This is a genomic window from Streptomyces sp. NPDC107471 (genome assembly GCF_055582845.1).
In genome coordinates this window covers 1-55,482 of the sequence record NZ_JBVJPC010000009.1, presented here as the reverse complement: position 1 = coordinate 55,482, position 55,482 = coordinate 1, and the positions used below count along the sequence as shown (strand labels likewise).

52 protein-coding genes and 1 riboswitch (1 of these 53 only partly in view) are annotated in these 55,482 nt (G+C 71.3%); of the genes, 19 read left to right on the top strand and 33 right to left on the bottom strand.

The features are described 5' to 3' along the window. The 4 genes from ACZ66S_RS28390 to ACZ66S_RS28375 all read right to left on the bottom strand — a co-directional run. Positions 1-108, bottom strand: partial view of a DUF5304 domain-containing protein gene (locus ACZ66S_RS28390; RefSeq protein WP_469904384.1) — the 5' portion only. Its footprint begins 372 nt before the window's first position; only the first 108 of its 480 coding nucleotides appear in the window; the start codon lies at positions 106-108; its stop codon lies off the left edge, out of view. Positions 109-165: 57 nt separating this feature from the next. After that, a complete protein-coding gene (locus ACZ66S_RS28385) occupies positions 166-1,323 on the bottom strand; it encodes an ArsA family ATPase (protein ID WP_469904383.1) in 1,158 nt (385 codons plus the stop codon). 165 nt (positions 1,324-1,488) lie between these two features. Then, positions 1,489-1,929, bottom strand: coding sequence for an SRPBCC family protein (locus ACZ66S_RS28380; protein ID WP_469904382.1), 441 nt, complete (start codon positions 1,927-1,929; stop codon positions 1,489-1,491). Positions 1,930-2,021: 92 nt separating this feature from the next. Continuing rightward, entirely contained in the window at positions 2,022-2,819 is a 798-nt protein-coding gene (locus ACZ66S_RS28375; protein WP_469904381.1) for a metallophosphoesterase family protein, read from the bottom strand. Positions 2,820-3,112: 293 nt separating this feature from the next. On the opposite strand from ACZ66S_RS28375, the gene ACZ66S_RS28370 reads away from it, so the two are divergent. Beyond that, positions 3,113-4,909 carry an AMP-dependent synthetase/ligase gene (locus ACZ66S_RS28370; protein WP_469904380.1) on the top strand — a complete coding sequence of 599 codons (1,797 nt, stop codon included), beginning with the start codon at positions 3,113-3,115 and terminating at the stop codon, positions 4,907-4,909. Between the two features lie 19 nt (positions 4,910-4,928). On the opposite strand, the gene ACZ66S_RS28365 is transcribed toward ACZ66S_RS28370, so the two are convergent. Both ACZ66S_RS28365 and ACZ66S_RS28360 read right to left on the bottom strand, forming a co-directional pair. Further along, positions 4,929-6,545, bottom strand: a complete 1,617-nt coding sequence (locus ACZ66S_RS28365; protein WP_469904726.1) for a GMC oxidoreductase — start codon at positions 6,543-6,545, stop codon at positions 4,929-4,931. A 47-nt stretch (positions 6,546-6,592) separates the two neighbouring features. Continuing rightward, positions 6,593-7,735 (bottom strand): glycosyltransferase family 4 protein, encoded by a 1,143-nt coding sequence (locus ACZ66S_RS28360; protein WP_469904379.1) that lies wholly within the window; start codon positions 7,733-7,735, stop codon positions 6,593-6,595. A gap of 120 nt (positions 7,736-7,855) precedes the next feature. Here ACZ66S_RS28360 and ACZ66S_RS28355 point away from each other — a divergent pair, with 120 nt between their 5' ends. After that, complete coding sequence (locus ACZ66S_RS28355; protein WP_469904378.1) at positions 7,856-9,097, top strand: glycosyltransferase 87 family protein; 1,242 nt, start codon at positions 7,856-7,858, stop codon at positions 9,095-9,097. 104 nt (positions 9,098-9,201) lie between these two features. Here ACZ66S_RS28355 and ACZ66S_RS28350 read toward each other — a convergent pair whose 3' ends face one another. The 5 genes from ACZ66S_RS28350 to ACZ66S_RS28330 form a co-directional block, all read right to left on the bottom strand. Further along, positions 9,202-10,395 carry a hypothetical protein gene (locus ACZ66S_RS28350; protein WP_469904377.1) on the bottom strand — a complete coding sequence of 398 codons (1,194 nt, stop codon included), beginning with the start codon at positions 10,393-10,395 and terminating at the stop codon, positions 9,202-9,204. A 33-nt stretch (positions 10,396-10,428) separates the two neighbouring features. Continuing rightward, the gene (locus tag ACZ66S_RS28345; RefSeq protein WP_469904376.1) at positions 10,429-11,445 is read right to left on the bottom strand and encodes a C40 family peptidase; all 1,017 of its coding nucleotides are present in this window, start codon (positions 11,443-11,445) and stop codon (positions 10,429-10,431) included. 226 nt (positions 11,446-11,671) lie between these two features. After that, the gene (locus tag ACZ66S_RS28340; RefSeq protein WP_469904375.1) at positions 11,672-12,706 is read right to left on the bottom strand and encodes a C40 family peptidase; all 1,035 of its coding nucleotides are present in this window, start codon (positions 12,704-12,706) and stop codon (positions 11,672-11,674) included. A 209-nt stretch (positions 12,707-12,915) separates the two neighbouring features. Continuing rightward, a complete protein-coding gene (locus ACZ66S_RS28335) occupies positions 12,916-14,259 on the bottom strand; it encodes an NYN domain-containing protein (protein WP_469904374.1) in 1,344 nt (447 codons plus the stop codon). 35 nt (positions 14,260-14,294) lie between these two features. Continuing rightward, entirely contained in the window at positions 14,295-14,534 is a 240-nt protein-coding gene (locus ACZ66S_RS28330; protein ID WP_132886322.1) for a hypothetical protein, read from the bottom strand. A gap of 171 nt (positions 14,535-14,705) precedes the next feature. On the opposite strand from ACZ66S_RS28330, the gene ACZ66S_RS28325 reads away from it, so the two are divergent. Beyond that, complete coding sequence (locus tag ACZ66S_RS28325; protein ID WP_469904373.1) at positions 14,706-15,446, top strand: rhomboid family intramembrane serine protease; 741 nt, start codon at positions 14,706-14,708, stop codon at positions 15,444-15,446. Next, positions 15,443-15,724, top strand: coding sequence for an Lrp/AsnC family transcriptional regulator (locus tag ACZ66S_RS28320; protein WP_020137395.1), 282 nt, complete (start codon positions 15,443-15,445; stop codon positions 15,722-15,724). Before ACZ66S_RS28325 ends, ACZ66S_RS28320 begins: the two co-directional genes overlap by 4 nt. A gap of 19 nt (positions 15,725-15,743) precedes the next feature. On the opposite strand, the gene ACZ66S_RS28315 is transcribed toward ACZ66S_RS28320, so the two are convergent. The 6 genes from ACZ66S_RS28315 to ctaE all read right to left on the bottom strand — a co-directional run bounded on the left by ACZ66S_RS28315 (position 15,744) and on the right by ctaE (position 22,861). Continuing rightward, positions 15,744-17,105 (bottom strand): aminotransferase class V-fold PLP-dependent enzyme, encoded by a 1,362-nt coding sequence (locus ACZ66S_RS28315; protein ID WP_469904372.1) that lies wholly within the window; start codon positions 17,103-17,105, stop codon positions 15,744-15,746. A 120-nt stretch (positions 17,106-17,225) separates the two neighbouring features. Beyond that, a riboswitch (SAM riboswitch) is annotated at positions 17,226-17,342 on the bottom strand. Positions 17,343-17,418: 76 nt separating this feature from the next. Continuing rightward, on the bottom strand, positions 17,419-18,483 hold the full coding sequence (trpD, locus tag ACZ66S_RS28310; RefSeq protein ID WP_469904371.1) for an anthranilate phosphoribosyltransferase: 1,065 nt from the start codon (positions 18,481-18,483) through the stop codon (positions 17,419-17,421). A 201-nt stretch (positions 18,484-18,684) separates the two neighbouring features. Continuing rightward, on the bottom strand, positions 18,685-20,322 hold the full coding sequence (qcrB, locus tag ACZ66S_RS28305) for a cytochrome bc1 complex cytochrome b subunit (protein ID WP_469904370.1): 1,638 nt from the start codon (positions 20,320-20,322) through the stop codon (positions 18,685-18,687). Then, positions 20,319-21,374: a cytochrome bc1 complex Rieske iron-sulfur subunit gene (qcrA, locus tag ACZ66S_RS28300; protein ID WP_469904369.1), complete on the bottom strand. Its 1,056-nt coding sequence runs from the start codon at positions 21,372-21,374 to the stop codon at positions 20,319-20,321. Before qcrA ends, qcrB begins: the two co-directional genes overlap by 4 nt. Continuing rightward, positions 21,371-22,180, bottom strand: coding sequence for a cytochrome bc1 complex diheme cytochrome c subunit (gene qcrC / locus ACZ66S_RS28295; RefSeq protein WP_280851961.1), 810 nt, complete (start codon positions 22,178-22,180; stop codon positions 21,371-21,373). Before qcrC ends, qcrA begins: the two co-directional genes overlap by 4 nt. 60 nt (positions 22,181-22,240) lie before the next feature. After that, positions 22,241-22,861 carry an aa3-type cytochrome oxidase subunit III gene (gene ctaE / locus ACZ66S_RS28290; protein WP_020137389.1) on the bottom strand — a complete coding sequence of 207 codons (621 nt, stop codon included), beginning with the start codon at positions 22,859-22,861 and terminating at the stop codon, positions 22,241-22,243. 145 nt (positions 22,862-23,006) lie between these two features. Between ctaE and ACZ66S_RS28285 the strand changes: the two genes are divergently transcribed. Beyond that, entirely contained in the window at positions 23,007-23,408 is a 402-nt protein-coding gene (locus ACZ66S_RS28285) for a response regulator (protein ID WP_469904368.1), read from the top strand. Positions 23,409-23,485: 77 nt separating this feature from the next. On the opposite strand, the gene ACZ66S_RS28280 is transcribed toward ACZ66S_RS28285, so the two are convergent. The 4 genes from ACZ66S_RS28280 to ctaC form a co-directional block, all read right to left on the bottom strand. Beyond that, positions 23,486-24,748, bottom strand: coding sequence for a L,D-transpeptidase (locus tag ACZ66S_RS28280; RefSeq protein WP_469904367.1), 1,263 nt, complete (start codon positions 24,746-24,748; stop codon positions 23,486-23,488). Between the two features lie 131 nt (positions 24,749-24,879). Continuing rightward, a complete protein-coding gene (locus tag ACZ66S_RS28275) occupies positions 24,880-25,278 on the bottom strand; it encodes a cytochrome c oxidase subunit 4 (protein WP_469904366.1) in 399 nt (132 codons plus the stop codon). Then, positions 25,275-27,017: an aa3-type cytochrome oxidase subunit I gene (gene ctaD, locus ACZ66S_RS28270; protein WP_125188267.1), complete on the bottom strand. Its 1,743-nt coding sequence runs from the start codon at positions 27,015-27,017 to the stop codon at positions 25,275-25,277. Before ctaD ends, ACZ66S_RS28275 begins: the two co-directional genes overlap by 4 nt. Then, a complete protein-coding gene (ctaC, locus tag ACZ66S_RS28265; protein ID WP_469904365.1) occupies positions 27,014-27,973 on the bottom strand; it encodes an aa3-type cytochrome oxidase subunit II in 960 nt (319 codons plus the stop codon). The genes ctaD and ctaC overlap by 4 nt, the downstream gene beginning before the upstream one ends. 246 nt (positions 27,974-28,219) lie before the next feature. On the opposite strand from ctaC, the gene ACZ66S_RS28260 reads away from it, so the two are divergent. Next, positions 28,220-29,581 carry an aminotransferase class V-fold PLP-dependent enzyme gene (locus tag ACZ66S_RS28260; protein WP_469904364.1) on the top strand — a complete coding sequence of 454 codons (1,362 nt, stop codon included), beginning with the start codon at positions 28,220-28,222 and terminating at the stop codon, positions 29,579-29,581. 4 nt (positions 29,582-29,585) lie between these two features. Here the strand turns inward: ACZ66S_RS28260 and ACZ66S_RS28255 are convergent, their stop codons facing one another. Continuing rightward, complete coding sequence (locus ACZ66S_RS28255; protein WP_469904363.1) at positions 29,586-30,560, bottom strand: carbohydrate kinase family protein; 975 nt, start codon at positions 30,558-30,560, stop codon at positions 29,586-29,588. Positions 30,561-30,759: 199 nt separating this feature from the next. On the opposite strand from ACZ66S_RS28255, the gene ACZ66S_RS28250 reads away from it, so the two are divergent. Continuing rightward, positions 30,760-30,969: a hypothetical protein gene (locus ACZ66S_RS28250; RefSeq protein ID WP_469904362.1), complete on the top strand. Its 210-nt coding sequence runs from the start codon at positions 30,760-30,762 to the stop codon at positions 30,967-30,969. A gap of 177 nt (positions 30,970-31,146) precedes the next feature. Then, positions 31,147-32,883: a hypothetical protein gene (locus ACZ66S_RS28245; protein WP_469904361.1), complete on the top strand. Its 1,737-nt coding sequence runs from the start codon at positions 31,147-31,149 to the stop codon at positions 32,881-32,883. A gap of 80 nt (positions 32,884-32,963) precedes the next feature. Here the strand turns inward: ACZ66S_RS28245 and ACZ66S_RS28240 are convergent, their stop codons facing one another. Continuing rightward, entirely contained in the window at positions 32,964-33,320 is a 357-nt protein-coding gene (locus ACZ66S_RS28240) for an iron-sulfur cluster assembly accessory protein (RefSeq protein ID WP_356016021.1), read from the bottom strand. A 267-nt stretch (positions 33,321-33,587) separates the two neighbouring features. On the opposite strand from ACZ66S_RS28240, the gene nadA reads away from it, so the two are divergent. Further along, on the top strand, positions 33,588-34,772 hold the full coding sequence (gene nadA / locus ACZ66S_RS28235; protein ID WP_469904360.1) for a quinolinate synthase NadA: 1,185 nt from the start codon (positions 33,588-33,590) through the stop codon (positions 34,770-34,772). An 18-nt stretch (positions 34,773-34,790) separates the two neighbouring features. On the opposite strand, the gene ACZ66S_RS28230 is transcribed toward nadA, so the two are convergent. The 7 genes from ACZ66S_RS28230 to ACZ66S_RS28200 all read right to left on the bottom strand — a co-directional run bounded on the left by ACZ66S_RS28230 (position 34,791) and on the right by ACZ66S_RS28200 (position 42,546). Beyond that, a complete protein-coding gene (locus tag ACZ66S_RS28230) occupies positions 34,791-37,031 on the bottom strand; it encodes a protein kinase domain-containing protein (RefSeq protein ID WP_469904359.1) in 2,241 nt (746 codons plus the stop codon). 95 nt (positions 37,032-37,126) lie between these two features. Continuing rightward, entirely contained in the window at positions 37,127-38,278 is a 1,152-nt protein-coding gene (locus tag ACZ66S_RS28225; RefSeq protein WP_469904358.1) for an RNA polymerase sigma factor, read from the bottom strand. Next, a complete protein-coding gene (locus ACZ66S_RS28220; protein ID WP_469904357.1) occupies positions 38,265-38,690 on the bottom strand; it encodes a YciI family protein in 426 nt (141 codons plus the stop codon). Before ACZ66S_RS28220 ends, ACZ66S_RS28225 begins: the two co-directional genes overlap by 14 nt. 125 nt (positions 38,691-38,815) lie before the next feature. After that, positions 38,816-39,493: a response regulator gene (locus tag ACZ66S_RS28215; protein ID WP_053848324.1), complete on the bottom strand. Its 678-nt coding sequence runs from the start codon at positions 39,491-39,493 to the stop codon at positions 38,816-38,818. Beyond that, positions 39,490-40,722 (bottom strand): histidine kinase, encoded by a 1,233-nt coding sequence (locus ACZ66S_RS28210; RefSeq protein ID WP_469904356.1) that lies wholly within the window; start codon positions 40,720-40,722, stop codon positions 39,490-39,492. Before ACZ66S_RS28210 ends, ACZ66S_RS28215 begins: the two co-directional genes overlap by 4 nt. A gap of 743 nt (positions 40,723-41,465) precedes the next feature. Further along, a complete protein-coding gene (pspAA, locus tag ACZ66S_RS28205; RefSeq protein WP_469904355.1) occupies positions 41,466-41,744 on the bottom strand; it encodes a PspA-associated protein PspAA in 279 nt (92 codons plus the stop codon). Positions 41,745-41,766: 22 nt separating this feature from the next. Continuing rightward, positions 41,767-42,546, bottom strand: a complete 780-nt coding sequence (locus ACZ66S_RS28200; RefSeq protein ID WP_234358555.1) for a PspA/IM30 family protein — start codon at positions 42,544-42,546, stop codon at positions 41,767-41,769. Positions 42,547-42,764: 218 nt separating this feature from the next. Here ACZ66S_RS28200 and ACZ66S_RS28195 point away from each other — a divergent pair, with 218 nt between their 5' ends. The 3 genes from ACZ66S_RS28195 to ACZ66S_RS28185 all read left to right on the top strand — a co-directional run bounded on the left by ACZ66S_RS28195 (position 42,765) and on the right by ACZ66S_RS28185 (position 45,373). Next, positions 42,765-43,442 (top strand): DUF3043 domain-containing protein, encoded by a 678-nt coding sequence (locus tag ACZ66S_RS28195; RefSeq protein ID WP_469904354.1) that lies wholly within the window; start codon positions 42,765-42,767, stop codon positions 43,440-43,442. 83 nt (positions 43,443-43,525) lie between these two features. Next, a complete protein-coding gene (locus tag ACZ66S_RS28190; RefSeq protein WP_469904353.1) occupies positions 43,526-44,227 on the top strand; it encodes a class I SAM-dependent methyltransferase in 702 nt (233 codons plus the stop codon). 57 nt (positions 44,228-44,284) lie between these two features. After that, positions 44,285-45,373, top strand: coding sequence for a S1C family serine protease (locus ACZ66S_RS28185; protein WP_469904352.1), 1,089 nt, complete (start codon positions 44,285-44,287; stop codon positions 45,371-45,373). 43 nt (positions 45,374-45,416) lie between these two features. On the opposite strand, the gene ACZ66S_RS28180 is transcribed toward ACZ66S_RS28185, so the two are convergent. Continuing rightward, positions 45,417-45,632 carry a hypothetical protein gene (locus ACZ66S_RS28180; protein ID WP_123988673.1) on the bottom strand — a complete coding sequence of 72 codons (216 nt, stop codon included), beginning with the start codon at positions 45,630-45,632 and terminating at the stop codon, positions 45,417-45,419. A 176-nt stretch (positions 45,633-45,808) separates the two neighbouring features. Here ACZ66S_RS28180 and ACZ66S_RS28175 point away from each other — a divergent pair, with 176 nt between their 5' ends. Next, complete coding sequence (locus ACZ66S_RS28175) at positions 45,809-47,011, top strand: bifunctional adenosylcobinamide kinase/adenosylcobinamide-phosphate guanylyltransferase (protein WP_469904351.1); 1,203 nt, start codon at positions 45,809-45,811, stop codon at positions 47,009-47,011. Here ACZ66S_RS28175 and ACZ66S_RS28170 read toward each other — a convergent pair. Beyond that, positions 47,000-47,608 (bottom strand): class I SAM-dependent methyltransferase, encoded by a 609-nt coding sequence (locus ACZ66S_RS28170; RefSeq protein ID WP_469904350.1) that lies wholly within the window; start codon positions 47,606-47,608, stop codon positions 47,000-47,002. The genes ACZ66S_RS28175 and ACZ66S_RS28170 overlap by 12 nt on opposite strands. Before the next feature lie 126 nt (positions 47,609-47,734). On the opposite strand from ACZ66S_RS28170, the gene cobT reads away from it, so the two are divergent. The 3 genes from cobT to ACZ66S_RS28155 all read left to right on the top strand — a co-directional run bounded on the left by cobT (position 47,735) and on the right by ACZ66S_RS28155 (position 51,383). Continuing rightward, the gene (gene cobT / locus ACZ66S_RS28165; RefSeq protein ID WP_469904349.1) at positions 47,735-48,835 is read left to right on the top strand and encodes a nicotinate-nucleotide--dimethylbenzimidazole phosphoribosyltransferase; all 1,101 of its coding nucleotides are present in this window, start codon (positions 47,735-47,737) and stop codon (positions 48,833-48,835) included. Positions 48,836-48,896: 61 nt separating this feature from the next. After that, positions 48,897-50,660, top strand: a complete 1,764-nt coding sequence (locus tag ACZ66S_RS28160; protein WP_469904348.1) for a phosphatidylglycerol lysyltransferase domain-containing protein — start codon at positions 48,897-48,899, stop codon at positions 50,658-50,660. A 24-nt stretch (positions 50,661-50,684) separates the two neighbouring features. Then, on the top strand, positions 50,685-51,383 hold the full coding sequence (locus tag ACZ66S_RS28155; RefSeq protein WP_469904347.1) for a hypothetical protein: 699 nt from the start codon (positions 50,685-50,687) through the stop codon (positions 51,381-51,383). A gap of 13 nt (positions 51,384-51,396) precedes the next feature. Here ACZ66S_RS28155 and ACZ66S_RS28150 read toward each other — a convergent pair whose 3' ends face one another. Beyond that, a complete protein-coding gene (locus ACZ66S_RS28150) occupies positions 51,397-52,152 on the bottom strand; it encodes a hypothetical protein (RefSeq protein ID WP_469904346.1) in 756 nt (251 codons plus the stop codon). 73 nt (positions 52,153-52,225) lie between these two features. On the opposite strand from ACZ66S_RS28150, the gene ACZ66S_RS28145 reads away from it, so the two are divergent. The 3 genes from ACZ66S_RS28145 to ACZ66S_RS28135 all read left to right on the top strand — a co-directional run. Next, positions 52,226-53,008 carry an adenosylcobinamide-GDP ribazoletransferase gene (locus ACZ66S_RS28145; protein ID WP_469904725.1) on the top strand — a complete coding sequence of 261 codons (783 nt, stop codon included), beginning with the start codon at positions 52,226-52,228 and terminating at the stop codon, positions 53,006-53,008. 211 nt (positions 53,009-53,219) lie between these two features. Further along, complete coding sequence (locus ACZ66S_RS28140) at positions 53,220-54,758, top strand: leucyl aminopeptidase (protein WP_469904345.1); 1,539 nt, start codon at positions 53,220-53,222, stop codon at positions 54,756-54,758. 289 nt (positions 54,759-55,047) lie between these two features. Continuing rightward, a partial coding sequence (locus ACZ66S_RS28135) for an FAD-dependent oxidoreductase (protein ID WP_469904344.1) occupies positions 55,048-55,482 on the top strand: 435 nt, incomplete at its 3' end.

Genomic DNA, 55,482 nt, shown 5'->3' with positions numbered 1-55,482 from the left:
GTCCTCCGCGACCGCCGTCGCCCACGCGTCGGCGTCGGTCGCCCGTACCTCGTCCACGGCGTCCACGGGCTCGCGGTCACCGTCGGACGGGGGGAGCTCTTCGCTCATGACGGACTCCTGACTACGGTTCGTCCCTCCGACGTTACCCGAACGGGCGTACCCGGTTCACGGGGTGCGGGGCCACAGATCCGGGTCCGGCGCGAACCTGATCCGCAGCTCGCCCTCGCGCAGGGCGGCGCCGGCGACGGTGCAGCGGCGCAGGGCCGAGGGCAGCGGGACGATCCGGCGGAACTGCCCCGCGCTGACGACGAGTTCGTCGCCGCGCCGGACCAGGTCGAGCTCGTCGCGCACGGCGCCGGGCAGCGGGATGTGCCACCCGAGGACGCCGTCCTCGGCGAGGAGATCGACGACGGGCCACTCGACGGTGGAGGTCGTGTCGTTGACCGGGGGGACGCCGAGCGCGTCGAGGTCGTCGCCGCCGCGCGGGTCGTGGCCGAGATGGCGGACGGTCCTGACGTCGTACGCCTCTCCCCACTCCTCCAGCGCCTTGCGCTGCTGGGCGACGAGCCCCGGGGGCCAGTCCTCCGGTACGACGCGGTTGGCGACCAGGGTGTCGGGGCGCAGGCCGCGCAGGGCGAGGGCGAGGCCGGCGGCGCGTACGGCGTCGGAGCCGGCGGGGCCGGGTTCGGCGACCAGTCGTACGACGGCCTGCCGGTCGGCGAGGACGGCCTCGACCGCGCCGAGTTCGGTGTCCCAGCGGGCGGCGGTCTCGTACAGCCACTCCGAGGGCATGGGGACGCCGGCCAGTCGGCCGAGCACGGGACGCAGGCCGGCGGCCGCCTGGCGCTCCGCGGGCAGGAGCCGGCGCAGGTAGCGGCGCAGTTCCTCGGGGAGGGAGAGAAGGGCGAGGGCCTGCGGGACGGGCGGCAGATCGACGACGAGCAGTTCGTGCCGCTCGGACAGGGCCGCGTCGCGCAGGGCGCGCAGCAGGGTGAGCTCCTCGGCGCCGGGGAGGGGGGTGACCTCCTCGGGGTCGAGCCGGGAGGCGCCGAGCAGGTCGAGCACGTTGGAGGCGCGGTCCTGGAACGCGGCCAGGTCGTCCCGGAAACCGGCGGTGGCGTCGGGGCGCCAGGCGGTGAGGTTCTCGGCGACCTCGGCGGGGTTCGCGCCCGTCGGGGTGCCGAGGAGCGCGCCGAGGGTGTCGGTGCGGTCGGCGCTGAGGACGAGGGTGCGGGTGCCCTCGCGGGCGGCGGCGAGCGCGGTGGCGGCGGCGACGGTGGTACGGCCGCTGCCGCCGGGGCCGGTGATCAGGATGGTGCGCATAGGGGTGAACCGTAACGGACGCGGCCGTCATGCGACTGCGGGCCGGTGGGGGCTTGTCGCGCAGTTCCCCGCGCCCCTGAAAGCACGTCGGTGCACTCCCACCTGTTCGGGGGCGCGGGGAACTGCGCGACCGGTCACGACGGACCCGCACCCGACATGCGACCCCTACTGCCGCGACTCCACCCGCTTCTTCAACCCCGCCAGCGCCCGGTCGATGATGACCTTCTCCGCCTTGCGCTTGATCATGCCGAGCATCGGGATCTTGACGTCGACCGTCAGCAGGTACGTGACCTCGGTCGCCCCCGCTCCCGCCGGCTTCAGTACGTACGAGCCGTCGAGCTGGCGCAGCATCTGGGACTTGACGAGCGTCCAGGAGACCTCGTTCTCGCCGGTCCAGGTGTAGCCGAGGACCTGGTCGTCCTTGATGGCGCCCGCGTCCATGACCAGCCGGACCTGCTCGGCGCGGCCGGACGCGTCCGTGGCGAGCACCTCCGCCTGCTTCACCTCACCCGTCCAGTCCGGGTAGCGGGCGAAGTCGGCGATCACGGCCATGACGTCGGCCGGCGCAGCTTCGATCGTGATGCTCGAACTGGTGTGTTCCGCCATCGCCGTGGCTCCTCCAGATACGGTCCGGTGAGGAAGGGGGGACGCACGCGTACGCACGTCTGTGCAGCGTGAAGGCTACCGCGCGGACGGACTCACCATTCCAGCGCCCACGGCTTGCCGCTCCCGGCGAAGTGCCCCACGTTCACGCACTCGGTCGCCCCGATCCGCATCCTGCGCACCAGCGGCTGGTGGACGTGACCGAACAGCGAGTAGCGCGGCCGGGTACGGCGGATCGCGGCCAGCAGCGCGCGGCTGCCCCGCTCGAACCGCCGCGCCACGGTGTCGTAGACCAGCTCCGGCACCTCCGGGGGGATGTGCGTGCACAGCACGTCCACCTCGCCGACGGCCTCGATCTTCGCCGCGTACTCCTCGTCGCTGATCTCGTACGGCGTCCGCATCGGCGTCCGGAGACCGCCGCCGACGAAGCCGAAGGTCCAGCCGCCGATCTCGGCCCGCTGGCCGTCGAGCACGGTCGTGCCGGGTCCGACGTACTCGGGCCACAAGGGCGGCATGTCGACATTGCCGTAGGTCGCGTACGTCGGTGTCGGGAAGGCGGCGAACATCTCGGCGTACTGCTTGCGTACCGCCTTCTCGATCACGGAAGCGCGGTCGGCGCCGACCCCGGCCCACAGCCGCTTCCCGAGCTCCCGCGCCTCCTCGAAGCGGCGGGCGGTGCGCAGTTCCACGATCCGGTCGGCGTTCTCCACCCCGAACAGGTCGGGGAAGATGCCGCGCGAGTGGTCGGCGTAGTCCAGGAACAGCACCAGGTCGCCCAGACAGATCAGGGCGTCGGCGCCCTCGCCGGCTCTGGCCAGGTCACGGGCGTTGCCGTGCACGTCGCTGACCACATGGACGCGTGTCTTCCGGTTTCCGGCCGGTGTGGGTGCCATGACGATCAAGAGTAGGCCCGTGCGGCATACGTGAACAGTGCCGACCGGGCTTGCGGTTACTGGCCAGTCAGTAAACAGGTGGACTACTGTGCGCGAAGAACCCCAATCCGTGTGACGCAGCGAACATCTCGTCGGACCCCCCTGTCGAAGAAGCCATACCGACGGGTAACGTCCGGGCAGTCCAGTCGTGCTCAGCGTTCAACCACCGAATCCCTGAGCACCTGCCCGAGCCTTGGACCGACCGTCGCATCACACAACGTCGTGGCGCCGGCGCCCTATGAGGAGCAGCAGTCTTGCGCGAGTTCAGCCTTCCGGCTTTGTACGAGGTCCCTGCGGACGGCAATCTCACCGACATCGTCCGTAGAAACGCCGCGCAGCATCCCGACGTCGCCGTCATCGCCCGCAAGGCGGGCGGTCAGTGGCAGGACGTGACGGCCACGACTTTCCTGGCGGAGGTGCACGCCGCCGCCAAGGGGCTCATCGCCTCCGGGGTCCAGCCGGGCGACCGGGTCGGTCTGATGTCCCGCACCCGCTACGAGTGGACGCTGCTCGACTTCGCCATCTGGAGCGCGGGCGCCGTCACCGTGCCGGTGTACGAGACCAGCTCGCCGGAGCAGATCCAGTGGATCCTCAGTGACTCGGGTGCGACCGCCTGTGTCGTCGAGCTGGACACGCACGCCGCCGCCGTGGAGTCGGTGCGCGAGCAACTGCCCGCCCTCAAGCACGTCTGGCAGATCGAGGGCGGCGGGATCGAGGAGCTGGGCCGCGCCGGCAAGGACATCAGCGACGCGGCCGTCGAGGAGCGCAGCTCGCTGGCGAAGGCCGACGACCCGGCGACCATCGTCTACACCTCCGGCACCACCGGCCGCCCCAAGGGCTGTGTGCTCACCCACCGCAGCTTCTTCGCGGAGTGCGGCAACATCGTGGAGCGGCTGCGCCCGCTGTTCCGCACCGGCGAGTGCTCGGTCCTGCTCTTCCTGCCGCTCGCGCACGTCTTCGGCCGGCTGGTGCAGATCGCGCCGATGATGGCGCCGATCAAGCTGGGCATGGTCCCGGACATCAAACAGCTCACGGACGAGCTGGCCTCCTTCAGACCGACGCTGATCCTCGGCGTCCCGCGGGTCTTCGAGAAGGTCTACAACTCGGCGCGCGCCAAGGCGCAGGCCGACGGCAAGGGCAAGATCTTCGACAAGGCCGCCGACACGGCGATCGCGTACAGCAAGGCGCTGGACACCCCGTCGGGCCCGTCGCTCGGGCTGAAGATCAAGTACAAGACCTTCGACAAGCTGGTCTACAGCAAGCTGCGCGCGGTCCTCGGCGGCCGGGGCGAGTACGCCATCTCCGGCGGCGCCCCGCTCGGGGAGCGGCTCGGACACTTCTTCCGCGGCATCGGCTTCACGGTCCTGGAGGGCTACGGCCTGACCGAGTCGTGCGCCGCGACCGCCTTCAACCCCTGGGACCGCACGAAGATCGGCACGGTCGGACAGCCGCTGCCGGGCTCGGTGATCCGGATCGCGGACGACGGCGAGGTGCTGCTGCACGGCGAGCACCTGTTCAAGGGCTACTGGAACAACGAGGCCGCGACGGCCGAGGCGCTCACCGACGGCTGGTTCCACACCGGTGACATCGGCACCCTCGACGAGGACGGTTACCTCCGGATCACCGGCCGCAAGAAGGAGATCATCGTCACCGCGGGCGGCAAGAACGTCGCCCCGGCCGTGATCGAGGACCGCATCCGGGCGCACGCGCTGGTCGCGGAGTGCATGGTGGTGGGCGACGGGCGGCCGTTCGTGGGCGCGCTGGTCACCATCGACGAGGAGTTCCTGGGCCGTTGGGCCGAGGAGCACGGCAAGCCGGCGGGTTCCACCGCGGCGTCGCTGGCCGGGGACGCGGACCTGAACGCGGCGATCCAGGCCGCGGTCGACGACGGCAACGCCGCGGTGTCGAAGGCGGAATCGGTGCGGAAGTTCCGCATTCTGTCCTCCCAGTTCACGGAGGAGACGGGCCACCTCACGCCGTCGCTGAAGCTCAAGCGGAACGTGGTGGCGAAGGACTACGCGGCCGAGATCGAGGCCATCTACGCCAAGTAGCGGGCCTCCTGACGGAACGTCATGGCGCGGTGTCCTCCACGAGGACCCGCGCCATCGTCCGTTCGGCGAGCGCGGTGATGGTGACGAACGGGTTCACCCCGATGTTGCCGGGGATCAGCGAGCCGTCGGTGACGTAGAGCTTCGAGTACCCCTTCACCCGGCCGTAGTTGTCGGTGGCCCTCCCCAGCACGCAGCCGCCCAGCGGGTGGTAGGTGAAGTCGTCGGCGAAGATCCTGCTGGGGGAGCCGAAGAGGTCGTACCGGTAGATGGTCGCGTTGGCGGAGTTGATCCGGTCGAAGAGCTTCTTGGCCATGCCGGCGGACACCGAGCTCTGGGCGCTGCTCCAGTCGAGGCCCAACCCCCCGCTGCCGTACGAGAACCGGGCGCGCTGCGGGTTCTTGGTGATCGCCAGGTACAGGCTGACCCAGTGCTCCAGTCCCGTGGGCAGCGGAGCGATCTCGGCGAAGACGGGGTTGTCGGCGTTGGCCCAGTCGTCGATGCCCATGACCGGCATGGTCGACTGGTTGGCGCCGACGGTGTCCCACAGGTGGTTGGCCCGGCCGAGCATCACGTTGCCGTTGGGCCCCCAGCCCGCCCCGACGCTCGCGTCCAGCGCCGGGAGGGTCCCCGACTGCCGTGACCTGAGCAGGAGTTCGCTGGTGCCGAGGCTGCCCGCGCCGAGGAACAGGTAGGTGCAGCCGTACTGCTTGGTCTCGACGACCGCGCCGGTGACGTCGATGCGCTCGGCGCTCAGCACCCAACTGCCGTCGCTCGCCCGGCTGATGCCGGTGACCTTCTCCATGGTGTGGATGGTGACGTTTCCGGTGCCGAGCGCGGACGCCAGATACGTCTTGTCGAGGCTCTTCTTGCCGTGGTTGTTGCCGTAGATGACCTCCTGGCCGAGGGCGGACCTCGTCGCCGTGCCCGCCGCCTCGCGCTGCATGTAGCCGAAGTCGTAGACGCTGGGCACGAACGTGGTCCTCAGCCCTGCGTTGGCGGCGTGCTTGCGGGAGACCCGGCTGAACCTGTACCACTCGGTCGACTCGAACCAGGCCGGGTCGACGGTGTTGACGCCGAGCATGGCGCGGGCCCGCGGGAAGTACGTGCCGTACATCTCCGCGCTGTCCACGGTCGGGAACTGCTCGGCGAAGTACGACTGGAGCGGGGTGACCGCCATCGAGCCGTTGACCAGGGAGCCGCCGCCGACCCCGCGGCCCACGAAGACGGACATGTCGGCGAAGCGGACGCGGTCCAGGACGCCCGGGTAGGGGGTGATGTCCTTGTTGACGACGTCCAGCCACAGGAAGGTGGCGAGCGGCGCCTCGGTGCGGGTGCGGAACCACACGGAACGCCGGTCGGGGTCGGCCGTGTTGCAGAAGACCTTGCCGTCGGCGCCGGCGGTGTTCCACAGCCGTCCCATCTCCAGGACGAGGGTGCGGATGCCTGCCTGCCCGAGACGCAGGGCGGCCACGGAGGCGCCGTAGCCGGAGCCGACGACGATGGCGGGTGCGGACTCGACCGCGGCGGGCTCGTCCGCGCGGGCCGACTGGAGGCCGACGCGGGTGAAGCCGAGAGAGGCCGCCGTCTGGAGGGCGGCCATACCAAGGATCTGACGTCTAGTCACCTGACGCTGCATCAGTTTTGCTGTCATGCGCGCAGCATCGGCGGATTATGCGGCTCCGGCTATAGCAGGGTCTTCAACTTTTCCGCCAACAAATCCCAGCGCCACTTCTCCTCGACCCACTCGCGTCCCCGCTCCCCCATGCGCCTCCGCAGTTCCGCGTCCCCGAGGAGGACGACGATCCGCTCGGCGGCCTCCTCGGCGAAACCGCCCCGCACGACCCACCCGGTCTCACCGTCGAGCACCGCGTCCGGGGCGCCGCCCGAGTCGCCGGCGACGACGGGCAGCCCGGTCGCGGAGGCCTCCAGGTAGACGATCCCGAGCCCCTCGACGTCGAGCCCGCCCCGGCGGGTCCGGCACGGCATCGCGAAGACGTCCCCGGCGCCGTAGTGGGCGGGCAGCTCGGCCCAGGGCACGGCCCCGGTGAAGCGGACCGAGCCGGCCACGCCGGTCTCGTGGGCGAGCCTGCGCAGCTCCTTCTCGTACGGCCCGCCGCCGACGATCAGCAGGACGGCGTCGGGCTCCGCGGCCAGGATCCGCGGCATGGCGAGGATGAGGGTGTCCTGCCCCTTGCGCGGGACCAGCCGCGAGACGCACACGACCACCGGCCGGTCGGTGAGCCCGAGGCGCGCCCGCACGGCGTCGCCGCCCGACCCGGGGTGGAAGGTCTTCTCGTCGACCCCGGGCGGGAGCTGGACCATCCTGGCGGCGGCCCGGGCGGTCAGCGCGGCGGCGATCCGCGACCGCGTGTACTCGCCGAGGTAGGTGATCGTGTCCGTCGACTCCCCGATCCGGCCCAGCAGTTGGCGCGCGGCGGGCAGTTGGGCCCACCCCGCCTCATGACCGTGGGTCGTCGCCACCAGCCGCTTCGCCCCGGCCCTCCTGAGCGCGGGCGCCATCAGCCCGAGCGGTGCGGCCGCCCCGAACCACACCGACGTACAGCCGTGCTCCCGCAGCAGCCCGACGGCCCTCCGGGTCGCCCCGGGCGTCGGCAGCAGCATGGTGGTGGAGTCCCGTACGACGGTGAAGGGCTGCTCGGCGTCGAAGGCCGCGATCGCCTCGGCGCCCTCCCGGCCCCGCTTCCAGGTGGAGGCGTAGACGACCAGGCGCTCGGGGTCGAGGCGCAGTGCCATGTTGTGCAGGAACGCCTGGATGCCGCCGGGGCGGGGCGGGAAGTCGTTCGTCACGATCAGGGTCTTGTGCATCGCGGCCGACACTACCGAACCGGCTGCTCACAGCCGGGCTCGGCCACGTTTATGGCACCCTCACAGGAGAGCGGGACATCATGTTCCCCTCAAGACCGCAAGAGAACGGCAGGGGATCACGTGGACACGAGGGCCGGGCGGCGATCCCTGACCGGACTGCTGCTGACCTGGGGCGTGACCAGGCTGCTGCTCCTGCTCTGGGTCTTCAAGGTGTACGTCTTCCCCGGCCCGGACGTCACCAGCGACGTGTCGGTCATCTACCAGGGCTGGTACGACGTCCTGCGCACCGGAACGTTCCCGCAGGACGACGTGACCTGGCAGTACCCGCCGGCCGCGGCCCTCGCGATCCTCTCCCCCGCGCTGCTGCCCTTCCTGGAGTACACGCAGGCCTTCTTCGTCCTGGCCTTCGTCGCCGACCTGGCCGTCCTCCTCCTGCTGCTGTACGCGGGCCGGCGGGACGGGCGGCGGCTGCGGGGGGCCTGGGTGTGGGTGGCGGGCGTACCGCTGCTCGGCCCGACCGTCTACTCCCGCTACGACGTGATGGTGACCGCGGTGGCGGTCGCGGCGGTGCTCGCGGCCGCCCGGCATCCGAAGGCCGCGGGGGTGCTGGTGGGCTTCGGGGCGCTGCTGAAGGTGTGGCCGGCGCTGATCCTGGTCGGGATCCGCAGGCGCAGCGTGTGGGCCTCGGCGGCGGTGACGGTCGTGGTCGTGGCCGGTGTGTTCTCGGTGTCGATGCCCGGGGCGTTCGCCTTCCTGACCTTCCAGCGGGAGCGGGGCACCGAGGTGGAGTCGCTGGGCTCGCTGGTCTTCCACATCGCCCGCCACCACGGGTGGGACGGCCAGGTGCTGCTGAACTACGGCTCGGTCGAGTTCCTCGGCCCCTGGGTGACCACCGTCAGCACGGCCGCGCTGGCGCTGACCGGCATGGCCTTCGGACTGCTGCTGCTGTGGCGGCTGACGGCCACCCGGTTCGAGACGCACACGGCGGCTGACGCGGCGCTGGTGGCGGTGCTCATGTTCACCACCACCAGCCGGGTCATCAGCCCGCAGTACCTGGTGTGGCTGGTCGGCCTGGCCGCGGCCTGCCTGTGCTTCCGCGCGAGCCGGATGGGCGTGCCGACGGTCCTGGTGCTGCTGGCGTGCTTCGTGACGGTCCTGGAGTTCCCGATCTGGTTCGCGGACGTGGTGAGCAGCAGCCCGCTCGGCATCACCCTCCTGCTCATCCGCAACGCCCTGCTGGTCGTCGCCACGGCCCTCGGAATGCGCGAACTGTGGCGCGCGACGGTCCCGAAGCAGCCCGCACCCCCCACGCTCCCGGAACAGACCCCGGTCCCGCCCCGGCAGACGTCGACGTCGCCCTGACCGCGCGCCGGGCGGCACGGGTACGGCAGGTCTGCCTCAAGTGGGGTACGCGATGAGTGCCCTCCGGGACCGGCACCCCGGACGGAGACCGTGGAGCGGTCGGATCAGCCGAACTGATCCCGCAGGTACTCCCGCCACGCGGCGGTGAACGCCTTCAGGTCGGTGCCGAGCACCTTCGCCAGGGCCTCCTCCACCGCCCCCGGCCGCTCCTTGTGCGTGCCCACGGCCCGGTAGAACGCGCCCAGACTCGCCTCGCCCCACCGGTCCGCGATCATCCGGCAGGCCAGCCAGCCGCCCTCGTAGGACATCGCGAGCCCGGACGCGCTGCCGCTGAAACCGAAGTCCGCGTCGGACGGCAGGGCCGCCGGCACCCGGCCCGCGGACACGGCCTCCCCGAGCTCCGGCGCGGCCTCGGCCGGGGTGCGCCCGGTGTCCCGGTAGCCGACCCAGTCGGCGTACCCCTCCGACAGCCACAGCGGTGTCGCGGCCGTGGTGTCGGCGCGGGTGGCGACATGGGTCGTCTCGTGGGTGAGCACGACCTGCCGGCCCAGGTTGCCGAGCAGGCCGTAGGCGTCCGGGTTGACGATGACCCGGTCCGCGGGCGCGCGTGCCGGGGCGCCGGTCTCGCCGGTGGTGACGGCCGCGATCCCGCGGTACGAGGAGGCCGGCGAGCCCAGCAGCCCCGCCATGCCGTCCAGGGAGTCGGGCACGAGCACGACGACGTGCCGGGACCATCCGGTGCCCCAGGTGTCCGACACGGCGGGCACGGCGTGGTCGGCCAGGTCCGCGAAGGAGTGCAGCCGCTCGCCGGACTGGCCGACGCCGAGGACGATGCTGTGCTGCCCGCGGACGACGGTCACCTCGCCCTGGTCCCACAGTTGCTCCGGGGCCTTCTTCGCCGGCTTCTCGCCCCGCACGTACCAGTGGCCGGCCGCGTCGAGGGAGAGGTCGAGGGTGCGGGCGACGGTGACGGGGGCCCGGTCGTACCCCTGGACCTGGTAGCGGAGTTCGGCGTCGGCGGTGGCCGTGGCCCCGGTCCGGTGGACGCCGGTGACCTTGTAGGACCAGGAGGCGAGCGGCACCGCGCTGACGTCCTCGTACCAGCTCGCGGCGCCCGTCTGCGCGACGGCCGCCTTGTCGCGGTCGAGGACGGCCGCCGCCCGCCGGTCCAGGACGTGCTGTACGTCCGCCTCGGCGAGGTCGGTGGCCGTCGGCCGGCCGCCGCAGCCCACCAGCGCGATGAGCAGCAGGCACAGCACCACCGCACCGTGTCCCGACGCCCGCCTTCGACCTGCCATGTTTCCCGATCGTACGGGTATCGCCGCCGTCGGTCAGGGGCGCGTGACCGTCGCCCCCGGCATCATGCCGACCGGGTCGTAGCGCACCGGGGCGCCGGGGTACGGGGCGTGCACGACCTGGCCGTTGCCGACGTACATGCCGACATGGCTGGCGTCGCCGCGGTAGGTGACCAGATCGCCGGGGCGCGCCTGGGACAGCGGCACCTGGCGGCCGGCGTAGCGCTGCGCCTGCGAGGTGCGCGGGAGGGAGACGCCGGCCTGGGCGTACGACCACTGCATCAGGCCCGAACAGTCGAAGCCGTTGGGCCCGTTGGCGCCCCACACGTACGGCTTGCCGATCGCGGACTGCGCGGCGGCGACGGCGGCGGCCGCCCGGCCCGAGGGCGCCGCGGCTCCCGAGAGGTCCGGCATCGCGGAGCGGCCGGAGCGGGAGGCCCGGTCGTAGGCGGCGCGCTCGTCGGAGGGCAGGGAGTTGAGCAGTTCGCGCGCCCGGGCGAGCTTCTTCTCGACGGTCCGCTTGTGGGCGGCGACGGCCCTGCGGCTCCTGTCCAGTTCGCCGAGCTTCCTGGCCGCCTCGCTGCGCTCCTGGGCGAGTTCGCGCATGGCCTCCTGGAGGTCCTTGAGCTGGCCCGCCTGGTGGGCGTTGATGCGGTCCAGGGCGGCCGCCTTGTCGAGGTACTCGTCCGGGTCGTCGGAGAACAGCAGCGCGAGGCTGGGGTCGAGGCCGCCGGAGCGGTACTGGGCGCCGGCCAGTGAACCGAGCGTCTCCCGCATGGAGTTGATGCGTTCCTGCTGCCGGGCGATCCCGTCCTGGGCGGAGCCGACCTCCTCGCGCAGCGCGTCGGCGCGCTCGTCGGCCTTGTTGAAGGCCTCGGTGGCCTGCTCGGCCTGCTCGTAGAGGCGGTCCACCTCGGCCCGGGTGTCGTCGGAGGGGGCGGCGGCGGCCGGTACGGCACCGAGCGCGGCGGCCGCCGCGGACAGCACACCCAGAGCGGCACCGGCGCCCCGGTTGAACCCGGACGTCTGGACAAGGCGGCGATGGAACCCCACGGGAAGCCGCGCTCCTTCCACTGGCGGACACGGACGCTCCCCGGCGAGGGGGGAAGCGCGGCCGACAGTAGCCCCGCGGCAGGGGCGTATCCAACGACCTCCGCGGGCACACAACGTGACGCCCCGCCTAGGACGCAGGTCATGGGCGGGGCGTGCGGTCAGTTGTGGTTGTCGCGATTCGCCCGAACGGGCGGCGAGTCGTCGCGATCTTGCCCGGCGCGGAGGATCAGATCCGCACGCCGAACTGGAACGGCATGTTGTTGATCGACTCGTAGCGCACGACCGTGCCGGTGCGCGGGGCGTGCAGGACCATGCCGTTGCCCGCGTAGAAGCCGACGTGGTGCTGGTCGCCGTAGAAGATGACCAGGTCGCCGACCTTGAGGGCGCTCTGCGAGTAGATCCGGGTGCCCGCGTTGGCCTGGGCCTGCGAGGTGCGCGGGATGGTGACGCCGGCCTGGGCGAAGGCCCAGGAGGTCAGCCCCGAGCAGTCGAAGGAGGACGGGCCGGTGGCGCCGTAGACGTAGGGCGAGCCGATCTTGCTCTGTGCGGCCTGGAAGGCGGCGAGGGCGCGGCCGGAGGCGGGCGCGGTGTTCCCGAGGTCCACGCGGTCGCTGGCGGAGCGGCTGGCGCGGGCGTCGGCGGCGGCGAGCGCGGCCTTCTCGGCGGCCGTCAGCGTGTTGAGGAGCTTCTGCGCCTCGGCGAGCTTGCCCTGAACGGCCTTCTTCTGCTTGGCCAGTTCGGTGCGGGTGCTGGCGAGGTCCTTGAGCTTCTCGGAGGCCTCGGCCCGGTCCTGGGCCAGCTCGCGCTGCTTCTCCTGGATCTTCTTCAGCGCCTCGACCTGCTGGGAGCTGAGCTGGTCCGCGGTGGACGCCTTGTCCAGGTAGTCGTCCGGGTTCGACGACAGGAAGAGCTGGAGCGAGGAGTCGATGGTGCCGGTGCGGTACTGCGCGGCGGCTGCCATGCCTATGGAGTCCCGCAGTTCGTTCAGGTCGTCCTGGCCGCGGGCCACGTCGTCCTGGATGGTGGAGATCTCCTTCTGGAGCTTCTCCTGCTTCTCCTTGGCGCCGTTGAGCTTCTCGGTGGCCTGCTCGGCCTGCTCGTACAGGGCGTCGACCTTCGCCTTGACCTCGTCCTTGCTCGGCTTCTCGCTCGGCGCGGCGTTGGCGGCATTGGCACTGAGGGCCACGGCGGCAGCGGCTGCGGTCGTGAGCACGGTCACGCGCGTACGACTCGGCTGCTTGGGTCGACGATGGGACGCCACGGAGGTGAACTCCTTCTTTTGAGTGATCACCCGCTCGGAGGTTCGAGCCCAGACCCTAGTGACCCTCCTGTGATCAGTTCAAATCCTCAGGAGCAAAATCTGGTCACGCCCTGCATTCTTTGCACATAACTCACGTGCAGTGATGCGCACTTGACGCTACGTTGCGTGACGATACGGCCAATTGGGACATTAAACCTGGGCTTTGATGTTTAGGACAGCCGCTTCAGAAGTACCGCAGAAGCCACCGGCCGCGCCCCCGCCTTGGCGATGCCGTCGGCGACCTCGCGGTCGGTCGAGGCGACGATCACCGGCCGGCCGGGCGGCTCGGCGCGCACGAGCTGGCGGATCAACTCGTCGGCGGTGACACCCGCCTTGGAGAACAGCACCCGCACCCCGCGCGGCGGCGCCAGCAGCACCGGCGCGGCCAGCTCGGCCCCGTCGAAGACACAGGTCACCTCCGCCCCGGTCTGCGCGGCGAGCTGCGAGAGCTGCCCGAGGAGCCGCAGGCGCTGCTTCTCCAGCGGCATCTGGGGATAGCCGGTCTTGGTGACGTTGTAGCCGTCGACCACCAAGTGCGCCTGGGGCAGGGCCAGTAGCTGGTCCAGGATCGCCGGGTCGTTCTCGGACAGCGCCCGCGCGGCGATGTCCTTCGGGGTCATGCGTCCCGGCTCGACCGCGTCCACGGTCTCGGCCGGCCGCACGGACACCGGCGGCAGGGCCAGCTCCCGGCGCAGCCCCTGGGCCGCGTCCAGAACGGTGTCCAGAAGCAGACGCACGCGCATGTCCTCGACACTGCGCCCCTCCCGTGCCGCTCTGCGCGCGGCCTCCAGCGCGGCCTCCGCCTCCCCGAGGCGTGCCTTCAGGCGCCGGGACTCGCTCTCGGCGGCGGACACCTGGGCCTGCCCCTCGGCGCGCACGGACTCCATCTCGCCCTGCAGCTTGCGCAGGGCCGCCTCACCGCGCTTGACGTCACTGAATGCCGCACGCAGCTTCCGGTGAAGCGATTCGGCTTCCTTCTTGGCCGATTCCAGCTCGGCGCGCAGCCGCTCGGTCTCCGTGCGCGTCTGCTCGCGGGCGGCCGTGAGCTCCACGCGCAGCCGCTCCAGCTCGGCGCGGCTCTCCTCGTCGGCCCGCTCGGCGTCCGCGCGCTGGGCCTCCTCACCGGCCGCGGTGACCAGCTTGACCCAGCCGGTGGGGCGCAGAACATAGGCCGCGGCCGCCACGTCGAGCGGGTCCGCGGCCGGGGGCGGGGCACCGGAGTCGAGAGCGCCGGCCAGCTCCGGCTGGACCTCTCTGAACTTCTCCCCGATGCGCTGGCGGAACAGCGGATCGGTCTCCAGCGCGGCCGCCATCGCGTTGCCCGCGAACTTGGCCCGCCGGTTCGGCGCGAAGCGCGCGTACTGCCTGAGCTGTGCGGGCAGTTCGCCGACGGTCAGCCCGCCGAACCCCTCCGAGACGATGTGCACGACCCTGCGCCGCACCCCGTCGGGCAGCGGACGGTCGAGGACCTCGGCGGCGCCGTCGCCCGGCTCCCCGCCTTGTGTCTCCACCATCCGTCACACCCCATCACTGTGCGGGGCCGGCCCTGTCAGGAGCCGGCGCCCGGCCTGTCCACGAGTTCCACCTGGTCCACGGCGTTGCACCAGCGGCACCGCACCGACTCGATGGTCTCACTGACCACCTCGCGCTCCTCGACGCTCGGCTCTCCCGCCAGGTCGAGGTGGACGTACTCGACGACCTTCGACGAGCGGGTCACGTCGAAGCGCGTGAGGTTGCCGCAGAGGGTGCAGCGCCACCGCGTCGAGGCGGTCGGGAGGGGAACCGTCATCGTGACTGTGCTCTTTCCTACTAGCCATTGTCAGTGATGCACCGGCGTCCCGGTGCATGTGGCTCGTAACCCTACGGCCTGGCGGGTACTCGCCGCTCGGGCGTCCACAGGACCCACCCGGCGGCGAGGCACTCTGTTCCGTTGCGTCCCGTTACGTCATGCTCTGTGTTCATGATCCGCAACTGGAGGGTGACACTCGGTGGAACAGACAGGGCGCTGTGGGGGCCGGCTCCGGTCACCCACGGCCTGATCGCCCTGTGCTGTCTGGTCTTCGTGATCGGCCCCGCCTCCGGCCTCGACCCGGCCTACGGCTCCGGGGACGCGGCCCTGGCCGCGCAGCGGGCCTACTTCCACCGCTGGGGGGTGATCCCCGCCGAGCTCTTCGAGGACTCGCCCGGTGCCGCCCTCACCCCGGCCACCGCGCTGTTCGTGCACGGGAGCTGGGTGCACCTGCTGGGCAACATGCTCTTCCTCTACGTCTTCGGGGCGATGACGGAGGAACGGATGGGCCGGGTGCAGTTCCTCCTCTTCTACATCGGCTGCGGCTACCTCGCCCTGCTGGGCTACGCGGCCGCCAACGCCGACTCCGAGCAGTCCCTGGTCGGTGCCTCCGGGGCGATCTCGGCGGTCCTCGGCGCGTTTCTCTTCCTGTTCCCCGGGGCCCGGGTGACCAGTCTCCTGCCGTTCCTGTTCTTCCTGCCGCTGCGCTTCCCCGCCTGGGTCGTCCTGCCCTTCTGGGCGGCGCTGCAATGGCTGGCGGCGGGCCGGGCCTCCGACGGCCCCGGGGTGGCCTATCTGGCCCACCTGGTGGGCTTCGGCCTGGGCCTGGTCTTCGCCTGGGTGCGTTTCGGCCGTACGACTAGAGTGAGGGCCGCCCCAGCTCCGGCCCCCGAGGGAGAGAACCAGCCGTGATCACCGCGATCGTCCTCATCAAGACCAGCGTGGACCGGATCCCCGAGATCGCGGAGCGGATCGCCGCACTGGAGTCCGTGAGCGAGGTCTTCTCCGTCACGGGCACCTACGACCTGATCGCCATGGTCCGGGTCAAGCAGCACGAGGACCTCGCCGAGGTCATCCCCGGCAGCATCAGCAAGATCCCGGGCGTCGAGGCGACGGACACCCACGTGGCCTTCCGCACCTACTCGCAGCACGACCTGGAGGCCGCGTTCGCGATCGGCCTCGACAGCTAGGAGCCGAGCGCAGGCGCGCTCAGACGGCCGGGACGCAGCGGCCGTCCTCGGTGCGGTACGTCCACTTCGCGCCGTCCGCGACGAGCTCCTTGACCGCCTTCACGAACCGCTCCACGTGCTCGTCGGGCGTGCCCGCGCCGAAGCTGACCCGGATCGCGTTGAGGGACCTCTCGCCGGGAGCGGCCTCGGGGGCACCGCACTCGCCCTGGGACTGCGGGTCGCTGCCGAGGAGGGTGCGGACGAGGGGGTGGGCGCAGAAGAGGCCGTCGCGGACGCCGATGCCGTACTCGGCGGACAGGGCGGCGGCGAAGTGGGAGCTGTTCCAGCCCTCGACGACGAAGGAGATCACGCCGACCCGGGGGGCGTCGTCGCCGAAGAGGGACAGGACGCGGACCTCGGGGACGTCGGCGAGGCCGGCCTTCACCTTCTCGATCAGGTGCTGCTCACGGGCCACCAGGCTGTCGAAACCGGTCTCCGTCAGCGCCTTGCAGGCCGACGCGATGGAGTAGGCGCCGATGACGTTCGGGGAACCGGCCTCGTGGCGGGCGGCGCTGTCGTGCCACTCCACGTCCACTCCCCCGTCCTCGCGCCGGGTGACCTTGCGGCTGGCGCCGCCGCCCGCGAGGTAGGGGTCGGCCGCGCGCAGCCAGTCGGCACGGCCGGCCAGGACACCGGAGCCGAAGGGGGCGTACAGCTTGTGGCCGGAGAAGGCGACCCAGTCGACGTCCAGGTCACGCACGCTCACCGGATGGTGCGGGGCGAGCTGGGCCGCGTCCAGGACGATCCGGGCGCCGTGCGCGTGGGCGGCGGCGGCCAGCTCGCGCACCGGCCACAGCTCGCCGGTGACGTTGGAGGCGCCGGTGACGCAGACCAGGGCCGGGCCGTGGGGGTCCCGGTCGGCGAGGGCCTTCTCCAGGGTCTCGACGGCCTGGCGCGGGGTGCGCGGGGCGTCGAGGTAGGTGACCCGGGCGTCCTTCCAGGGCAGCAGGCTCGCGTGGTGCTCGGTCTCGAAGACGAAGACCCGGCAGTCGGCGGGGAGGGCGGCGGCGAGGAGGTTGAGCGAGTCGGTGGTCGACCGGGTGAAGATCAGCTCGTCGCCCTCACGGCAGTCGAGGAACCCGGCGACGGTCCTGCGGGCGTTCTCGAACAGGTCGGTCGAGAGCTGGGAGAGGTAGCCGGCCCCGCGGTGCACGCTGCCGTAGTAGGGCGCGTACGCCGCCACGTCGTCCCACACCCGCTGGAGGGCCGGGGCGCTGGCCGCGTAGTCGAGCGCCGCGTAGGTGACCTCGCCGCCGGTGACGAGCGGGACGGTGACATCCCGGCCCAGAACGGGCAGCGGGGAGCAAATGGTACGGGCGGAGACAGCGGTGGAGACGGACATGGGGAACTCCCGTGACGGTGAAGGTGAGATGGGTGCGCGGAGGCGGGGCTCGGCGGCCCTATCGCATTCGCTTGCTCACGGAAGACTCCCTCGACGACCAGGACCCCTGGTTTCGAGAGGGGCCCGCGCTTGCCGTAGACCTCACTGCCTACGGCCTGGTCTTCACCCGGGGCACCCCGCCACGGACGGAGGGTTGCCGGACAGTCGGCCGGGGCCTCATGACTGTCACTCATGACCTGGTACAGGAACGTACGTGAAGTGATCGTCGTCCCGCAACCCGTGTCCGGATCGCGGGACGACATCCCTGTCGTTGTTACGCGTTGCTCGCGGCCACCCAGCGCTCCAGCGTCCGCTTCGCCGCGCCCGAGTCGATCGCCTCCGCGGCCTTGTCCATCCCGGCCCTGAGCTGCTCGGCCAGTGGCCCCGTCCCCGGGTCCAGGGCCACCAGCGCGGCGGCCGAGTTCAGGAGCACGGCGTCGCGGACCGGTCCCTTCTCGCCGTCCAGCAGGTGGCGGGCGACCTCCGCGTTGTACGCCGGGTCACCGCCCCGCAGGGCCTCCACCGGCACCAGGTCGATGCCGACGTCCCGGGGGTCGAAGCTCTCCTCGGTGACCTTGCCGTCGCGGACGACCCAGACCCGGGACGTCGACGTGGTGGTCAGCTCGTCGAGGCCGTCGTCGCCGCGGAAGACGAGGGCGGAGTTGCCGCGCTCGGCGAAGACGCCCGCGACGACCGGCGCCATGCGGGGGTCCGCGACCCCGACCGCCTGGGACCGCACCCGGGCGGGGTTGGTCAGCGGACCGAGGATGTTGAACACCGTGCGGATGCCCAACTGACCGCGGGCGGCGCCCGCGTGGCGCAGTGCCGGATGGAACTTGATCGCGAAGCAGAAGGTGATCCCGGCCTCCTCGGCCACCTCTGCCACCCGCCGCGGGGTCAGCTCCAGGTTGACGCCGAGCTTCTCCAGGACGTCGGAGGCGCCGGACGCCGAGGAGGCGGCCCGGTTGCCGTGCTTGACGACCGTGGCGCCGGTGCCGGCCACGACGATCGCCGACATGGTGGAGATGTTGACGGTCTTGGCGCCGTCACCGCCGGTGCCGACGATGTCCACGGTCCGCCCGGGGACCTCGATCACGTTGGCGTGCGCGTACATCGCCCGCACCAGCCCGTTGATCTCCTCGACCGTCTCGCCCTTGGCCCGCAGGGCGACCACGAAGCCGGCGATCTGCGCGTCGGTGGCCTCGCCCTGCATGATCCGGTCCATCGCCCACGCCGTCGCGTCGGCGCTCTGGTCCCGGCCGTACAGCAGGGCGTTCAATACCTCGGGCCAGGAACGGCCCGCCGCGGTGTCGCCTCCAGCGGGGGTCACAGCGCTCATGGGGCCGCTCCAGATGTCGTAGAAAACCGTGCCCACACCCTATCCAGCCCACGACGCAGGCATCTCAGTGGCGCGGGGAACTGCGCGGAACGCCCGCCCCCACCGAACCCGCACCGCACCGCACGGCACGGCGAAGGGCCCGTCCTGTGTGTCGGACGGGCCCTTACTACCGCGCGTGGCGAGCGCAGCGACAAGCAGCGATCAGTGGTGGCCGTGGCCGCTCGTGATCTCCTTGTACTCCTCGACGGTCGGCTTGGGGATCTGGGACTCGTCGCCGTAGTACGCCTCGCTCAGCTTGGCGCGCAGCTTCTCGGAGCCCTTGACCTTCCGCTCGACGCCGTTCTCGTCGACCGTGGCGCCGATCGCGGCCGGCTGGTACTGCTCGTGCGCCGTGAGCGTGTGGAGCTGCTCCTGGCTGAGCGGCTCGTGCACCTCGATGAACTCACCGTGCGGCAGGCGCTTGATGATGCCGGACTCGCGGCCGTGCAGCACCTTGTCCTTGTCCCGGCGCTGGAGGCCGAGGCAGATCCGCTTGGTGGCGATGAACGCCAGGACCGGGGCGACGAAGAACGCGACCCGGACGAACCAGGTGATGGCGTTGATCGACAGGTGGAAGTGGGTGGCCCAGAGGTCGTTTCCACCACCGATCAGCAGGACGAAGTACCAGGTGATCCACGCGACACCGAAGGCCGTACGCGTCGGAGCGTTGCGCGGGCGGTCCAGGATGTGGTGCTCGCGCTTGTCGCCGGTGACCCAGGACTCGATGAACGGGTAGACCGCGATCGCGACCAGGACCAGCGGGAAGATGACCAGCGGGATGAACACGCCCAGGACGAGCGTGTGACCCCAGAAGTTGATCTCCCAGCCCGGCATGACACGGATCAGGCCCTCGGAGAAGCCCATGTACCAGTCCGGCTGGGCGCCCGTGGACACCTGGTCGGGTCGGTAGGGGCCCATCGACCAGATCGGGTTGATGGAGGCGATCGCCGCGATGACCGCGATGACACCGAAGACCAGGAAGAAGAAGCCTCCGGCCTTGGCCATGTAGACCGGCAGCAGCGGCATGCCGACGACGTTGTTGTTCGTCTTGCCGGGACCCGCGAACTGCGTGTGCTTGTGGTAGAAGACCAGGATCAGGTGGCCGACGATCAGGCCCAGCATGATGCCCGGCAGCAGCAGGACGTGGATCGAGTAGAACCGGGCCACGAAGTCGCCGCCCGGGAACTCCCCGCCGAACAGGAAGAACGACAGGTACGTGCCCACGATCGGCACGGACAGGACCGCGCCCTCCATGAAGCGGACACCGGTGCCAGAGAGCAGGTCGTCCGGCAGCGAGTAACCGGTGAAGCCGGTGAACATGCCGAGGACGAACAGCAGGAAGCCGAACACCCAGTTGACCTCACGGGGCTTGCGGAACGCACCCGTGAAGAACACCCGCATCATGTGCACGAACATGCCGGCGAGGAAGATCAGCGCCGCCCAGTGGTGGATCTGCCGGATCAGCAGACCACCGCGCACATCGAAGGAGATGTGCATGGTCGAGTTGAACGCCTCGGACATCATCTGTCCCTGCAGCGGGACGTAGCTGCCGTGGTACTCCACCTCGTTCATCGACGGGTGGAAGAACAACGTCAGGTACACACCCGTGAGGATGATGATGATGAAGCTGTAGAGGCAGACCTCACCCAACATGAACGACCAGTGGTCGGGGAAGATCTTGCGCATGTTGGCCTTGGCCAGGGAGTAGATCCCCAGCCGGCCGTCGGCCCAGTCGGCGACGCGCTCGCCGGCCGGTGCCTTCCCGCGAGAGCGGGCCTCGGTGGACTCTGTAGTGCTCATCCGCGCTCCCAGAATGCAGGACCGACGGGCTCCTCGAAGTCGCCGAGCGCTTCGAGGTAACCCTGGTCGTTCACGCCGATGCGCAGTTGCGGCAGGGCGTGACCGGCGGGGCCGAAGATCACCCGGGCACCGTCGGAGAGGTCGAAGGTGGACTGGTGGCAGGGGCAGAGCACGTGGTGCGTCTGCTGCTCGTACAGGGAGATCGGGCAACCGACGTGGGTGCAGATCTTCGAGTACGCGACGATTCCCTCGTACGACCACTCGAGCTCGCGCTTGTCCTTGATGTTGTCCGGCTGGATGCGGACGATCATCAGGGCGGCCTTGGCGATCTCGGTCTGGAACTCCTCGTCGTGCTCCTCCAGGCCCTCGGGCTTGGCGAAGGTCAGCGAGCCGACCTGGACGTCGGAGGGGCGCAGCGGCTCGTTGGTGTTCATGTTGACGAGCTGGAGGCCCTTGCGCCACATGGTGTGGCGGAGCTTGGTGCCGGGCAGCGGACCGAGGTCGCGCAGCAGCATCACGCCGGAGAGCGGGAACAGGGCCAGCGCGCCGAACATCGTGTTGCGGATCAGCTTGCGACGGCCGAGCGCCGACTCCTTGGCGCCCTGCTTGAAGTCCGCGTGGACCTTCGCGCGGACCTCGGGGGACGCCTCGATCGGGTGACGCTCGTCGGCGATCTCCTCGTCGGACATCAGGGTGCGGGCCCAGTGGACCGCGCCCGCGCCGATCGCGAAGAGGGCGAGACCGAGGGTCAGGCCCAGCGCGAAGTTCAGCGCGTTGATGTGCCCGATCGGGAAGACGAAGATCGACTTGTCGTGGGGGATGCCCACGTACGAGGCGATGAACCCGACGGTGGCCAGCATCGACACCGTGAACAGCATGGCCACCGTGCGCTCGGACCGCCGGGCGGCCCGCTCGTCGATGTCCTGCACCCGGTGCTCGTGGGGCGGGAGGCCGGGGTCCGCGAACGGGTTCTTCTCGTCCGCGACGCTTACCGCGCCGTGCGCGTCCTGCTCAGCGGGCAGGTTCTCTTCTGGAATGTCTTGGCTACTCATGACTTCTTGGCCTTTGCGGTCCGAGCGGCGACCCAGACGGCGACCGCGATCAGCGCGCCGAGGCCGAAGATCCAGGCGAACAGGCCTTCGGAGACCGGGCCGAGACCGCCCAGCTCAAGGCCGCCGGGGCTCACGGTGTCGTCGCCGTTGACCGCGTTCAGGTACGCGATGATGTCCTTCTTGTTCTGCTCCGACAGCGTGGTGTCGGGGAACGACGGCATGTTCTGCGGGCCGGTCTGCATGGCCTCGTAGATGTGCTTCGGGTCGACGCCCTCGAGGCTCGGCGCGAACTTGCCGTGCGTCAGCGCGCCACCCTTGCCGGTGAAGTTGTGGCACTGCGTGCAGTTGTCGCGGAACAGCTCGCCGCCCTTGGCGATGTCGGCACCGTCGGGGCCGTACTGCGCCTCGGTCGGGATGTTCGGACCCGCGCCGAGCGAGGAGATGTACGCGGCGAGCTGGTCGATCTCGGCCTGCGTGTAGATGACCTTCTTGCGCGGAACCTGCGCGCCCGGCTGCTGGGCCGGCATACGGCCGGTGCCGACCTGGAAGTCGACGGCCGCGGCACCCACGCCCACGAGGCTCGGACCGTCGGAGGACCCCTGACCGCCGGTGCCGTGGCAGCTAGCGCAGCCTACGGCGAAGAGCTTCTTGCCCTCGTCGATGGCCAGGGACTGGGCGGTTTCGTCTGCCTTCGCCTTGTCCGCGGGTGCGAACACGGCGTACAGCCCCCCGGTGCATGCCAGCGCGAGGAGTAGGACGACGAGCGCCGCCAGCGGGTGGCGTCGTCGTGCGGAGAGCTTTTTCACGGATTACCCCGGTGTCAGGATCTTCTGCGTCGATGCTTGCGATGTCGGGAGCGGGCCCGGCTACTTGATCATGTAGATCGTGGCGAAGAGGCCGATCCAGACGACGTCGACGAAGTGCCAGTAGTAGGACACGACGATCGCGGCGGTCGCCTGCTCGTGGGTGAACCTCTTGGCCGCGTAGGTACGCCCGAGAACGAACAGGAACGCGATCAGGCCGCCCGTCACGTGCATACCGTGGAAGCCGGTGGTCAGGTAGAACACCGAGCCGTACGGGTCGGAGGAGAGCGAGAGCCCGTCCTTCTTCACCAGCTCCGTGTACTCGTAGATCTGACCGCCGATGAAGATCGCGCCCATGATGAACGTGACGATGAACCAGCCCCGGAGCTTCTTCACGTCACCGCGCTCGGCGGCGAAGACGCCGAGCTGGCAGGTGAGCGAGGAGAGCACCAGGATCGTGGTGTTCGTCGCCGAGAACGGGAAGTTCAGGCTGGACGCCATTTCCTTCCAGTGATCGGGTCCCGTCACCGATCGCAGGGTGAAGTACATCGCGAAGAGGGCCGCGAAGAACATCAGCTCGGAACTCAGCCAGATGATGGTTCCGACGCTGGTGAGGTTCGGCCGGTTGACCGACGGGTGCGCGTGCCCGGTTTCTACTGTCGTTGCTGTCGCCACGACCGACATTATGTCGGTCGCTTATCCCGCCCTCACCCCGGGGGGTGCCGTTCGGAGTGTCTCCCTGCTCCATACCGGTGTTGACGTGGTGTTCAAGGGAGTAGCATCCGGCCCAACGGGCCTGTCCTTACGACGCTGACGTCACGGAGGAACAATGCAGCCGACCGCCACGGTGCTGGTCTACAGCGACGATTCCAACACCCGCGAACAGGTGCGGCTCGCCGCCGGACGGCGACCGGCTCCGGACGTCCCGTTGGTCGAGTTCGTGGAGTGCGCCACGCCCGCCGCGGTGCTGAAGGAGCTGGACAAGGGCGGGATCGACGTCTGTGTGCTGGACGGGGAGGCCGTGCCGATGGGCGGCATGGGCCTGTGCCGGCAGATCAAGGACGAGGTGTTCGACTGCCCGCCGGTGCTGCTGCTGATCGGACGGCCGCAGGACGCGTGGCTGGCGACCTGGAGCCGGGCGGAGGGTGCGGTGACGCATCCGGTGGACCCGGTGGAGTTCGCCTCGGCGCTGGCCTCTTTGCTGCGGGACCGGAAGGCCTTGAGCGCCTAGGAGCTCGGGTTCTGCGGTCTGCGGGCGACTGCGGGTCCGCTGTGGCTGGTCGCGCAGTTCCCCGCGCCCCTGGGGAGTCACACTGCCGTCGGCCGTAGCCGTGCCGTCTGCTCGGCGCTCGGGGCGTCCGGGGTGCCCGCTACCAGTGCGCTGCCCTCGCGCCACTTCTTCCAGTCCAGGTTCCAGTCGCCGAAGCCGTTGCCGAACGGCTCCATGGTGTCGCCCTCCGAGTTGACCACCTGGACCACGTCGCCCTCGTGGACGGTCTCGAAGAACCACTCCGCGTTGGCCGTGCTCATGCCCGTGCAGCCGTGGCTGACGTTGGCGTAGCCCTGGGAGCCGACCGACCAGGGGGCGGCGTGGACGTACTCGCCGCTCCAGGTGACGCGGGTGGCGTAGTAGACCGGGAGGTCGTACGACTCCGAGGAGCCCTCGGCGATCCCGATGCTGGTACCGCGCATACGTACGAAGTACTCCTTGCCCAGCACGACCTTGACGCCGTTACGGGTGTCGAAGCCCGGCTTGCCGGTCGTGACCGGGAGCTCCTTGATGACCTCGCCGTTCTTGTAGACCGTCATCGAGTGCGACGAGGCGTCCGTCACGGCGATGATGCGGTCGCCGGTGGTCAGCTTCAGGGCCTTGCCCTTGCCGCCCCAGAGCCGGTCGCCGATCTTGATGCCCTCCAGGTCGCTGCGGACCTGGATCGTGGCGTGGGCGGGCCAGTACTCCTTGGGGCGGTAGTGGAGCTCCTTGTCGCCCACCCAGTGCCAGGCGCCCGGCACGGCGGGCGTGGAGTCCACTCTCAGGGCGCGCTCGACGACGGCCCGCTGGGCCTTGTCCTTGACGGGCCGGTCCAGCTTGGCGGTGACGGGCTGACCGACGCCGTACGTGCCCGCCTTGGGGCCGAACGTGACGTTCAGGCGCTTCTTGCCGAGGGGCTTGCTGGTGTCGACGTCGAGAACCCTGCGGCCCGGGGCGCCGTCCTCGTCCTCGGTGCTCACCCGGAGCGTGTAGTGGGCGTTCGCGGCCAGCGGGGAGGTGCTGCGCCACCGGGTGCCGTCGGCGGAGAGTTCGCCCGCCAGATGGCGGCCCGTGGCGTCCGTGGCCGTGACATCGGTGATGCGGCCGTCGTCGTCATCGGCGGTGACCTCGAGCGGCTTGTCGGGGTCGGCCTTCTTGCCGTCGCCCGTGGGCGCGTTGAAGGCGATCTGGTCCGCGGCGTCGTACGGCGTGGCCGCCAGCGGGTTCCCGTCGGACCCGCAGGCGGCGGCGCTCGCGCCGAGGGCGATCACCAGCAGCGTGCAGCCGACGACGGTGCGGGTACGCGGTGCGTGGTTCATGACTTCACGCTAGGAAGGCACGTCAAGAACGGCACGCCGGGTGACTCGTACGAGGGATACCGATTGCGGCAAACGCAGGAGCCCGGACGCTCCTGACGGAGTGTCCGGGCTCCTGACGAGCTCAGCTCGTGCTACTGGGTGCGGTTCTCACCGCGGTAGTACTCGAAGACCCAGCCGTACAGGCCGACCAGGATCACCGGCACCGAGAAGTACAGCAGCCACCAGCCGATCGCGACCGACAGGAAGGCGAGGGCACCGCCGACGCCCAGGGCGAGCGGCTGCCAACTGTGCGGGCTGAAGAACCCGACCTCGCCGGCGTCGTCCGCGACGTCGGCCTCCTTGTTGTCCTGCGCGCCGGCGTCCACCCGCTTGGCCGTGAAGCCCAGGTAGAAGCCGATCATGATGGACAGACCGAAGGCCAGGAAGAGCGCGGTGGTACCGGCCGGCTCCTTCGACCACACGCCATAGACGACCGCCATGGCGAGGATGAAGATGCTCAGCCAGAAGAACATCCGTCCCTGGATCTTCACTTCCCGGCCTCCTTGCCGCCGTTGCCGGCCAGAGCCTTCTCACCGTGACCGGCGTTCTCGAGCTGGTCGAGAGCGGCGATCTCCGGGTGGTGCAGGTCGAACGCCGGGGATTCGCTGCGGATCCGCGGCAGGGTGAGGAAGTTGTGGCGCGGCGGCGGGCAGGAGGTCGCCCACTCGAGGGAGCGGCCGTAGCCCCACGGGTCGTCGACGCCGACCGGCTTGCCGTACTTGGCCGTCTTCCACACGTTGTAGAGGAACGGCAGGATCGACAGGCCGAGCACGAAGGAGCTGATCGTCGAGATCGTGTTCAGGGCGGTGAAGCCGTCGGCCGCCAGGTAGTCGGCGTACCGGCGCGGCATGCCCTCGGCGCCCAGCCAGTGCTGGACCAGGAAGGTGCCGTGGAAGCCGATGAACAGCGTCCAGAACGTGATCTTGCCGAGGCGCTCGTCGAGCATCTTGCCGGTGAACTTCGGCCACCAGAAGTGGAAGCCGGAGAACATCGCGAAGACGACGGTGCCGAACACCACGTAGTGGAAGTGCGCCACCACGAAGTACGAGTCCGAGACGTGGAAGTCCATCGGGGGCGAGGCCAGGATGACACCGGTCAGACCACCGAAGGTGAAGGTGATCAGGAAGCCGGTGGCCCAGAGCATCGGGGTCTCGAAACTCAGGGACCCCTTCCACATCGTTCCGATCCAGTTGAAGAACTTCACGCCGGTCGGGACGGCGATGAGGAACGTCATGAAGGAGAAGAACGGCAGCAGCACACCGCCGGTGACGTACATGTGGTGGGCCCACACCGTCACGGACAGACCCGCGATCGCGATGGTCGCCGCGATCAGACCCATGTAGCCGAACATCGGCTTGCGGGAGAAGACCGGGATGACCTCGGAGATGATGCCGAAGAACGGCAGGGCGATGATGTACACCTCTGGGTGGCCGAAGAACCAGAAGAGGTGTTGCCAGAGCAACGCTCCGCCGTTCGCCGCGTCGAAGACGTGTGCCCCGAATTTCCGATCCGCCTCCAGCGCGAACAGCGCGGCGGCGAGGACGGGGAAGGCGAGCAGGACCAGCACCGCGGTCAGCAGCACGTTCCACACGAAGATCGGCATGCGGAACATGGTCATGCCCGGCGCGCGCATGCAGATGATCGTGGTGATGAAGTTGACCGCACCGAGGATCGTGCCGAAGCCGGAGAAGGCCAGGCCCATGATCCACAGGTCGGCGCCGACGCCCGGGCTGCGGACCGCGTCCGACAGCGGGGAGTAGGCGAACCAGCCGAAGTCGGCCGCGCCCTGCGGGGTGAGGAAGCCACCGACCGCGATCGTCGAGCCGAACAGGTAGAGCCAGTAGGCGAACATGTTCAGCCGCGGGAACGCCACGTCGGGCGCGCCGATCTGCAGCGGCATGATCCAGTTCGTGAAGCCGGCGAACAGCGGCGTCGCGAACATCAGCAGCATGATCGTGCCGTGCATCGTGAACGCCTGGTTGAACTGCTCGTTCGACATGATCTGCAGGCCCGGACGGGCCAGCTCGGCGCGCATGAAGAGCGCCATCACGCCGCCGATCAGGAAGAACGCGAACGACGTGACCAGGTACAGGGTCCCGATCGTCTTGTGGTCAGTGGTGGTGAGCCACTTGATGACCACGCTGCCGCGGTTCTGGCGCCGGACCGGCAGCTCGTCCGTGTAGTGGGACCCTGCTGCCGCGGCACCCTGGGGTTCGTTGAGGATGCTCACAGGTTCGTCGTCTCCCGGTCCTTCTCATGGGCGGTCTGCTCGATGCCCGCGGGAACGTAACCGGTCTGCCCCTTCTTCGCGAGGTCCTTGAGGTGCTGCTCGTAGCGCTCGGGGGAGACGACCTTCACGTTGAACAGCATCCGGGAGTGGTCGACGCCGCAGAGCTCGGCGCACTTGCCGAGGAAGGTGCCCTCCTTGTTGGGGGTCACCTCGAAGGCGTTGGTGTGGCCCGGGATGACGTCCTGCTTCATCAGGAACGGCACCACCCAGAAGGAGTGGATGACGTCACGCGAGGTGAGGACGAAGCGGACCGTCTTGCCCTTGGGGAGCCAGAGGGTCGGGCCGGGGTTGCCGGTCTGCGGGTTCCGCGTGGCGGGCGTCCCGAAGTCGTAGACACCGCCGGCGTTCGCCGGGAAGGCGTCCTTGAACCGGGTCGGAATCGCGTCCAGGTTCTTGTCCGTCTTCGCGTCACCCGTGGAACCCGCTACGGGCTCGATGTAGTTGAAGGCCCAGCTCCACTGGTAGCCGACGACGTTGATGGTGACGTCGGGCTGCTTCTTGAGGCTGAGCAGCTTCGACTCGTCGCGGGCCGTGAAGTAGAACAGGACCGAGACGATGACGAGCGGAACCACCGTGTACAGCGCCTCGATGGGCATGTTGTACCGGGTCTGCGGAGGTACCTCGACCTTGGTGCGGCTGCGCCGGTGGAAGATGGCGCTCCAGATGATCAGACCCCACACCAGCACGCCGACGGCGAGCGCGGCAGCCCAGGAGCCCTGCCACAGGGAGAGGATCCGCGGAGCCTCTGCCGTGGTCGGGGTGGGCATACCAAGGCGGGGGAAGTCCTTGTATGTGCAACCGGTGGCGGTCGCAAGGACCAGGCCCGCGGTCATTGCCTGGAGCAGCTTCCGCCGCATCGGGCGCCGCGGCGAGCGGTCGGAGCCGTTGGGACTCACGTAGCGCCTTCCCGAGAGTCTCGCCCGCGCGGATCGGCTGCGGCCTGGCCCTACTCGTGGTCGGTCGCCGCCCTGCGTCGGGCAGGGGTTTGGATGTTTATGCGGACCAAACCCTAGCCGACGCCCTCCGGGGGTTCAGCGGGAGGGGGGCCTAGTCACTCCGTGGCTTCGCTTGATTGGCGGCTGCGGGTGGTTTGTGGCTGATCGCGCAGTTCCCCGCGCCCCCAAGGAGGTTAGCGTTGCCGTGTGTCCTACTTCGACGCTGCTTCCGGTGCTCCCCTTCACCCCGTTGCCCGTCAGGCGCTGTTGGCCTCTCTGGATGAAGGGTGGGCCGATCCCTCTCGGTTGTACCGGGAAGGGCGACGGGCTCGGATGCTGCTGGACGCCGCCCGGCAGGCGGCCGCCGAGGCGGTGGGGTGTCGGGCCGACGAACTGACCTTCACCTCTTCCGGGACCCGGGCCGTGCACACCGGGGTCAGCGGGGTACTTGCCGGGCGGCGGCGCATCGGACGTCACCTGATCGTGTCAGCGGTGGAACATTCCTCCGTACTCCATTCGGCGGAGCCGTTCGACGTGACCGAGGTCCCGGTGGGTCGCACGGGGGCCGTCCGCCCGCAGGCGTACGTCGATGCCCTGCGGCCCGACACCGCGTTGGCGTGTCTCCAGTCGGCCAACCATGAGGTGGGGACCGTGCAGCCGGTGGCCGAGGTGGCCTCGGTGTGCCGGGAGGCCGGGGTGCCGTTGCTGGTGGACGCCGCGCAGTCGCTCGGGTGGGGGCCGGTCGAGGGCGAGTGGTCCCTGCTGACCGCCAGCGCGCACAAGTGGGGCGGCCCTTCGGGGGTGGGTCTGCTCGCTGTCCGGAAAGGTGTCCGGTTCTCGCCCCCGGGGCCGTCCGACGAGCGGGAGTCGGGGCGGGCGCCGGGCTTCGAGAACCTGCCGGCGATCGTCGCGGCGGCGGCCTCGCTGCGGGCGGTCCGGGCCGAGGCGGCCCAGGAGGCGGCGCGGCTGCGGGAACTGACGGCGCGGATCCGCGCGCGGGTGCCCCGGCTGGTGCCGGACGTGGACGTGGTCGGCGATCCCGAGCGGCGGCTGCCGGGGATCGTGACCTTCTCCTGTCTCTATGTCGACGGGGAGACTCTGCTGCACGAACTGGACCGGGCGGGTTTCTCCGTCTCGTCCGGGTCGTCCTGCACGAGCAGCACGCTGACGCCGAGCCATGTGCTGAAGGCGATGGGCGTGCTGAGTGAGGGGAATGTGCGGGTGTCGTTGCCGTTCGGAGCGGTCTCCGAGGAGGTCGACCGGTTCCTGGAAGTGCTGCCGGGGGCGGTGGCGGCGGTCCGGGAGAAGCTGGGCGCGCCCGCACCGGCGACCGCGGTCCACGAGGACTCCCTCGTCGTGGACGCGCTGGGCAAGCGGTGCCCGATCCCGGTCATCGAACTGGCGAAGGTGATCGGTGACGTGCCGGTGGGCGGGACCGTCCGGGTCCTCTCGGACGACGAGGCGGCCCGCCTGGACATCCCGGCGTGGTGCGAGATGCGGGAGCAGGAGTACGTGGGAGAGGAGCCGGCGGACCAGGGTTCCGCGTACGTGGTCCGCCGGGTCTCCTAGCGGGTCACTTGAGGTGGGTGCGGACCTCTTCGGCGGCCTCGTCGCCGTACGCCTTGGTGAACCGCTCCATGAAGTTGCCGCGGCGCAGCCGGTACTCCTGCGTCCCCACGGTCTCGATGACGAGCGTGGCGAGCATGCAGCCCACCTGGGCCGCCCGCTCCAGGGAGACGCCCCAGGCGAGCCCGGACAGGAAGCCGGCGCGGAAGGCGTCGCCGACGCCCGTGGGGTCGGCCTTGCGCTCCTCCTCCGCGCAGCCGACGACGATCGGCTCCTCGCCGACGCGGTCGATCCGCACGCCCTGCGCGCCGAGCGTGGTGACCCGGTGGCCCACCTTCGCGAGGATCTCCTCCTCGGACCAGCCCGTCTTGGACTCGATGAGCCCCTTCTCGTACTCGTTGGAGAAGAGGTAGGCGGCGCCGTCCAGGAGGATCCGGATCTCGTCGCCGTTCATCCGGGCGATCTGCTGGGAGAAGTCCGCGGCGAACGGGATGCCGCGGGACCGGCACTCCTCGGTGTGGCGGAGCATCGCCTCGGGGTCGTCGGCGCCGATGAGGACGAGGTCGAGGCCGTCCACGCGGTCGGCGACCGTCTTGAGCTCGATCTGGCGGGCCTCGCTCATCGCGCCCGTGTAGAAGGAGCCGATCTGGTTGTGGTCGGCGTCGGTGGTGCACACGAAGCGGGCGGTGTGCAGGGTCTCGGAGATCCGGACGGACGCGGTGTCGACGCCGTGCCGGTCCAGCCAGGCGCGGTACTCGTCGAAGTCGAAGCCCGCGGCGCCGACGAGCACCGGCTTCGTGCCGAGCTGGCCCATGCCGAAGGCGATGTTCGCGCCGACACCTCCCCTGCGCACGTCGAGGTTGTCGACCAGGAAGGAGAGCGAGACCGTGTGCAGTTGGTCCGCGACGAGCTGGTCGGCGAAGCGGCCGGGGAACGTCATGAGGTGGTCGGTGGCGATGGAGCCGGTGACTGCGATGCGCACGGCGAGGCTCTCCTGAGAAACGAAGGGGGGCGCGATAGCGCTCGTGGGAAGGGTGGTGGGAGACGCGAGGGCGTATTGACGGTTAACGCTATCGGGTCCGTACGGAGTACTGCGAGGCGACCGACGGCACGGTGAAGCAGGTGAAACTACCCGATAGTAGATCTTTCTTCGCGGGCCCCGGCGTGCATACGGTGCCGTCATGACGAACCTTGAGCTGTACGCCTCCGCCCCGGCCGACCTGGACGGGGACCTCGCCTCGCTGCGGGGTGACTGCGCCCGGATGGCTCCGCACTGGACGGTTCCCGACCGGATCGTCGCCGTACCGGTGTCTCCCTCGCTCATCCACGGTGTGACGGTTCCCGAGGGGTCCGCCCGGCTGCTGGAGGCGATGTCGGAGTACGGCGACTGAGTCACGCGGCCGGCCCACGGCGCGTGCGTCGGCGCGTTCGAGGGAACCGCGCGCTCCCCCGCTGCGTCCCATCGCCGTCCCCCGGAAAGGGGATGCGGGATACGACCCGTTCGCCGACCTTTTTGACAGGGTCGGGTCAGGGTCGAGGGACAGTTGCGCGGCAGAAGGAGCGATGCGGTGAACACCGAGCGACCCGACAACGACGACCCCGTCGAGGCCTCCGACGGGGACGGGAGCGCTGCGGAAACGAGCGCTGCGGAAGCGCACGGTGCCGGTGAGGCGAGTGCCGCGGAGGAGCGCGGTGCCGAGGTCTCCGGTACGGAAGGTTCCGGTGCCGAGGAAGGCTCGGGCGGGCACGCCGAGGGAGTCGCCGACGCCGACACGGACGACTCCCCGGGTCCCGCCGACGAAGCTGCCGATGCCGACGGCGGTGCTACGGCCCCGGACTCCGAGATCCCCCGGCACGAGGACGCCGACGCCCCCCGCCCGGCCCGGCACCGCTCCCCCGTCGCCGTCGCCGCCGTCGCCGCCGCCGTGCTGGTCGTCGGCGGCGGTGGGGCGTACCTCGCCACCAGCGCCTTCGGGGGGTCAGGCGACGGTACGACCTCGGGTGCGTCCGGTGACGCCACTCCGCCGCCGCTCGCGCTCGACGGCTACCGCGCGGGCGACGGGACCGGGAACGGGATCGCGCCGGGCGAGCCGAATCCGTACGGCGTGACCTACCGCGTCGACGGCAGCCTGCCGGAGGGGCCCGACTCGGCGCCCGTGTACCGGGCCCAGGGGCAGGTCACCGAGGGGGACGTGGCGCGGCTCGCCGAGGCGCTCGGGGTCGACGGGACGCCGGTGGCGCAGGGGCAGGTCTGGCGGGTCGGGGTCAAGGACGGTTCGGGGCCGACGCTCCAGGTGAACCGGCAGGCGCCGGGTGCGTGGACCTTCCAGCGCTACTCCCCCGTCATCGACGACTGCCGGAGCGCCACCGAGTGCGGGGCCCCCGGCGACGGCCGCCCGGTGAGCGAGGCGGCCGCGGAGAAGGCCGCCGCGCCGGTGCTGAAGGCGGTCGGCCAGGGCACCGCGCGACTCGACGCGAGCCAGGTCATGGGCGCCCTGCGGACCGTGAACGCCGACCCGGTCGTGGGCGGGCTGCCCACGGACGGCTGGGCGACCGGCGTCACCGTGAACGGCCAGGGCGAAGTGGTCGGCGGCACCGGCCAGTTGAAGGCGCCGGCCAAGGGCGACACGTATCCGGTGCTGAGCGCCGAGAAGACCCTGGGGCTGCTGAACAAGGTGCCCGTGGCCGACCACCGCATGGGCATCGGCGGCTGCGCCAGTCCCGTACCGCTGAAGGACCGGCTCGAGGCGCCCTGCGGGCAGTCGACGGCGAGCCCGGCGACGAGCACGCTCACCGTCGAGAAGGCGGAGTTCGGGCTGGCCTCGCACCTCGTGTCCGGGCACCAGGCGCTGGTGCCGTCCTGGCTGTTCGAGGTGCGGGCGACGGGCGCGAAGGACGCGTTCACGGTGACGTACCCGGCGGTCGACCCGCGGTACATCGCCTCGCCGGCGACCGCGACGCCGAGCACGCCCCCGCCCTCCGACCGGCCGACCTCCGCGCCGAAGACACGGGACGTCGAGGTGGACGGCTACACCGCCGAGGGCGACGAGCTGACCGTGAGCTTCACGGGCGGGGTGTGCGGGGACTACACGGCGACGGCGAGCGAGAGCGCGGACCGGGTGAAGGTCGCGGTGACCTACACGCCGTGGCCGGACAAGGTCTGCATCATGATCGCCAAGGAGACGCAGAGGACGGTGCCGCTCGACGCGCCCCTCGGTGCCCGCGAGGTCGTGGGCTCGGACGGCGAGCCGATCCCGCTGACGAAGGCGGGGGCGCGGCTGCCGGAGACCTCCGGGGCCCGGTAGCACCGAGGACGCACGAAGGCGGCGACCCCCTCGGAGGGGGCCGCCGCCTTCGTTCGCGTCGGACCGGTGCGGGCCGCGGGCTAGTTGAAGGAGTCGCCGCAGGCGCAGGAGCCGGTCGCGTTCGGGTTGTCGATCGTGAAACCCTGCTTCTCGATGGTGTCCACGAAGTCGATGGACGCGCCGCCCAGGTACGGGGCGCTCATGCGGTCGGTGACGACCTTGACGCCGCCGAAGTCCTTGACGACGTCGCCGTCGAGCGAGCGCTCGTCGAAGAAGAGCTGGTAACGCAGGCCGGAGCAGCCACCGGGCTGAACGGCGACGCGCAGGGCCAGGTCGTCACGGCCTTCCTGGTCGAGCAGGGCCTTGACCTTCGCCGCGGCGGCGTCGGACAGGATGATGCCGTCGGTGACGGTGCCGGTCTCGTCCGATACGGACATCTACATCTCTCCCGGGTTGTACGGAGACTGCTTGCCGACTGGTGCAACCGGCAAGGCCGCGGATTCATTCCGGGCCGGACGCCGGTTTTTTCCGGCGCCTTCTTCATGCTCGCACATGGGGCCGCGAGCGGAAAACGTCCTGCCGGGGCCCCGTGGGCCCGTTTTCGGGATTCACGTCACATCGACGCAATGACCATCGTCAAAGTGACGTGAACCGGGTTATGATAGATAACGTCAGTTCGACGAAAAGTAGAAAGGGTGCGTGTCGTGACCACCGCCCAGACCACGGAGCTCGACGTACAGCCGACTCCGCTCGCCCTGTTGCTGCTCGGCCGCGAGGCCGACCCGAAGAGCGAGCGGGGCGTCGAGTGTCCCGGCGATCTGCCCTCGCCGTCCGACCCGGACCTGGTCGAGCGCGCCCGCGCGGCCAAGGAGAAGCTCGGCGAGAAGGTGTTCGTCCTCGGCCACCACTACCAGCGTGACGAGGTCATCCAGTTCGCCGACGTCACGGGCGACTCCTTCAAGCTGGCCCGGGACGCGGCCGCGCGACCGGAGGCCGAGTACATCGTGTTCTGCGGTGTGCACTTCATGGCCGAGTCGGCGGACATCCTCACCTCCGACGACCAGAAGGTCGTACTGCCCGACCTCGCCGCCGGCTGCTCCATGGCCGACATGGCGACGGCCGAGCAGGTCGCCGAGTGCTGGGACGTCCTGACCGACGCCGGCATAGCCGAGCAGGTCGTGCCGGTGTCGTACATGAACTCCTCCGCGGACATCAAGGCGTTCACGGGCAGGCACGGCGGCCTGATCTGCACGTCGTCGAATGCGAAACGCGCCCTGGAGTGGGCCTTCGAGCAGGGTGAGAAGGTCCTCTTCCTGCCCGACCAGCACCTCGGCCGCAACACCGCGGTCCGCGACATGGGCATGTCCCTGGAGGACTGTGTCGTCTACAACCCGCACAAGCCGAACGGCGGCCTGACCGCCCAGCAACTGCGGGACGCCAAGATGATCCTGTGGCGCGGGCACTGCTCGGTGCACGGCCGCTTCTCGCTGGAGTCCGTGGAGGACGTCCGCGCCCGCATCCCCGGGGTGAACGTCCTTGTCCACCCCGAGTGCAAGCACGAGGTCGTGGCCGCGGCGGACTACGTCGGCTCGACGGAGTACATCATCAAGGCGCTGGAGGCGGCCCCGGCCGGCTCGAAGTGGGCCATCGGCACGGAGCTCAACCTCGTACGCCGTCTCGCCAACCGTTTCGCCCCCGAGGGCAAGGAGATCGTCTTCCTCGACAAGACGGTCTGCTTCTGCTCGACCATGAACCGCATCGACCTGCCCCACCTGGTCTGGACCCTGGAGTCCCTGGCCGAGGGCAAGCTCGTCAACCGGATCGAGGTCGACAAGGAGACCGAGACGTACGCGAAGCTGGCCCTGGAGCGGATGCTGGCACTGCCGTAGAACCCTGACCGCAAGCGCTCACCCCGACGCGGAGGTCCGCTCGGGGTGGGCGGGGTCGATCGTGAAGACGTCGCCGGCCGGTGTGGTGACGACCAGGGCCCCCTCGTTGAGCAGCACCTCGGACGGCAGATCGTTCTGGGCGTTCAGCCACTTGGCGCGCGGCAGGGTGTCCCACAGCAGCGTGCCCTTCCCGGCGTCCAGGGCCGCGACCCGGCCGCCGGCACTGGCCAGGTAGAGCACGTGGGCGCCCTGGACAGGGGTGACGCGGCCGGGCTGCTCCAGGCTTGTCGGGGTCTGCCAGAGCCGCTTTCCGGTGCGCACCGACACGGCGGTCACCCGGCCGGAGGTACCGGTGAACCACAACGTGCCGTCCGCCGCCGTCACCGTGCCCTCGAACTCCTCCGCCAGCTTCGTCGTCGTGGCGGCACCGGTGTCGGGGTCTACCAGCCGGATCCGGGAGAACGGTCCCTTCTCCTCCAGGCTCGGGTGACCGGCCTCGTCCTCGGCGCCCTCCAGATAGAGGAGGCGGCCGGCGTACGTCCCGACGAGCGTCGAGGACCTGGGCACCTTGAGGCGCCGTACCGAGCCGTCGGAGCGATCGAAGGCCAGGAGCAGGATCTCCTTGGCAGGCGTCATGCCGGGGACGCACTCCAGGTAGAGGCCCACGTTCGTGTACGCGGGGTCGCACTGCAACCCCGAGGGAAGCGGCGCGGTCCAGCGCTCGGCGCCGGTGCGCACCGCACGCGCGGTCAGCACCCCGCGGCCCATGTCAGGGACGAGCACCAGGTCGCCGGAGACATGGACATGGCTCGCCTGCGCGCCCGTCGTGCGGTGCCAGAGCCGTTTCCCCGTGGAGGTGTCGAGGGCGATGACCGAGATCACGAGGTTGCCGCCCTCGGGCTGGTACCGCTGCTCGACCAGCACGACGTCATCACTGACTCCGAGGAGCCGGAAGAAGTACGACCTCTTGATCCGCAGGGACGGCACGCCGTCGGCACGCCAGTCGACCCGCCCGGTGGCGCCGTCGAGGCGTACGGGCAGCACCGCGTCACCCGCGCAGTAGACGGCACCCTCGTACATCTGGCACTCCGGGCCGCTGTCGACCCCGCCCTCCAGCAGGGTGATCCCCTTCTTGAGACCCCGGTCGGCGGTGGCGTACACGGTCGTCTGCCAGGGCTTCCAGCCGCTGGGCAGCTCCGTGCGGCGAGCGGCGGCGCCCTCCGCGCGGACCGTGCCGCCCCCGCCGTCGTTCTCGGTCCGCCCGGGACCGCTCAGCAGGTACGCCGTCAGCCCGAGGGCCAGCGCACCGATCGCTGCGGTCGCCGCCCACAGCGGGCGCGGCCGGCGTCGGCGGCCGGGTGACGTGGCCGACCTCGGGTCGGGCGCCCCGGTGCCTGAGGGGTCCGGCAGGTCCCCGCGCGAGGTGACCGTCGGCGGGCCGTCGGGCTCCTCCTCGGGCAGCACCCGCGCCAACTCCCGGGCCACGTCGTCCAGTCCGGGCCGGTCCGCGGTCTCCTTGGCCAGACAGCTCAGCAGGACCGCCCGCAGCTCCTCCCCCACGCCGTCCAGGACGGGTTCGTCGTGCACCACCTGGTACGCCGTGAGATAGGGGCTGTCCGCGTCGAACGGGCCCCGGCCGGTGAGGGTGTACACCAGCAGCGCACCGAGCGCGAAGACGTCGGAGGCCGGGCCGACCGTGCGGGCGTCGGTGAGCTGCTCCGGGGACATGAAGGGCGGGGTGCCGATCATCTGGCCGGTCTCGGTCAGGGGGTTGTTCTCCGCCGCCCGCGAGATGCCGAAGTCGATGACACGGGGGCCGTCCTCGGCCATCAGGACGTTGGCCGGCTTGAGGTCGCGGTGCACCACCCCGGCCCGGTGGATGTCCCGCAGGGCCTCGACCAACCCCAGGGCCAGGCGCCGCAGTTGGCTCTCCCGCAGCGGGCCGCGCTCGGATATCCGGTCGGCGAGCGAGCGGCCCGGGACGTACTGGGTCGCCATCCACGGCCGGGCCGCCTCCGGGTCGGCGTCCACGACCGGTGCGGTGAAGGCACCACTCACCTTGCGGACAACCTCGATCTCCTGGCGGAAGCGGGTGCGGAAGACGGGATCCTCGGCGTACTGGGCGTGCACGACCTTCACCGCGACCTCGCGCCCGGAGCGGGACCTGCCCCGGTAGACGATGCCCATTCCCCCGGACCCGAGCCGGTCGACCAGTCTGTACCCGCCGACCGATTTCGGGTCGTCCTTGTGCAGCGGCACGTCCGCATCCCCTTCCCCCGTGCGGCAGTCCGAGGGCTCAGCATATGTAACGGGGGTGACCGGCCCGCTTGCCGGGAAGGGCCCGGACCGTCCCGTCAGTGCCGCCCGCCTGCGTTCAGCCGGGCCGCCTGGCGGGTCAGGTAGTCGCGTTCGGGGAGGTTGGGGGCCTTGTGGGCGGCCTCGGCGTACAGGCGGGCCGCGGTCGTCAGGTCGCCGGCGCGTTCGTGGAGATAGGCGGCGGCCGCGGCGTGGCGGGGCAGTGACTCGTCGACCGCGGCCAGCGCGGCCAGGCCCGCGCGGGGGCCGTCGGCCTCGCCCACGGCGACCGCCCGGTTGAGGCGGACGACGGGACTGTCGGTGAGGCGGGCCAGTTCGTCGTACCACTCGACGATCTGCACCCAGTCGGTCTCCTCGGCGGTGGGGGCGTCGGCGTGCAGGGCCGCGACGGCCGCCTGGGCCTGGAACTCGCCCAGCCGGTCGCGGGCGAGGGCGCCCTGGAGGATCCGCACGCCCTCGGCGATCGCCGCGGTGTCCCAGCGGCTCCGGTCCTGTTCGGCGAGCGGCACCAGACTGCCGTCGGGGGCGGTGCGGGAGGCGTGGCGGGCGTGGTGGAGCAGCATCAGGGCGAGCAGCCCGGCGACCTCGGGGTGGTCGATGACGGCGGCGAGCTGCCGGGTGAGCCGGACGGCCTCGGCGGCGAGGTCGACATCGCCGGAGTAGCCCTCGTTGAAGACGAGGTAGAGGACACGCAGCACGGTGGCGACGTCGCCGGGCTGGTCGAAGCGGACGCCGGAGACGGTGCGCTTGGCCCGGCTGATGCGCTGCGCCATGGTCGCCTCGGGCACGAGGTAGGCCCGGGCGATCTGGCGGGTGGTGAGTCCGCCGACCGCGCGCAGGGTGAGGGCGACGGCGGAGGACGGGGTGAGCGAGGGGTGAGCGCACAGGAAGTAGAGCTGGAGCGTGTCGTCCCTGCCGGACGCGGGCCCGGGCACCGGTTCCTCCTCGACGCGCTCCTCGCGCCGGCGGCGGGCGGTGTCCGAGCGGGTCGCGTCGAGGAACTTGCGCCAGGCCACGGTGACCAGCCAGCCCTTCGCGTCCCGCGGCGGGTCGTCCGGCCAGACCCGGACCGCCTCGACCAGCGCGTCCTGGACGGCGTCCTCGGCCGCCGCGAAGTCTGCTCCGCGGCGGACGAGGACGGTCAGCACCCCCGGCGTGAGGCGTCTGAGGAGCGCCTCATCCACCGGCATGGCACTCGTCCGTGGCGGTCGGCGACGCCGCGTAGAACGGGCGCAGCTCCAGCCACTCGTGGATCGGCTTCCCGCCGGCGCCGGGGGCGGCCGACAGTTCCCCGGCCAGTTCGAGGGCGCGCTCGTAGGTGTCGACGTCGATCACCATCCAGCCGGCGATGAGGTCCTTGGTCTCGGCGAACGGCCCGTCGGTGACCGGCGGGCGCCCCTCGCCGTCGTACCGCACCCACGTCCCCTCGGGGGCGAGCGCCTGCCCGTCGACGTACTCCCCGGTCTGCACCAGCCGGTCCGCGAAGTCCCGCATGTACCGCACGTGTGCGGAGATCTCCTCCGGCGTCCACTGCTCCATGGGCACGTCGTTGGCCGGAGCGGGAGCGCCGCGGTAGTGCTTGAGCAGCAGGTACTTGGCCATGATGTCTCCTGGGGTTCCGGTGCGACCCATTCTGGCCGCTCTCACCCCAGGGACGGAGCGGGGCGCGGGTTCTCGACATCGCCCGGAGAATTTTTCTCCACGGCCCTCTCCGCGCCCTTCCGGGCTCACTCCGCCCGCGGACGGACCAGCCCCGACTCGTACGCGATCACCACGAGTTGGGCCCGGTCGCGGGCGCCGAGCTTGGCCATGGCCCGGTTGACGTGGGTCTTGACGGTGAGCGGGCTGACCTCCAGGCGCTCGGCGATCTCGTCGTTGGAGTGGCCGCCGGCGACCTGCACGAGGACCTCGCGCTCGCGGACGGTGAGGGCGGCGAGGCGTTCGGAGCGCACCGGGTCGTTGTCGTCCGCGTCGCCCTGGGCGAGGAAACGGGCGATCAGGCCCTTCGTGGCGGCCGGGGACAGCAGGGCCTCGCCGCCGGCGGCGACCCGGATGGCGCTGAGGAGTTCCTCGGGTTCGCTGCCCTTGCCGAGGAAGCCGGAGGCCCCGGCGCGCAGGGACTGCACGACGTAGTCGTCGACCTCGAAGGTGGTCAGGATGACCACGCGGACATGGGCGAGGGAGGGGTCCTCGCTGATCATGCGGGTGGCCGCGAGTCCGTCCGTGCCGGGCATCCGGATGTCCATGAGGACGACGTCGGCGCGCTCCTGCCTGGTCAGTCGGACGGCCTCGGCGCCGTCGGAGGCCTCCCCGACCACCTCCATGTCCGGCTCCGAGTCGACGAGCACACGGAAGGCGCTGCGCAGCAGTGCCTGGTCGTCGGCGAGCAGGACACGGATCGTCATACGGGCTCCCCCGGTTGGTCCCTCGCTGCGGTGCGGGTCTTGACCGGCAGGATCGCATGGACGCGGAAGCCGCCTCCGTAGCGGGGGCCGGTGGTGAGGGTGCCGCGCACGGCGGTGACGCGCTCGCGCATGCCGAGCAGGCCGTGGCCGCCGCCGTTGTCCGGGTCGTCGTCGCTGCCGGCGCCGTTGTCGAGGACCGTGATCTCCACGTTCGGGCCGACGCGTACGACGCTGACCTCGGCCTTCGCCGCCGTACCGGCGTGCTTCTGGACGTTCGTGAGGGCTTCCTGGATGACCCGGTAGGCGGCCAGGTCCACGGCGGCGGGCAGCGTGGTGCCGTGGTCGGCGCGGGCGACCTCGACGTGGAGGCCCGCGCTGCGGTAGGTGCCGACGAGTTCGTCGAGGCGGGCCAGGCCGGGGGCGGGTTCGGTGGGGGCCTCGGGGTCGCCGGACTGCCGCAGCAGGCCGACGGTGGCCCGGAGTTCGTTGAGGGCGGAGCGGCTGGCCTCGCGGACGTGGGCGAGGGCCTCCTTCGCCTGGTCGGGGCGCTTGTCCATGACGTGCGCGGCGACTCCGGCCTGGACGTTGACCAGGGCGATGTGGTGTGCGACGACGTCGTGCAGGTCGCGGGCGATGCGCAGGCGTTCCTCGGCGACCCGTCGCCGGGCCTCCTCCTCACGGGTCCGTTCGGCCTTCTCGGCGCGCTCCCTTATGGCCTGGACGAAGGCGCGGCGGCTGCGGACGGCGTCGCCGGCGGTGGCGCCGATGCCGGTCCAGGCGAAGATGCCGAGGTTCTCCTGGGCGTACCAGGGCAGGGGGCCTGCGAGCATCGCGGCGCCGGTGAGCACGGTCATGGTGAGCAGGCCGACCCGCCAGGTGGTGGGGCGGTCGGTGGCGGAGGCGACCGTGTAGAGGGCGATCACGGCGGCCATGGCTACGGGGGCGCGGGGGTCACCGGTGACGCACTCGATGATCGCGGCGGCCCCGGTGAGGGCGAGGACGGTGAGCGGGGCGCGGCGGCGGAAGACCAGGGCGAGGGCGGCGAGGCCCATGAGGACCAGGCTGAGCGGCTCAGGGGTGCGGATGCTCCAACTGACGGCGTCCTTGTCATGGGGCTGGACGAAGGAACCGGCCACCATGCAGGCGAGGACGCCCGCCGCGAGGACGGCGTCCAGGGCCAGCGGGTGCGCTTTGAGATGGTGCCGGGCGCGGTCCAGTGGGCGGCTCACGCTTGAACAGTACGGGGGCCCTGCCGGGGACGGAACGGAGGCCACCTGTATGTCTCCGGGCTCGCGTCCCCGGGCCGAGGTGACCGCTCCGGTGCCTGCCGGGTCCTCGGAGGCGGGTCGGGGCGGGGGGACGGGCTGAGGAGTGGTGTCCCCGGGGCACGGAGGGGGGCTCCGCCGAGGCCGGCGAAGCAGAGGGGTGCGGGCCCCGGTCGGCGGGCGAGCCGCCATGGGCCACCGGGCCCGGTGGGACCGTGCTGGAAGGGAGTCCCCGGGGCACGGTGGGGGCTCCGCCGAGGCCGGAAAAGACGAGCGGTACGGGCCCCGCCCGGCGTGGGCACCGCCGACGCCGGTGAAGCCGAGTGGTACGGGCCCCGGCTGGCGGCCGAGCCGCCATGAACGACCGGGCCCAGCGGGACCGCGCTGGAAGCGAAATCCCCGGGGCACGGCGGTGGGCTCCGCCGAGACCGGCAAAGGCGAGCGGTACGGGCCACGCCCGACGCCGGCCGAGGCGAGAGGTGCGAGCCCTGCCCGACGGGCGAGCCGCCTTAACGACCGGGCCCGGCGGAACCGCGCTGGAGCGCAGCCCCCAGGGCACGGCGGTGGGCTCCGCTGACGCCGGTGAAGCCGAGCGGTGCGAACCCCGGTCGGCGGGCGAGCCGCCATGGGCCACCGGGCCCGGTGGGACCGTGCTGGAGGGGAGTCCCCGGGCCCGCTCGGGCGTCCCGTAGCCGGTCGGTGGTGGGTCAGCCCGGGATCAGGCCGTCGTCGCTGAGGAGGTCCCGGACTTCCTCCAGGGTGGCGTCCGGGGAGGGGAGGATCAGTTCCGAGGGTTCCAGGGAGTCGTCGGGGAGCGGGTCGCCCAGCTCCCGGACCCTGGTGAGGAGGGCTTGGAGGGTGCGGCGGAAGCCCGGGCCGTCACCCTTCTCCATCTCGGCCAACAGCTCGTCGTCCAGTCGGTTGAGGTCGGCGAGGTGACCCTCGGCCAGCCTGACCTGCCCCTCCCCCATGATCCGTACGATCATGTCGCCCTCCTCGGCGTGGGACCTACTGCTTGTCGAAGCGTGGAGTGTCCTGCGGCTGCTGGGACTGCGACTGGCCGGTGCCGCCCTCGATGGCCTGCTGCGACGAGGAGCCTCCCGCCAGCTCCGCCTTCATGCGCTGCAGCTCCAGCTCTACATCCGTACCACCGGAGAGCCGGTCCAGCTCGGCCTGGATGTCGTCCTTGTGCATGCCGGACTGGTCGTCGAGGGCACCGGAGGCGAGCAGTTCGTCGATCGCGCCGGCCCGCGCCTGGAGCTGGGCGGTCTTGTCCTCGGCCCGCTGAATCGCCAGGCCCACGTCGCCCATCTCCTCGGAGATGCCGGAGAAGGCCTCGCCGATCCGGGTCTGCGCCTGGGCCGCCGTGTAGGTCGCCTTGATGGTCTCCTTCTTGGTGCGGAAGGCGTCCACCTTGGCCTGGAGGCGCTGGGCCGCCAGGGTGAGCTTCTCCTCCTCGCCCTGGAGCGTGGAGTGCTGGGTCTCCAGGTCGGTCACCTGCTGCTGGAGCGCGGCCCGGCGGGACAGCGCCTCACGGGCGAGGTCCTCACGGCCGAGCGCGAGCGCCTTGCGGCCCTGGTCCTCCAGCTTCGAGGACTGCGACTGCAACTGGTTGAGCTGGAGTTCCAGGCGCTTGCGGGAGGTGGCCACGTCGGCCACGCCCCGGCGCACCTTCTGGAGCAGCTCGAGCTGCTTCTGGTACGAGTAATCGAGGGTTTCGCGCGGGTCCTCGGCCCGGTCAAGGGCCTTGTTCGCCTTCGCGCGGAAGATCATCCCCATACGCTTCATGACACCGCTCATGGGCTTCGCGCGCCCCCTTCTGACGGACTTCCAGCTCCAGCTCTGCGACAGAACCCACAGTACGGGCCCTGCATCCATTGACGCACTGTTCCGGGACTGATGCGCTCATCCCCAAGGACGACTGACCGATCCCCTGCTCCGGCGTAAGGAGTAGGTGACCTTCAGGGTGAGCGACCCGTCACCGGACGTCCCCTCTGTCCCCCTGGATGACGACTGGTGTTGCCGGATCGTTCCCCACCGGGCTGGGGTCCAACCCCGGACACCCCTTACCCTTGGGTTTTGTGTTCCGAAGCCGTGCCACCAAGGAAGAGAAGGCCGCCGTCGCCGACAAGGCGAAGCTGACCGACTCCAAGCAGCCCCGCGACCCGCAGGCCCCCAAGGGCCGGCCCACGCCCAAGCGCAGCGAGGCCCAGTCCCAGCGCCGCAGCGTCGCCAACACGTCGCTCACCCGCAAGGACGCCGCCAAGCGTCAGCGCGAGGAGCGCCGGGCGGCCATGGACCGGCAGCGCCAGGCGCTGGCCGGCGGCGACGAGCGGTACCTGCCCGCGCGGGACAAGGGCCCGGTGCGCAAGTTCGCCCGCGACACCATCGACGCGCGGTTCAACGTGGCGGAGTTCTTCCTGCCGATGGCCGTGGTCATCCTCGTGCTGAGCGTGGTGCAGGTGGGCGCCCTCCAGAGCATCGCGCTGCTGCTGTGGCTCGTCGTGATCGTGCTGATCGTGCTCGACTCGGTCCTCACCGGTTTCCGTCTGCGCAAGCGGCTCGCCGAGCGCTTCCCGGACCAGAACCGCAAGGGCGCGGTCGCCTACGCCCTCATGCGCTCCCTCCAGATGCGTCGCCTCCGGCTGCCCAAGCCGCAGGTCAAGCGCGGAGAGCGGCCCTGAGTACGACGTCTTTCTCCGGGGGCGCGGCCGATGCCTGGCTGGACGGTCTGGGCGGGCTGCGGAATGTCGTACGACAGGAGCTGGTGGCCCGGCAGCTCGACGAGCAGATAGTGGGGCGGTACCCGGTCGGGCAGCGGCTGCGGGTGCTCGACGTCGGCATGGGCCAGGGCACGCAGGCGCTGCGGCTGGCCCGCGCCGGACATCAGGTGACCGGCCTCGAACGGGACGCGACGATGGTCGCGGCGGCCCGGGACGCCCTGTCCGCCGAGCCCGAGGGCATCCGGGAGCGGATGCGGATCATCGAGGGCGACGGCCGGGACACCGGGGTGCACTTCCTGCCGGGCAGCTTCGACGTGGTGCTGTGCCACGGCGTGCTCATGTACGTCGAGGAGCCCGACCCGCTGCTGGCCGGGCTGGCGCGGATGCTGGCCCCGGGCGGGCTGCTGTCGCTGCTCGTGCGCAACGGCGACGCGCTGGCGATGCGGCCGGGTCTGGCCGGGGACTGGGCCGGCGCGCTGGGGGCATTCGACACCACGGCGTACCGCAACCGGCTGGGCCTCGACGTGCGGGCGGACCGGCTGGGCACGCTGACCGCGACGCTCGCCGGGATCGGGGCACCGCTGCAGGCCTGGTACGGCGTGCGGGTGTTCACCGACACGGCGGCGGACGACGCCGCAACGCCGGAGGACGTCGAGGCGCTGCTGGCCTGCGAGGAGCGGGCCGGGCGCACCGATCCGTACCGCGGGGTCGCCGCGCTGCTGCACCTGTGCGGGGTGCGCGGCTGAGCCCGTTCGGGCGAACAGCACAGGCCCGGGCCTTCGCTCCGACATGAGACTCGGGGCATGAATGCTTCGCGTACCCGTGCTCTGCGGCTGCCGTTGGCGGCGCTCGTGTGTTCCGTCGTGCTCCTCTCCGGGTGTTCCGACTCCGGTTCCTCCGACCGGGGTTCCTCCGGTCGCGAGGAGACGCCGACCGCGCAGGCGGCGCAGGCCGTCGCGCCCGCCGCCGACAGCGACCTCCAGAGCAGCTACCAGAAGGTGATCAGGGACGTCCTGCCGTCGGTCGTGCAGATCCAGGCCGAGGGTGATCTGGGGTCCGGGGTGGTCTACGACGACAAGGGGCACATCGTCACCAACGCGCATGTCGTCGGGGACGGGAAGACCTTCAAGGTGACGACCGCGAACAGCGAGACCGAGCTGACCGCGAAGCTCGTGTACTCCTACCCCGAGCAGGATCTCGCCGTCATCAAGCTGGACAAGGTGCCGGAGGGGCTGCGGGCGGCGACCTTCGGGGACTCGGCCAAGGTCCAGGTGGGGCAGATCGTGCTCGCCATGGGGTCGCCGCTCGGGCTGTCGTCCAGCGTGACCCAGGGCATCATCTCGGCGACCGGACGGACCGTCAGCGAGAGCGGCTCCGACGGCGGGACCGGGGCGACCATCGCCAACATGGTGCAGACGTCCGCGGCCATCAACCCCGGCAACAGCGGTGGCGCCCTCGTCAACCTCGACGGCCAGGTCATCGGCATCCCGACGCTCGCCGCCGTCGACCCCACCTTCGGGGACAGCGCGGCGCCCGGGATCGGGTTCGCGATCCCCGCGTCGATGGTGAAGACGGTCGCCGGTCAGATCATCAAGGACGGCAAGGTCACCGATTCGGGGCGGGCGGCGCTCGGCATCACCGGCCGGACGGTCGTCGACGCGAGTTTCCGGGCCGCCGGGGTCGCGGTCGTGGACGTGAAGAACGACGGGGCCGCGGACCGGGCGGGCATCGAGCCCGGGGACGTCATCACGAAGCTGGACGACACCTCGATCACGACCATCACCTCGCTGACCGAGGCGCTGGCGGCGGACCGGCCGGGCCAGAAGGTCTCCGTGACCTTCACCCGGGACGGCAGCGCGAAGACCGTGGACGTCACGCTGGGCGAGCAGTAGCGGTGGTGGGCGAGGGCTGCGCCGTGGCCCTCGCCCGGGCCGGTCAGGCTTCCTCCGCCGCCTTCAGGCTCATCGGACCGTAGATCTCCGTGGCGTCCTCGAACAGCCGCACCTGTTCCGCGCCGCCGGCGAGCAGGGGCTTCCAGTACTCACCGAGCCAGGACTCGGCGTCGCCCTGGGTGGTGAACTCCTCCGGCTCCACGGCGGGCTGGGTCTCCGCGCCGTCGGCCGTCTCGAATCGCCAGGTCCATGTCGCCATGTGAGCCTCCCGTGTTTGATCCGTTACGAAGAGCACCCTAAGCGGTACGTCGACGGCCGCGGGGCGTCGGGGGTTGCTCGCGCGGGCGCCCGCGCCCCCAAAGGCAGCTCCGCCCGCGCCCCCCAAAGGCAGCTCCGCGCGCGCCCGATCAACAGGGACCGGCGAGAATCGGTCGCGTGGAACTGACATTGCTCGGCACCGGCGCCCCCGCCGGTCTCCCCCGGCCCTTCTGCCCCTGTGCCGCCTGCGCCACCGCGCTCGGCGGGAACGCCCGGGCCGCCACCGCCGTGCTCGTCGACGAGACGCTGCTGCTCGATCTGACCCCGGGGGCCTCGTTCGCCGCCGCCCGGGCCGGGCACTCGCTCGCCGGCGTACGGCAGGTGCTGCTGTCGCACCCCCATGACGGGCCCCCCGTCGAGGTGCCCGCCGGGCTCCCGCAGCCGGGCCGGGTGCCGGACGGGCGGGAGTTGGCGCTGTTGACGGGGCACCGGGTGCGGGCCGTGGCGATGGACGCGCCGGGCACCGGGTACGCGGTCACCGGACCGGAGGGGCAGCGGGTGCTGTACCTGCCGCCCGGGGGGGCGCCCGCCGGGTTGGAGCGGGGGGCCGTGGAGTCGTACGACATGGTGCTCGCCGATGTCGTGCGGCGGCCGGACGCGCTGGCCCGGCTGCGGGCCGTGGGGGCCGTGGGGCCGACCACCGACGTCGTCGCCGTCCATGTCGACCACGACGTGCCGCCCGGTGCCGAACTGCTGCGCAGGCTGGCCGCCGCCGGGGCCCGGGCCGTGCCCGACGGGACGACCCTGGTGGTCGGCGCCTACGAGGACGTGCCGGACGTGCCGCGGCGGACGCTGGTGCTGGGCGGGGCCCGGTCCGGGAAGTCGGTGGAGGCCGAGCGGCGGCTGGAGGCCTTCCCCGACGTGCTGTACGTGGCGACCGGCGGGTCGCGGAACGGCGACACCGAGTGGGCCTCCCGGGTCTTCGCGCACCGGGAGCGGCGGCCCGGGTCCTGGCGCACGGTGGAGACCTGCGACCTGGTGCCGCTGCTGAAGGACGACGGGGCGCCGCTGCTGATCGACTGTCTGTCGCTGTGGCTGACGGACGCGATGGACGCCGTGGGGGCCTGGGACGACGCGGAGTGGGCCGGCGGCGGGGAGCGCGAACTGCGGGCGCGGGTGCGGGAGTTGACGGAGGCGGTGCAGGAGACCCGGCGGACCGTGGTGGCCGTGTCGAACGAGGTGGGGTCCGGGATCGTGCCGGCCACCGCGTCGGGCCGCCGGTACCGGGACGAGCTGGGGCGGCTGAACGCGGCCTTCGCGGCCGAGTGCGAGCAGGTGGTGCTGGTGGTGGCGGGGCAGGCGCTGCTCCTACGGGGCTGACGGCCCCTTGCGGGCGATCACCCGGTAGGTCCTCGCGAGGCCGGTGCCGGCGAGGAGCAGGGCCAGGACGTGGTCCAGCGCTCTCGCGCCGGCGGTCAGCGGTCCGGTCGCCGACGGGTGCAGGGTGCCGGGCAGACGGGCCGTCAGGCGGGCCGGTACGTGGGCGGATCTGCGGGCCGTCGCGACGATGGCGCAGCCCCGGGCCCTGAGTTCGGGGCGGGGGTCGTGCGGGGACTCCACGAGGAGGTGGCCGCCGGGGCGCAGGACGGCGAGGGCCGCGGAGAGTTCGCCGGGGTCCGCGTGCGGGTTCAGCAGGCTGACCACGTCGTAGCGGGACCGCAGGTGGGCGATGAGCCGTGGGTCCGTCAGACGGCCCAGGTAGCCCTCCTCCAGGCGCTCGGCCGCCTGGGCGTGCAGGACGCGCGGAGTGGGGTCCAGACCGTCGAAGGCCGTGTAGGGGAAGAACGCTCTCGCCGCCTCCGGGAAGTCCGCGTCCCCCGTGTCCACGTCCAGCCAGCTCTCCGGTTCCGGGAACGGCAGCATCACGCGGGCGGTGGAGCGAAGACGCCGTACGGAAGGGGCGGTTGGTGCGGGCATGGGGCCTCCCGGAGACGCACGTCAATTCGCTACAAAACGGAACGTATGGGATCGCCGTGCCGGGTGCAATGACGTCCTGGCCCCGTGGCGCCCCCGTGTTCGATCAGGGCCGGTACTGTTCGGCGAATGAGCTCGCTTAATCTCGACGACTTCACCGATCTGATCGAGCGCCCCGACGGCGGGGTGCGTCGCGACGCCGAGGCGCGCCGGGAGCGGCAGATCGTGCCGCCCGGGGCGCTGGGCCGCCTCGACGACCTGGGTGAGTGGCTGGCCGCGGCGCAGTCGGCCGTACCGGTGCGGCCGGTCGAACGACCGCGGGTCGTGCTGTTCGCCGGGGACCACGGGATCTCCGAACTGGGCGTCTCGGGGCGGGCCGCGGGCAGCGCCGCGGAGCTGGTGCGGGAGGTCCTGGAGGGCGGCCGTCCGGTGTCGATCCTCGCGCGGCGCCTCGGTGTGCCGGTGCGGGTCGTCGACATGGCGCTGGACTGCGATCCGGCCGAGCTGCCGGAGGACGTCGTACGGCACCGGGTGCGGCGCGGCAGCGGTCGTATCGACGTCGAGGACGCGCTGACCCCGGAGGAGGCGGAGGCCGCCTTCCGGGCCGGGATGGCGGTCGCCGACGAGGAGGCCGACTCCGGTACGGACCTCGTGGTGCTCGGCGACGTGAGCGTGGGCGGGACCACGGCGGCCGGGGTGCTGGTCGCCGCGCTGTGCGGGACCGACGCCTCCGTGGTGACCGGGCGCGGCGGGACGGGCATCGACGACCTGGCGTGGATGCGCAAGTGCGCGGCGATCCGGGACGCGCTGCGGCGGGCGCGGCCGGTGCTCGGGGACCAGTTGCAGTTGCTGGCGGCGGTGGGCGGGGCCGACCTCGCGGCGATCACCGGGTTCCTGCTGCAGAGCGCGGTGCGCAAGCTGCCCGTCGTGCTGGACGGGGTGGTCGTGGCCGCCTGTGCGCTGGTGGGTCAGCGGATCGCGTTCCGGGCGCCGGACTGGTGGCTGGCCGGGCAGAACAGCGGTGAGCCGGGGCAGTCGAAGGCACTGGACCGGATGGCCCTGGAGCCGCTGCTCGACCACGGCATGACGGTCGGGGAGGGCGCGGGCGGGCTCCTCGCGCTGCCGCTGGTGCAGGCCGCGGCGGCGCTGGCCGCCGAACTGCCCGAGCGGCCCGAGGAGCCGGAGAAGGCGACGGAGACGGAACCGGAGAAGGCTCTCGACGAGGAGTAGCCGGGCACGGGTGAGTGCCCTTGCGACGGAATCGCCGGCGCACCGGGCATGATCGCCCTTCATGGGAGATGTCCGAGTTGCACCTGTTCGGGATGTCCGGTCCACCGGTGGCTCGCGGCGGGCCGCCGGTTTCGCCGTCTGGTACCTGCGGGTCGTCGCGTTCGTCAACTTCCTCAGCGCGGTGTGGGTGACGCTGGGGCAGGACGTGCGGCGGCACAACCAGGAGGACTACTTCACGCCCTATCTGCTGACGGCGGGCTTCGCCTCCGGGGTCTTCACGGCCTTCCTCGCCATCACCATGCGGCGGCGCAAGCGGGCGGCGTGGATCCTCAACCTGGTGCTGTCGGGGGCGTTCCTCGCGCTGTTCGTCCTCGCGATGGCGTTCCCGGAGATCCGGCGGTACGCGCAGAACTGGATCTCCCTGTTCCTCACCGCCGCCTTCGTGGTGGCCCTGCTGGTCGGGCGGCGGGAGTTCTACGCCAAGGGCGACCGGTCCAACCCGCGGCTCGCCGCCGCCGTGGCCGTGGGCGGACTGCTGGTGTGCTCCCTGCTGGCCGCGCTGCTGGTGACCGTCACCAACCAGGCGTCGAGGTCGTCGGAGTTCGGCGAGCGGTGGTGGTACGGCACGCTGCGGCTGGTCTCGGTCGCCGCCGACGACTCCCGCTTCGACGGCATCCTGACGCCCAACTGGGTCAACGTCGTCATCAACGTGCTCAGCACGGTCCTCGTCCTGGCCGTCCTCTACGCCGCCTTCCGTTCCCGGCGCGCGGTCGACCCGCTCACCGAGGACGACGAGCGGCGCCTGCGGGAGCTGCTGGACAAGCACGGGGAGCGGGACTCGCTCGGGTACTTCGCGCTGCGCCGGGAGAAGAGCGTGGTCTGGTCGCCGACCGGGAAGGCGGCCGTGACCTACCGGGTCGTCGGCGGGGTGTCGCTGGCCTCCGGCGACCCGATCGGCGACCCGGAGGCCTGGCCGGGGGCGATCGAGCCGTGGCTCGCCGAGGCGCGGGCGCACGGCTGGCTGCCGGCGGTGATGGGCGCGGGCGAGGACGCGGGGACGGTGTACGCGCGGCACGGTCTGGACGCGCTGGAGCTGGGTGACGAGGCGATCGTCGAGATCGCCGAGTTCACCCTGGAGGGCCGTGCGATGCGCACCGTCCGGCAGGCCTACAACCGGGTCGGGCGGGCCGGATACACGGTACGGATCCGGCGCCACGAGGACATCCCGGCCGCGGAGATGGAGGCGCTCGTACGGCGGGCCGACGACTGGCGGGACGGGGCCACCGAGCGCGGGTTCAGCATGGCGCTGGGGCGGCTCGGCGACCCGGCCGACGGCCGGTGCGTGGCCCTGGAGTGCTCCGACGCCGACGGGGAGCTGAAGGCGGTGCTCTCCTTCGTGCCGTGGGGGCCGCACGGCCTCTCCCTCGACCTGATGCGCCGGGACCGCGACGCGGACAACGGCCTCATGGAGTTCATGGTCATCGAGCTGCTGAACCGGGCCCAGGAGATCCACATCACCCAGGTCTCGCTCAACTTCGCGATGTTCCGTTCGGTCTTCGAACGTGGGGCGCGTCTCGGCGCCGGGCCGGTGCTGCGGCTGTGGCGGTCGCTGCTCAGCTTCTTCTCCCGCTGGTGGCAGATCGAGTCCCTGTACCGGGCCAACGCCAAGTACCGGCCCATCTGGGAGCCGCGGTTCCTGCTCTTCGAGAAGAGCGCGGACCTGCCGCGCATCGGCATCGCCTCCGCCCGCGCGGAGGGGTTCCTGGAGGTGCCGGGGCTGCCGGGGTGGCTGCGGCGCCGGGAGCACCTGAGCACACACAGATGAGGACCGCCGGATGAGGACCAGGGGATGAGGACGCTCGGCCGCTGGGCCCGCACGGAGTGGGGCGCGCTGTACGTCGCCCTGCGCGGGCCGCTGCTGCGGCGCCGATGGCGGGCGGTCCCCCTGGCTCTGACGGCCGTGGGTCTGACCGCGGCCCTGCACCTCGTGCACAACCAGTCGTGGGGCTACGGCTTCGTGCAGGACGTGGGTGCCGTGCGCGCCGCGGACCCCCTCTGGCTCGCCCTGCTGCGCACCCCGCTCTCCCTGTTCGTACCGGCCCTCGACCTGCCGGTGTGGGGTGCGCTGGCGCAGATCCTGTGCGTGTTCGGGATCGCCGAGATCTGTCTGGGCCGGTGGCGGACGCTCACGCTGGCGTACGCGGCCACGCTCGCCGGCACGCTGTACGCGCGCGTGGGCATCTGGCTGGGCCCCGACAGCCCGCTCGGCCTGTCCGCCTCGGACGCCCACGTCGTGGACACCGGCCCGTCGGCCGCCGTGGTGGGCCTCGCCGTCTTCCTCGGCCTGCGCTACCGCGCCCGCTTCACCGCGGCCGCCGTGATCGCGGCGATGGTGGCCGAGGTCCTGGTCAAGGAGAACCTGGCCGGCAGGGAACACCTGGCGGCGATCGCGGCGATGCTGCTGCTGTGCGGGATCTCGGCGGTCCGGCACCGCCGGACCCGGGCCCGGGAAGGGGCCGCTGCGGGACACCCGCCCCAGGGGCACTGAACGGCGGAACCCCTCATCCCCCGAGCGCTCGCGGTGGGTCCGGCTTTCCGGCGATCAGGTCCTGGAACCTGCGGCGAGGGCCCGACCAGCGTCTGTCGTGGTGGTAGGTGCGCAGCAGGGCGCGGGCCCGGGCGCGGGGGCGACGGGCGTAGAAGCGGCGGGCCCAGGGGGAGCCGGGGCGGGCCAGGCGGATCAGGCCGATGAGTCCGACCAGCGGGACGATCACGCTGAAGATCGCCATCCGGGTCTTGCCCTTGAGCAGGACGACCATCGCGAAGAGGAAGTTGACGACCACGCTGCTGATCACTCCGCCGCGGTCCTGCGCCTCGTCCTGCGTCACGTCGTCGACGCCGAACGGCGAGAACCCCGCGAGCACCAGGCCGACCAGCGCCACGGTGAGGACGACGACCTCGACGCTCTTGCGGCCCTCCTCGCTCCAGTACACGTCGTCGAGGTGCAGGATCAGCGCGAACTCGTCCAGCACCAGCCCCGCCCCGACGCCGAAGACGACCGCGGCCAGCCCCGCCCCGAACCCGTGCCGTCCGCTCGCGACCGCGCCGAAGCCGCCGACGACGGTGAGGACGACGCCCGGCACCACGTGGTGGATGTGCACGCCCCCGGAACTGACGTTGCCGAAGGGCCCCTTGCCCGCCCGGATGAGCCGGGTGATGACCCGGGTGATCAGGAAGGTGAGCACGAACGCGGCCAGGGCGAGGAGCAGCGGCAGCTTGCCGGGTTCGACGATGTTGCGGTGCAGCCAGTGGCCCATGGACCCAGTGTCCGGTCCCCGGGGGTGGGCCGCCCGGCGGCTACGGCGTCCGGGCTACCCTGCCGACGTGTCCATGACCCCGCCCCCGTTCGACGGCCTCCGCTTCGCCTTCGGCACGCTCAGCGTGCTCCCCGTGAAGGTGACCCGCTGGGACCGGGAGGCGGCCCGCGGCGGCATGCTGTGCGCCCCGCTGGTCGGGCTGGCACTGGGCTGCGCGTCCGCGGCGGCGGGTCTCCTGTTCCTCTCCCTGGGTTCCTCCGCCCTGCTCGCCGCGGTCGCCACGGTGGCCGTACCGGCGGTCCTCACCCGGGGCCTGCACCTAGACGGCCTCGCGGACACCGCCGACGGCCTGGGCAGCGGCAAGCCCGCCGAGGACGCCCTGCGGATCATGAAGCAGTCGGACATCGGCCCGTTCGGGGTCATCACCCTCGTCCTCGTGCTCCTCGCCCAGGTGGCCGCGCTGTCGCAGACGTACGGCGACTCGTGGGCCCGGGGTGCCGCGGCGGCCGTGGTCTCGGCGACGGCCGCGCGCCTGGTCCTGACCCTCGCGGCCCGCGCCGGAGTCCCGCCGGCCCGGCCGGAGGGACTGGGGGCCGCGGTGGCGGGGGTCGTCCCGGTGCGCGGCGCGGTGCTCACGGCGGCCGCCGTGACGCTGGGCGCGGCCGGGACGGGGGCGCTCCTCGGGTCGTACGACGTCGTCCGCGCGGTCCTCGCGGTCGCCGCCGCCGTGGCGGTGGCCGAACTCCTCCTGCGGCACTGCACGCGCCGCTTCGGCGGGGTGACCGGCGACGTGTTCGGAGGGCTCGCGGAGACGGCGGCGACCACCGCGCTGGTGGTCCTGTCGATGAACTTCTGACAGGCCGCGCGCCACACCCCGAACTCGTACCTCTCCGGCCGGAGGTACGCTCGGCCGACCCGAGCGTAGGCTCGTCCCGGGTGGTCGCCGACAGGGGTGAAGGCCCCGATCGGGATCCGGTTTCGGACAAGAACTAGGGTCGGCCGTCGGGCCCGGTCGACCCACCCGCTCGACCCACGCAACTTCACATCGGAAGCGAGAATTCACCACCGTGACTGCTCTCACTCTCAGCACCTCCGCGGCGCCCGGCCTGCGGGCCGACGCGATCGTGATCGGTGTCGCCAAGGCCACCGCGTCCAGGTCCGGGGACCTGGTCGTCGCACCGGGCGCCGAGGCCGTGGACAAGGCATACGACGGCAGGCTCGCCGGTGTCCTGGAGACCCTCGGTGCCTCCGGCGCCGAGGGCGAGGTGACGAAGCTGCCCGCGCCCTCCGGCATCAAGGCCCCCCTCGTGGTGGCGGTCGGCCTGGGCGCCGAGCCCGAGAAGGACTCGGCCTTCGACCCGGAGGCGCTGCGCAAGGCCGCCGGAGTCGCCGCCCGCGCGCTGGCCGGCCTCAAGAAGGCCGCGTTCGTGCTGCCGCTGGGCGACGCCGCCGACCTCGGCGCGGTCGCCGAGGGCCTGCTGCTCGGGGCGTACTCCTTCACGGCCTACAAGGAGAACGGCAAGGACGCCAAGGCCAAGAACGGCAAGGCTCCGCTGGCCGAGGCCGTGCTGCTGGGCGGCAAGCCGCGCGACGCCGCGCACAAGGCCGCGCTCGCCCGGGCCGTCGCGGTCGCCGAGGAGCTCAACCGCGCGCGTGACCTCGTCAACATGCCGCCCAACGACCTGAACCCCGAGGCCTTCGCCGCGATCGTGCAGGCCGCGGGCAAGGAGCACGGCCTCAAGGTGCAGGTGCTCGACGTGAAGGCCCTGGAGAAGGGCGGCTACGGCGGCATCCTCGGCGTCGGCGCGGGATCGGCGTCGGGACCGCGGCTGGTGAAGCTGTCGTACACCTCGTCCAAGGCGAAGAAGCACCTGGCGCTGGTCGGCAAGGGCATCACCTACGACTCGGGCGGCATCTCGCTGAAGCCGGCGGGCCACAACGAGACGATGAAGTGCGACATGAGCGGCGCGGCCGCGGTGTTCGCGGCCGTGGTCTCGGCGGCCCGGCTCGGTCTCGACGTCAACGTGACCGGGTGGCTGGCGCTGGCCGAGAACATGCCGTCCGGGTCCGCCACGCGCCCCGGCGACGTGCTGCGGATGTACAGCGGCAAGACGGTGGAGGTGCTCAACACCGACGCCGAGGGCCGGCTGGTGCTGGCGGACGCCCTGTGGGCGGCGTCGGCGGAGAAGCCGGACGCGATCGTCGACGTGGCGACGCTGACCGGGGCGATGATGCTCGCCCTCGGCAGCCGGACGTTCGGGATCATGGCCAACGACGACGCGTTCCGCACCGCGGTGCACGAGGCCGCCGAGGAGGTCGGGGAGCCGGCGTGGCCCATGCCGCTGCCGGAGCACCTGCGCAAGGGGATGGACTCCCCCACCGCGGACATCGCGAACATGGGTGAGCGGATGGGCGGCGGACTGGTCGCCGGGCTCTTCCTGCGGGAGTTCGTCGGCGAGGGCATCCCGTGGGCGCACCTCGACATCGCGGGGCCGGCGTTCAACGACGGCGGGCCGTTCGGGTACACGCCCAAGGGCGGCACGGGGTCCGCGGTGCGGACGCTGGTGCGGCTGGCCGAGTTGACTGCCGCGGGTGACCTGGGCTGATGCTCGCCCCATAGCTCGGCTCCCGAGGGGCGTGGGCGGCTGCGGGCCCGTAGTGGCTTGTCGCGCAGCTCCCCGCGCCCCTCAGGCGTCTCACCGGAACCCCGCTTCTCATGTGAGCGTGTGGTGTCTCACACCCCGGCCCGGCGTCTCGTTCAGTGCTGACAAGTGCGAAGATGGGGCTCGGCAGGACAGGGCCCCCACCACAGGGCCGAAGAAAGAGCGGCCGGACACCAGCCGCCGCGCGGTCACTGGAGACCGGCGTACGGCGTACATGCATGGAGGACGTGACGTGGCGAACGACGCCAGCACCGTTTTCGACCTAGTGATCCTCGGCGGTGGTAGTGGCGGTTACGCCGCGGCCCTGCGCGGGGCGCAGCTAGGGCTTGACGTCGCCCTGATCGAGAAGGACAAGGTCGGCGGTACCTGCCTGCACCGGGGATGCATCCCCACCAAGGCCCTGCTGCACGCGGGCGAGATCGCCGACCAGGCCCGCGAGAGCGAGCAGTTCGGTGTGAAGACCACCTTCGAGGGCATCGACATCGCCGGGGTGCACAAGTACAAGGACGGCGTGATCGCCGGTCTGTACAAGGGCCTCCAGGGACTCGTCGCCTCCCGGAAGGTGCACTACATCGAGGGTGAGGGCCGGCTGTCGTCGCCGACCTCCGTCGATGTCAACGGCCAGCGCATCCAGGGCCGCCACATCCTGCTCGCGACCGGCTCCGTG

What these genes read in the sequence shown, in the direction of transcription:
- ctaE (WP_020137389.1), bottom strand. Translation starts at nt 22,861, where the DNA reads ATGTCGGTCGTGGCGACAGCAACGACAGTAGAAACCGGGCACGCGCAC.
- ACZ66S_RS28195 (WP_469904354.1), top strand. Translation starts at nt 42,765, where the DNA reads ATGACGACTGGTGTTGCCGGATCGTTCCCCACCGGGCTGGGGTCCAAC.
- ACZ66S_RS28185 (WP_469904352.1), top strand. Translation starts at nt 44,285, where the DNA reads ATGAATGCTTCGCGTACCCGTGCTCTGCGGCTGCCGTTGGCGGCGCTC.
- ACZ66S_RS28315 (WP_469904372.1), bottom strand. Translation starts at nt 17,105, where the DNA reads ATGTCCGTCTCCACCGCTGTCTCCGCCCGTACCATTTGCTCCCCGCTG.
- ACZ66S_RS28240 (WP_356016021.1), bottom strand. Translation starts at nt 33,320, where the DNA reads ATGTCCGTATCGGACGAGACCGGCACCGTCACCGACGGCATCATCCTG.
- ACZ66S_RS28155 (WP_469904347.1), top strand. Translation starts at nt 50,685, where the DNA reads ATGAGGACGCTCGGCCGCTGGGCCCGCACGGAGTGGGGCGCGCTGTAC.
- ACZ66S_RS28280 (WP_469904367.1), bottom strand. Translation starts at nt 24,748, where the DNA reads ATGAACCACGCACCGCGTACCCGCACCGTCGTCGGCTGCACGCTGCTG.
- ACZ66S_RS28360 (WP_469904379.1), bottom strand. Translation starts at nt 7,735, where the DNA reads ATGCACAAGACCCTGATCGTGACGAACGACTTCCCGCCCCGCCCCGGC.
- ACZ66S_RS28150 (WP_469904346.1), bottom strand. Translation starts at nt 52,152, where the DNA reads ATGGGCCACTGGCTGCACCGCAACATCGTCGAACCCGGCAAGCTGCCG.
- ACZ66S_RS28170 (WP_469904350.1), bottom strand. Translation starts at nt 47,608, where the DNA reads ATGCCCGCACCAACCGCCCCTTCCGTACGGCGTCTTCGCTCCACCGCC.
- ACZ66S_RS28365 (WP_469904726.1), bottom strand. Translation starts at nt 6,545, where the DNA reads ATGCAGCGTCAGGTGACTAGACGTCAGATCCTTGGTATGGCCGCCCTC.
- ACZ66S_RS28160 (WP_469904348.1), top strand. Translation starts at nt 48,897, where the DNA reads ATGGGAGATGTCCGAGTTGCACCTGTTCGGGATGTCCGGTCCACCGGT.
- ACZ66S_RS28250 (WP_469904362.1), top strand. Translation starts at nt 30,760, where the DNA reads ATGACGAACCTTGAGCTGTACGCCTCCGCCCCGGCCGACCTGGACGGG.
- trpD (WP_469904371.1), bottom strand. Translation starts at nt 18,483, where the DNA reads ATGAGCGCTGTGACCCCCGCTGGAGGCGACACCGCGGCGGGCCGTTCC.
- ACZ66S_RS28385 (WP_469904383.1), bottom strand. Translation starts at nt 1,323, where the DNA reads ATGCGCACCATCCTGATCACCGGCCCCGGCGGCAGCGGCCGTACCACC.
- ACZ66S_RS28350 (WP_469904377.1), bottom strand. Translation starts at nt 10,395, where the DNA reads ATGGCAGGTCGAAGGCGGGCGTCGGGACACGGTGCGGTGGTGCTGTGC.
- ACZ66S_RS28180 (WP_123988673.1), bottom strand. Translation starts at nt 45,632, where the DNA reads ATGGCGACATGGACCTGGCGATTCGAGACGGCCGACGGCGCGGAGACC.
- ACZ66S_RS28220 (WP_469904357.1), bottom strand. Translation starts at nt 38,690, where the DNA reads ATGGCCAAGTACCTGCTGCTCAAGCACTACCGCGGCGCTCCCGCTCCG.
- ACZ66S_RS28145 (WP_469904725.1), top strand. Translation starts at nt 52,226, where the DNA reads ATGACCCCGCCCCCGTTCGACGGCCTCCGCTTCGCCTTCGGCACGCTC.
- ACZ66S_RS28200 (WP_234358555.1), bottom strand. Translation starts at nt 42,546, where the DNA reads ATGAAGCGTATGGGGATGATCTTCCGCGCGAAGGCGAACAAGGCCCTT.
- cobT (WP_469904349.1), top strand. Translation starts at nt 47,735, where the DNA reads ATGAGCTCGCTTAATCTCGACGACTTCACCGATCTGATCGAGCGCCCC.
- ACZ66S_RS28335 (WP_469904374.1), bottom strand. Translation starts at nt 14,259, where the DNA reads ATGGTGGAGACACAAGGCGGGGAGCCGGGCGACGGCGCCGCCGAGGTC.
- ACZ66S_RS28375 (WP_469904381.1), bottom strand. Translation starts at nt 2,819, where the DNA reads ATGGCACCCACACCGGCCGGAAACCGGAAGACACGCGTCCATGTGGTC.
- ACZ66S_RS28215 (WP_053848324.1), bottom strand. Translation starts at nt 39,493, where the DNA reads ATGACGATCCGTGTCCTGCTCGCCGACGACCAGGCACTGCTGCGCAGC.
- ACZ66S_RS28285 (WP_469904368.1), top strand. Translation starts at nt 23,007, where the DNA reads ATGCAGCCGACCGCCACGGTGCTGGTCTACAGCGACGATTCCAACACC.
- qcrB (WP_469904370.1), bottom strand. Translation starts at nt 20,322, where the DNA reads ATGAGCACTACAGAGTCCACCGAGGCCCGCTCTCGCGGGAAGGCACCG.
- ACZ66S_RS28380 (WP_469904382.1), bottom strand. Translation starts at nt 1,929, where the DNA reads ATGGCGGAACACACCAGTTCGAGCATCACGATCGAAGCTGCGCCGGCC.
- ACZ66S_RS28325 (WP_469904373.1), top strand. Translation starts at nt 14,706, where the DNA reads ATGATCCGCAACTGGAGGGTGACACTCGGTGGAACAGACAGGGCGCTG.
- ACZ66S_RS28330 (WP_132886322.1), bottom strand. Translation starts at nt 14,534, where the DNA reads ATGACGGTTCCCCTCCCGACCGCCTCGACGCGGTGGCGCTGCACCCTC.
- pspAA (WP_469904355.1), bottom strand. Translation starts at nt 41,744, where the DNA reads ATGATCGTACGGATCATGGGGGAGGGGCAGGTCAGGCTGGCCGAGGGT.
- qcrA (WP_469904369.1), bottom strand. Translation starts at nt 21,374, where the DNA reads ATGAGTAGCCAAGACATTCCAGAAGAGAACCTGCCCGCTGAGCAGGAC.
- ACZ66S_RS28225 (WP_469904358.1), bottom strand. Translation starts at nt 38,278, where the DNA reads ATGCCGGTGGATGAGGCGCTCCTCAGACGCCTCACGCCGGGGGTGCTG.